Source organism: Bradyrhizobium jicamae, from assembly GCF_001440395.1.
Lineage (GTDB): Bacteria > Pseudomonadota > Alphaproteobacteria > Rhizobiales > Xanthobacteraceae > Bradyrhizobium > Bradyrhizobium jicamae.
In genome coordinates, this window is sequence record NZ_LLXZ01000205.1 from 49685 (window position 1) to 103379 (window position 53695).

Here is a 53695-nt window from a genome sequence, read left to right on the forward strand (position 1 = left end):
CCTGCAGCCGATACGACCCAGTTGCAATCGATGGCGCAGGATCTCGCCGCGATGGGCCAGCAGGTCGAGGAGCTCAAAGCCACCATTGCGCAGCTCAAGGCAAGCCAGGCGCAGATGGCACGCGACCTTGCGAAGGCAGCCGAGGCAAAGGCCGCCGAGACCAGGACCGCCGAGCCGAGCCCGCGGCCCCGGGTGTCGGCGCTGACGCCGCCTCCGGTGCGGCCGGCCACGCCTCCGCCCGCCCCGCGCAGGCCGAAGCCGACCACGCCCTATTCGCAGTCCTATTCACCTGCGCCGATGGCGGCCGCTCCTGTAGGGCCGCCTCCGCCGGTACAGGCCGCCGCGCCGCTACCGCCTCAGCAAACCATCGCGGATGATGGCGAGCCGGTGGTGCGCCCGCCGATGCCACTGCGGTAAGTGATGCGCTTCCCGGATGCGGCATACCGCATCCGGGATCATCGCTAGCTCTGATGCGGCCCCCGCATCATCTTCATCGCGTCTTCAATGTGGCGCCACTCCTTGGCTTCCTCGATGTCGCCCTTGCTCTCGCAGGCCTGCGCATTGTGTGCGGCTTGCGCGATCGCGGTGAGACCATGCTTCTCCATCATCTGACGCGCGATCGTGTGGATCTGCATTTCCGAGATCATTTCGCTCTCCCAGGGTTCCGCCACGGCGTTCTTCCGAATCGTCGCGGCTTCCCCATGAAAACGGCTGAACCGAAACTCTCGTTCCTGCCGGAAGAATGGATAATTTTGAGACAAGTTCAGGCATTGGTTCCACCTGGAGTCGCGTTTCCCCGTAGTATCCCGTCCGCAATCTCCCCGAATATTAAGCCCCTCTTCCGCCTGCTATTTTCAGCGCGAATCGCAATCGCAGGAGGCGGACATGGCGCGGGTCTATTTCCACTGTTCCAATTCCGAGGGCGCATGCTTCGACCAGCGCGGCGCCGCCGTCGAAAATCTGGCCGAGGTGCGCGCCCATGCCGCCCGCGTCGTCCAGTCGCTGATCATGCTGCAGGACCCGGAAGACTGGCGCGACTGGACGCTGCATGTCAGCGACGATCTCGACGAGGAAATCTTCGCCCTGCCGTTTTCGTCCCTGCTCGGCAGGCCGCACTGAGAGGTCGCCATGCTGGCCATGCAACCGCTGCTCCGACGCCTGACCGAGATCGTGACCCGCTGGCGGGGTCTGCTCGGCCTTGCCCACAACCGCTACCGCCCCGAGCTGCACTACATGCGCGGCCCCGGCCCGAAATGGCACGCGAAGCATAGCGCGTAACCCGTAGAACGGTAGGGTGGGCAACGCGCAGCGTGCCCACCATCAAGAGTATCGCAAGTAACGGTGGGCACGCTTCGCTTTGCCCACCCTACAATCGCTACAACTCCCCCAGTTCCGGCGGCTCGAACCAGTTCGTCAGCGATAGCCCGCCGTCGATCACGATCGCCGCGCCCGTGACGTAGGCCGATATCCGGTTCGACAACACCGCCAACGCCAGCGGCGCAAGGTCGTTGGCCTCACCAAGCCGGCCGAGCGGAATGTGTCTGGCAAGCGCGGGATCGGCGACGAAGCCGCCGGCCGCGATTGCGCCCGGCACCAGCGCGTTGACGCGGATGCCAAAGCGGCCGAACGTCTTGGCCAGTTCCTTCACCAGCATCGAAAGCCCGGCCTTCGCCGTCGAGTAGTGCGGCAGATTGCGCGGCGTGCCGGCATGCAGCGAGGTCAGCAGCAGGAACGAGCCGCCCTCCTTGTCGGCGATCAGCTTTCGCGCCAGTTCGCGGCAGAGATGAAATCCGGCTTCAAGATTCACCGCATGCATCTGCGCCCAGATATCAGTGGTAACGCCGAGCGCATGGTCGCTCTCGCGCCGCGGCGGCGAGGCGCTATGCACGAAATGCGTCACGCCCCCGAGTACGGCGGCAGATTCCGCCAGCAGCGCCTCGCGCGCGGCGGGATCGGCAAGATCGCCAACCCACGGCATCGCCAGTTCCGGCCGCGCCGAGGCCTTGATCGCCGCGGTCACCGTGTCCCGGTTCACATCGGCAAACACCGTGCGCACGCCCTCTCCCACCAGCGCCTGCGCAATCGCGCGGCCGATGCCGTTGCCTGCACCGGTGACGAGCGCGGCCTCATGCGCGGGATCGAATGGCTTTTCGAAAAGGCTCATGGCGGTCGCTCCCGATGGCGTTGGACCACCAAGGTTGGCGCAACCCGCCCTCCTCCGCAACGTTCAAACGAAAATGGGGCGGACCCGCCATGTCCGCCCCACACGTGTCCGGCCCCCCCGGAGTGACGTCGTTCGGGATCAGGACCCCGGCGACCATTTCCAGATGATATCTGACACGTTGACCGGTTTCGGAATTAGCCCGAGCTTTGCGAAACGATCCGCAATCGCCTGCTGGCTCCTGACGACGTCGTCATCGACCGGGACGACGCGATAGTTGGAGCGGGCGACGAAACGTTTGACGGCGTCGATATCCACGCCGGTCGCTTCGGCTTGCGCCTTCGCGACCTCTTCGGGATGCCGCTCCGCCCACTGTCCTTCCGAGGAAAGCACCGCGTTGAGTTTCGTGACCAGCGCCGGATGCTTGTTCACGAAATCCGATCCGGCGATGTAGAATGCGTTGGGCTTGTGCACGTCCTTGTCGAACGCGATGACCCGCGCGTTCTCCTTCAGCTCGGCCAGTGCCAGATAGGGATCCCAGATCGACCACGCATCGACCGAGCCTTTCAGGAAGGCCGCAGTCGCATCGGCCGGCGCGAGCGGCGCCGGCGTGATATCGCCATAGGAAAGCCCGGCCTTCTCCAGCGCCGCGACCAGAAGGTTATGCGCACTCGATCCCTTGCCGAAGGCAACGCGCTTGCCCTTGAGATCGGCGACCGTCTTGATCGGCGAGTCCCTGGGAACGATGATTGCCTGGGTGTTGCCATCAGATTTGACCGCGGCCACGTATCGTATCCGCGCGCCACCCGCCTGCGCGAAGATCGGCGGTGAGTCGCCGACGAAGCCGAAATCGACCGCGCCGACATTGATGGCCTCGAGCAGCGGCGGACCGAACTGGAAATCGATCCATTTGATCTCGATGCCGAGCGGCTTGAAGGCGTCCTCGACCGTGTGGCGCTGCCGCACAGCCGGAAAGAATCCACCCTTCTGCGTGCCGATGCGTATTTCGGCAGGCCTGTCCGCTGACTGCGCCTGCGCGGGTGCCGCCGCAAGCGATGCGGCGATCACTGCGCCGGCGATGATGCCTCTTCTGGTGATGATCATGCTTTCTTCCTTTGATGTGATCGAGCCGACGGTTCACGGCAGCGAATGCGCGCGGGTTTTCGTGGTCCCCAGCATCGCCCTGGCCGCGTGCTCCGCCACCCGGGCGGAGCTGAAATCGCGGCCGTCGAGACGATCGAAGGCACGGTCGGAGGAGAAAAACGTAAAGCCGCGCTCGTCGCCGGCGACGATCCCGGCGGTGCGGTCGTGAACTTCGATGATGTAGGCTTTGGACATGGCTGTTCGTTCGCCGAATATCGGCGCTCCTGTCGAATGAGTGATCGCGGGATTTGTTACGTGCGGATCAGCAACAGGCGCCGGTCGCCGCCGAGACGCAGCGGCGGGTGATGCGCTTGCGCATATCGCCCACGGCCGGCTTTGGATTCGATCTCATGCGGTGACCTCGATTGGCGAAAAGCAGCATCAAATATCCGGCCGTTCGCCGGATTGGTCAATGAAATGGCTATCCAATGTTTCTCGCCCGACACCAGCGCCCTTCTCCGCAACGCGCGCAAAACGAATGAAACCATTTTCGGACGTTGCAAGTTATCGTGCCTGCCGATCCGCTCGGGAGCACACGCTGTGGCATGCGTCTCAATTTGGCGCACGCCTGCACCGTCAGGTTGCTTCCGCCCGTTGTGAAATCGGCCTAACCTGTCCCGGCAATCAGCGGGAGGCCAGGCATGCAGACCCGCGTTCGAAAAGTTGCCCACGTTCTGGAACGCCTTGGGCTTGCGATGGCAGGCGCGGCGAGCGGATTGTTTGTGGCTGCATTGGTCGGAACGAGCCATGCTGCGCTCACCAACCAGGCCTTCCTGCTCCTGATGATGATCGGCGGCGCCATCGGCTTTTACCTCGGCATCGATACGCCGCCCCTTCCCATCAGCGCCGTGAACGCACCGCGCGTCGACGGCGTGTGGGTCGGCAAGATCGACGGACCGGAACTGCTCAGCGCCGTCGGCACCTTCCTCGCGGCGTTCTCGGCGTTCGCCTGCGTCGGCGTCATCGTGCTGCGCCAGGATCCGCATGTGGGATGGATAGGGATGATCATGGCCGGGTGGATCGTCGGCGTCACCATGCAGATCGTCGCCGGCGCGATCGCCCGCCTGCGCCGCTGATCAGGCAGGCCGTCCGACCTTCAGCCCTCTTCTTCGAGCGTCAGCACCAAGCCTGTCAGCGCCGAACCGATGCCGAACATCAGGGCGTAGGTCGTGACCAGCATAACGGTCGTCTGAACCGGCGCGGTGCTCTTGGCAACGAGGTCTCTGACATGGAAGGCATCGATGAGGCTGAGCAACAGGACCATCGACAGTCCAAGCGCCACGCCCATCAGGAAATGGGTGAGCAGCGCGTTGAACAGTGACTTTTCCGGACGCATGGGCCGTGCCTTCGGCATGATGCCGGGCCAACGCGCAGCCGGAGAAACTGGTTCCTGCGCGAGAACAGAATTCGTCCTGCGCTGCGCGCGCGTCGGCTCCCGTGCATTTGCCAATTGTTAAGCAAGCGCCGCTACGTCCATCGGCATTCCCAAATATCTCCACAATATCTTTTAGTAAGAACACATCGTTTTCGAGAAAGGAGAATTTGTCATGCGGCTAGGGCAAGCGATCTTCTTGGGTTCGGCGGCTGCGCTCCTCACTTTGGCGGCGCCGACGCTCGCCAGGAACTCAAACACCAATTCCCACACGGCGAAGACGAGCGAAGCCCCCGCTTCCGCCGCCTGCCATGCCTATCAGCAGGAAGCCGACGGCACATGGACGCAACTGCCGTGTCATGCGATGGGTTCCAAGGCCTCGGCCCAGCCGCGCGCCGCTGCAAAGGATGCAACCGACGAAGCGCAGTGAGTGGACGTTACATCTCCTTGTCCACCGGTGCGTAGGGTGGGCAGAGGCACTCTTCCGCCGTGCCCACCATCTTTCAACGAGCATACGCCTTGGCGGTGGGCACGCTTCGCTTTGCCCACCCTACTACTTACGGACTTCGCTGAGCCAGCCAATCGTCGAAGCGCGTCGGCATGATCCGCGCGCCGTTGTCCGGCACCAGCGTGCGCAACGCGAGCGGTGCGCCGAAATACGGTACGTCGGCGCCTGCGACGACCTTGCTGGTATCGCCCTGCTTGCGCAGCCAGCGGCCGACGAAATCCGCCATCGGCGCCGCTTCGGGACCTGCGACCTCGCGGATGCCGCCGACAGGATCGCCAACCGTCACATCGGCCAGCGCCAGCGCGACCTCATCGGACAACAACGGCTGCATCAACTGGCTGGAGACATGGACCGCGCCGTCCTTGCGGCCTGAATCCGCAATCGCGCCGACGAAATCGTGAAACTGGGTGGCGCGCAGGATCGTATAGGCCAGGCCGGCATTTTCGATCAGGCGCTCCTGCGCCAGCTTGGCGCGGAAATAGCCGCTACCCTCGAGCCGGTCGGTGCCGACGATCGATAACGCCACGACGTGCCGCACGCCGGCCTGCTTCGCCGCCGCGATCAGGTTGCGCGTTCCCGTCTCGAAGAAGTGCAGCACCGCCTTGTCCTCGAACGAGGGCGAATTCGACACGTCGACGACGACGTCGGCGCCCGCCAGCGCCGCCTGCAGGCCCTCCCCGGTCACGGCGTTGACGCCCTTGCTCGGCGCTGCCTGCAAGACCTCATGGCCGCGCGAACGCAGCAACGGAGCCAGTTTCGAACCGATCAGGCCGGTACCACCGATGATAACGATCTTCATGTTGCTTGCTCCTCTCTCCTGAGAACCGCAGAAACCCCCGTTAAATCAAGACGAAATGGAAGGCACTGATGTGACACGCCCGGCCGTAACTCTGGATTAATTAGCACCACTTATACTGGTGGTCCGCACTCCCAGACCCGCGCAAATGGCCTGAAATCCCATGAAAATCGGTACCCTCCTCACCGCTGCCATCGTCTCGCTCTCCGCCGTCGGCGGCGGGCTCGCCGTCTATGTGGCGGTTTCGAAGTATCAGACCATGGACAAGGTCTCGCTTGCGCAGAGCCGGCTCGAGGTGGTGCGCGCGGTCGGCGACATCCCGCGCTACATGAACTCCGAGCGCGGCTTCTCAACCAACATCCTGTACGGCCCGCCCGCGGTCGATCCGGCGGTTCGGAAGGAACTTAACGAAAAACTTCGCAAGAACACCGACGGCGCCCGCGACAAGATGAACGCGGTCCGCAAGAACCTGTCGGGCGGGCTCGACGATGCCGCCGCGATCGGCAGCGGGATCGACGAACTGAACGTGAAGTTCAACGCGCTCCGCGCTGCCATCGACAAGGCGATCGACGGTCCGGCCGAAGCGCGCAAGGATGCCGCCAGAAAGATCGTCGCCGACAACGCCGTGTTCAACGCCGCGGTGACCAAGCTGCTCGACGAGCAGGTGCGCCGCATGGCGCAGCTCGACGGCGATGCCTATCGCCAGGCCGTCTATGCCAACATCGCCTGGAACCTGCGCGACGTCGGCGGCTACAACGCCAGCATCCACAAGAACCTCGTCGGCGCCAATCGCGCCGCCACCGAGGCTGAAAAGATGGAATATTCGCGCTCTCAAGGGCGCGCCGACCAGATCCTGATGTCGCTGCAGGAACTGCGCGGCAATCCGGCGACGCCGCCCAATGTGGCCGCAGCGCTGGAAAAGATGAACGACGCCTATGTCGGCCGTTTCGGCAACGAACTGAAGCTCGTCAAGGAAGGCGCAGCTTCCGGCAAATACCAGCACGATGTCGACTTCTTCTACAACGAATCCCAGAAGGGCCTCGGCGCTGTCGTCGAAGTCCGCAACGCATTCTACGACAACGCCGAATATGTTCTGGGTAATGCCTATTCCGCCGCGCGCTTCAGCTTCCTGATCGCGCTCGCCGGCCTCATTGCGGTTAGTGTTGCGAGCGCTGCGCTGATCGCGATGGTTCGCCGCCGCGTCTGCGGCCCGATCGTCGACCTCACTTCCACGATGTCGCGGCTGGCCAGCGGCGACGTATCCGGTGACATCGCCGGCGCCGGGCGTTCCGACGAGATCGGCGCGATGGCTGCGGCGGTCGGCGTCTTCAAGGATAACATGATCCAGGCCGAACGCCTTGCTGCCGAGAAGGCTGCCGAGAGCGACGGCAAGATGCGCCGCGCCCAGGTGCTCGACGAACTCACCCGCGCGTTCGAAGCCAAGGTCACCGAGCTGGTCGGCGGGCTTTCGGCGGCATCGTCCGTCATGGAGGACACCGCGCAGTCGATGTCGTCGACCGCCACCGCCACCAACCGCCAGGCGGCGATCGTCGCCGCCGCGTCCGAACAGACCTCCACCAACGTGCAGACGGTTGCCAGCGCCACCGAAGAACTGACCTCCTCGATCTCCGAGATCGGCCGGCAGGTCGCGCAATCGACCGAAATCGCCTCCCGCGCGGTCGAGAACGCCCGCCGCACCGGCGAGACCGCCCGCTCGCTTGCCGAGGGCGCGCAGAAGATCGGCGACGTCGTGACGCTGATCCAGAGCATCGCCGCGCAGACCAACCTGCTCGCGCTGAACGCGACCATCGAAGCCGCGCGCGCCGGCGACGCCGGCCGCGGCTTTGCCGTCGTTGCCTCCGAAGTCAAATCGCTGGCCGGCCAGACCGCAAAGGCGACCACCGAAATCTCTGAACAGATCGCCTCGATCCAGACGGCGAGCGACCAGACCGTAACGGCGATACAGAACGTCGCCTACGTGATCGCCGAAATCGACCAGATCGGCACCGCCATCGCAGCGGCGATCGAGGAACAGGGCTCCGCGACCAAGGAAATATCGCGCAGCGTGCAGGAAGCCGCGCGCGGCACCCAGGAGGTCAACTCCAACATCACCGGCGTGCAGAAGGCCGCCGACGACACCGGCGCCGCCGCCAATCAGGTGCTGGGCGCAGCCGAGCAACTGTCCTCGCAGTCCAAGGATCTCGCCGGCCAGGTCAACCGCTTCCTCTCCGAGGTGCGTGCGGCATAGCTCCGGCGGCCGAGCTGTCACATTGATCTGTTCGCGATCGGCGTCCTGCCGTGATAAGGGACGCCGCAAGGCGGCAGCGGGTCGCCCGATGAAGGACGACCGATATGCATCAGGCTGCCCCCTCACGCCCGAAGCTCGCCGAGACGGTCATCGAGCCTACCGTCAAATTGCGCGAGACGACGGTCGGCCGTTGCTGCGAGATTCTGGGCGACACAGCAATCGAGTACACCGCGCTCGGCGACTACTCCTATCTCGGTCCGGGCTGCATGGTCGCCGATGCACAGATTGGCCGGTTTTGCGCGATCGCGGCACAGGTTCGGATCGGCGCCCCGAACCATCCGCTCGACCGGCCGTCACAGCATCGTTTCACCTATTGCCCTGAATATTACACCGCAACCGCGCAGCGCGATCACACCTTCTTCAAGCAGCGGCGTGACGATCGCGTCGTGATCGGCAACGATGTCTGGATCGGTCATGCCGTCATCGTGATGCCCGGGGTCAACGTCGGCGATGGCGCCGTACTCGCGGCTGGCGCCGTGGTCACCCGCGATGTGGCGCCATACACCATCGTCGGCGGCGTACCGGCGCGGCAGATCGGGGAACGCTTCAATCGGAACATCGCCGCGCAACTCTCGCGGATCGGGTGGTGGAATTGGCCTCCGGAAACCATCTGGGACCGCTTGCCGGAGTTTCAGTCCGGCGACGTCGAGGCATTCTGCGCCCGCTGGGATAAGGTTAAGCCCAGCCCGCCTCAGTCGGCGAACCTGACATAGCGGACGAAATCGCTGTTGGCTTCACGGTCAGACCGCACCGCATTGGCGGGAAAGCTGTCGCGGGGGCATCATGCGCTCGGACATCGTGCGCGTCTCGAAATCCATCCGTTGCATTCCCATAAATCAGTCCCTTTTGAATCGATAGTCGAAGCGGTTGCCGTCCGCAGTGATCAGGCCGACGGTCGGCGCCGGAAAATGGATCGGCAGGATCAGCGTGTCGGTGCCGGCGACGGAGGCGAAGAACTTGCGCCGCGAGATCGCCGATTGTTTCGGATCCCAGTCGGGCTTGGCCGACCATTCCGGCTCGCGGCACTGGATCACGTGATGCATGAGATCGCCGGCCACCACCGCGCGCTTGCCCCGTGAGAAGATGTTGACGCAGCAGTGACAGGGCGAATGCCCCGGCGTCGGCGTCAGCGTGATGGTATCGTCGAGGGCGTAATCGTCGTCAACCAGGACGGCCTGCCCGGCCTCGACGATCGGCAGGCAGTTGTCTCGGAAGACCGTTCCGGGCGGGTTGGCGCCCCTGGCATGCTCCGCCTCCCACGCCGCATATTCTCTCTTGTGAAATATGTACTTGGCATTGGGAAAGGTCGGCACCCAGCGCCCGTCGCGCAGCGTGGTATTCCAACCGGTGTGGTCGATGTGCAGATGGGTGCAGAACACGTAATCCACCTGCTCGTAGGCAATGCCGAGCGCGAACAGCTCGTTGCGCCAGCGCTCCTTGCCCGGAAAATCGAAAGGCGGTGGATGACCCTTGTCCTCGCCGGTGCAGGTATCGACCAGAATGGTGTAACTCGGCGTGCGGACCACGAAGGTCTGGTAGGTGATGACCATCAGCCCCAGCGCGGCGTCGAACACCTCGGGCTCCATGCCGGCGAGGTGATGCCTGAAGACCGCTTCATCATAAGCCGGAAAGAAATCCTGCGGCCGCCGCCACGGCCCCTCGCGCTCGATCACCGCATCAATGGTGACGTCCCCGATCCTGAGTTGCTTCATCCCGGCTTCGCTCCCCGTTTTGAAACAGCCTAACGGGCGAGTTCAGCGCGGACAAGCTGCGCGCCGGTTGCAGCACCCACACGTTAAGGCATTTGCTGCTTCCCGCCGCAAATCGAACAGAAAGGCTGCCTAGCGAATGCCCCTCTCACGCGGGGGCAAGCCTTGAACAAGAAGCTCAAATATGCCGCGACGGCTATCGCAATTATCGCGGGCGCGATCTACCTCAACAACACCAATCTTCTCGCCGAGCACCATGGCGGCAAATCCGTCCTGCTCGCCCATCGCGGCATGGCGCAACGCTTCGACGAGCGTGACCTGAAGAACGACACTTGCACGGCAGCCCGGATGTTGCCACCGACGCACGAGTATCAGGAGAATACAATCAGCTCGATGCGGGCGAGCTTTGCAGCCGGCGCCGATATCGTCGAGCTCGATGTTCACCCGACGACAGACGGCGAGTTTGCGGTGTTTCACGACTGGACGCTGGATTGTCGCACCGACGGGCACGGCGTCACGCGCGAGCACTCCATGGCCTATCTGAAGAAGCTCGATATCGCTCATGGCTATACCGCCGATGGCGGCAAGACCTTTCCCTTCCGCGGCAAGGGCATCGGCCAGATGCCGACGCTCACCGAAGTGCTGACAACCTTCCCGCAAGCGCGGCTATTGATCAACGTCAAGAGCCGCGATGCGTCCGAGGGGGAGAAACTGGCGGCCGCGCTGGCCAAGCTGCCCGCCGAGCGCCGCACGCAGATCATGGTCTATGGTGGCGACGAGCCGGTCGAAGCCGTGCGCAAGCGCCTGCCGGAGATTCGGACAATCTCACGTGCGTCCATCAAGAGCTGCCTGCTTGGCTATATCGGCTACGGCTGGACCGGCCTGCTGCCGAAAGCATGCAGCAATGCGATGGTCATGGTGCCGATCAACGTCGCGCCGTGGATGTGGGGCTGGCCGGACCGCTTTATCAACCGGATGAAAGTGGCCAACAGCGAAGTCTTCGTGCTCGGCTCCTATCGCGGGGGCGGATTTTCCAGTGGCATCGATACATCAGAGCAGTTTGCACGCCTGCCGCAAAATTTTTCCGGCGGCATCTGGACAAACGAGATCGAGGTGATTGCGCCGCTCGTTCGCAGATAGCCTCTAGCCCGGATGAAGTTCGTAGCCCGGATGGAGCGAAGCGAAATCCGGGGTTCTCGCCGCTGGCTAAACCGTTCCCGGATTGCGCTTCGCTCCATCCGGGCTACGGCATTAACTCCGCAATCCCGGCGCTTCCTGCCCTGTGCGCGCGACATATTCGGTGTAACCGCCGCCATATTGGTGGATGCCGTCGGGCGTCAGCTCCAGCACGCGGTTGGAGAGCGCCGCCAGAAAATGCCGGTCGTGCGAGACGAACAGCATGGTGCCCTCGAACTCGGAGAGCGCGCCGATCAGCATCTCCTTGGTCGCGAGGTCGAGGTGGTTGGTCGGCTCGTCCAGCACCAGAAAGTTCGGCGGGTCGTAGAGCATTTTCGCCATCACCAGCCGCGCCTTCTCGCCGCCGGAGAGCACGCGGCACTTCTTCTCGACATCGTCGCCGGAGAAGCCGAAGCAGCCCGCCAGCGCGCGCAGCGAGCCTTGTCCGGCTTGCGGAAAGGAATCTTCCAGCCACTCGAACACCGTGCGCTCGCCGTCGAGCAGATCCATGGCGTGCTGGGCGAAATAGCCCATCTTGACGCTGCCGCCGATCGCCACCGTGCCGTCGTCGGGCTCGGCCGAGCCCGCCACGAGCTTCAAGAGCGTCGACTTGCCGGCGCCGTTGATGCCCATCACGCACCACCGCTCCTTGCGGCGGATCATGAAATCGAGCCCCTGATAGATGCTGCGGCTGCCATAACCCTTGTGAACGTTCTTCAGGCTGACGACATCCTCGCCCGAGCGCGGCGCCGGCATGAATTCGAACGCCACCGTCTGCCGCCGCTTCGGCGGCTCGACGCGCTCGATCTTGTCGAGCTTTTTCACCCGACTCTGCACCTGCGCCGCGTGCGAGGCGCGCGCCTTGAAGCGTTCGATGAACTTGATCTCCTTGGCCAGCATCGCCTGCTGGCGCTCGAACTGGGCCTGCTGCTGCTTCTCGTTCAGCGCGCGCTGCTGTTCGTAGAATTCGTAATTGCCGGAATAGGTCGAGAGCGTGCCACCATCGATCTCGACGACCTTGTTGATGATGCGGTTGATGAACTCGCGATCATGCGAGGTCATCAATAGCGCGCCTTCATACCCTTTAAGAAACTGCTCCAGCCAGATCAGGCTTTCGAGGTCGAGATGGTTGCTCGGCTCGTCCAGCAGCATCACGTCGGGCCGCATCAGGAGAATGCGCGCCAGCGCTACCCGCATCTTCCAGCCGCCCGACAGCGCGCCGACGTCGCCTTCCATCATCTCCTGGCTAAAACCCAGACCCGACAGCGCCTCGCGCGCCCGGCCGTCGAGGGCGTAGCCGTCGAGCTCCTCGAAGCGGTGCTGCACCTCGCCGTAGCGGGCGATGATATCTTCCATCTCGTCGGCGCGATCCGGATCCGCCATCGCAGCCTCGAGTTCCCTCAACTCGGCTGCCACGACGCTGACAGGGCCGGCGCCGTCCATGACTTCAGCAACTGCACTGCGGCCTGACATCTCGCCGACATCCTGGCTGAAATAGCCGATGGTAATGCCGCGATCGAGGGAGACCTGGCCTTCGTCCGGCAGTTCCTGGCCCGAAATCATCCGGAAAAGCGTGGTCTTGCCGGCCCCGTTCGGGCCGACGAGACCGATCTTCTCGCCCTTCTGGAGGGCTGCGGAGGCTTCGATGAAGAGAATCTGGTGGCCGACTTGCTTGCTGACGTTATCGAGACGGATCATTGGGGCCTGAAGGGGGAAATCGCTGCGGCCGCTGCTTAGGACATCGCAGCCGCACCTTCAAGTTCCGTAAGACTCCGGCGATGCAGTTCCCGAAAAATCGGCCAGAAACCCTTGCGGTTCGCCGCGCGTTGACCCCGCAGCACAAGCGAACCAACAACGGGAGCCCGCAATGACCAAGTCTCCGCCTGTCCCGCAGGACAATCAAAGCCACAAGGGTACCGGCGACCCCAAGTCCGGCAATGCCCATCAGGCCGCGAAGGACCGAGGTCGTACCGAAAATCCGGAGCAGCAGGGCCAGCAGGGCAACACCGCCCAGAACACCACCCATCAGGGCCACCGGCAGGATCGCTAGCGAGGGAGGAGCGCATATGAGCCCCAAGCACGTGAAACTGAGCAAGCCGACCGACGCCGACCTGCATCGCAATCCGCTGATCGGCGGTTCGAAGGGCGCCGCGATGGCGCAGGTCACGCCGGATGAGCTGGAGGAGTTCGAAGGTGCCAATACCTTTGAGGGCGACATCGAGAACGACACCAATGCTCAGGGCGGCATCGACAAGGCAGAGGTTCGCGACCGGCGGCGCGGGCCGCCGCAGAACGAACGGGATTGCGGCCCACGGAAAACGACACTTCAGGGCAAGAAGACGCATGAGCAGCAACTGCGCATGCTGGAAAGGAAGCCTGACGTGCCCGATGCCAGACAGGTCGAGGATGACATCGCGCGGACGCAACGCGAGGGCGGCGCAAACATCGCCAAGCGTGAGGGCCGTCAGTCCGAATTTGCGGTGAGCCGCGGCGGCCTCAACCAGGAAAGCCAGCACAACAAGCACAATCATCCCGGGCAATCCGGCCACAAGCCTCAGAAGCCACAGGGATAGAATAGCGACACGTCAGGTCACAGGTTGATCACGCCGAGCCGCGCCGCGTGCGTGACCGCGTCGGTACGGCCGGTGGCGTCGAGCTTCTCCAGCAGCGAACCGACATGGAATTTGGCGGTGTGAACGGATATTCCGAGCCGTCGCGCAACGGCCTTGTTCGATGCGCCCTCCGCCAGCAGCAGGAGCACATCGCGTTCGCGCGGCGTCAGATCGACCTCGGCCGGCTCAATGACGGCCGCGCGGTCGCGTGACACGAGCGCGACCGTCGCTTCTTCTCCAGCTAGCGCCAGGCGAATGCCGGCTACGCCGCTGAGCAGCGATGCGAGCCGGTCCGCCGTCGCCGCATCTGCGATCTCGATCGCGACCACGATCATCGGCGACGCTGCGCCGTTCATGGATCTGCCCTTTCGCCGATCCTGAGGCTGACCTGAACCGGCTCGCCGGCACGTCTGATCGCGACGTCGACGACCGAGCCGATGCTGTCGGGACCAAGGGATCGTAGCAGCGATCGGACGCCCCCGAGCTTTTCATTGTTCCACCCGACGATGATGTCGCCCTGCCGAATGCCGGCGGCAGCCGCAGGACCTGCCCTGTCGACACTCATCACCATCGCGCCGAGCCCGTCGTCGAGTTCGACGGGCTGCAAACCAACGCCGAGATAGCCGCGTGCGATCCGGCCATGGGTTTCAAGCCTCGCGGCAATTCGGTCAATGGTGGCACTCGGAATTACAAGCACTCGTCGCACGCCCTGAACGACCATGCCGACAGCTTCGCCGGAGGCATTAAGGACCAAGCCACCCTCATGACGACGCCGCAGTCGCACGTCCAGTTCGATCCTTGCGTCGATCTCCCCACCCCGCATGCTGCGCCAGCGGCTGCCAACCAGCGAGACCATGCCAAGCGCCGCCGTCGTAACGCCCTGCTCGGCCGCGACGACGACCGCTAGCGAACCGAGATCCGGGACGATGGATGAAAGCGCGACCGGCGCGCTGTTCCCGATATCGACGCGCAGCACGGCAATGTCGGTCGTATGGTCGCGTCCAGCGATGCTCGCAGGCCGTTCCGACCCGTCGGAAAACCTGATCGAGACGTCGCCTTCATCGGCCAGGGGCTCATCGGCCGTCACGATCAAGCCGGGCTTCCAGATAAAGCCGGAGGCTCGCGAGCGATGGGAATGCACCGAGACGATCGCGGATTTTGTCCGGGCGACCATGTCGGCAAGGGCTGAGGATATCGCGGGAAGGATTGGTGCGGTTGGGTCAGTCATGGCGAAGAACTCCTGGATCGTCGCTTCAATCTGGGAGTTCGGATCGCGTTAAGGAACTAGCCTCATGGGGAGGCAGCAACGATTGCTGAATGTTCCCGCGCCACGGCTCTCAAGCGCCGATGGCAAATCGACTGTCCAGAAATTTTCTACGAGCGGATCTAGGCCGGCCGCATCAGTTTCAGCGTCGCGGCCAGCCGCAGGCTGCGCTTGCCGGCCAATGCAATGGCTTCGAGTTCGGCTCCGGCATCGTCGCAGGTGCCGGCAAAGCCGATTCCCACCTCATGGCCGCCGAATACGGGATTCTCGCCCTTCGCCGGCGTGTGCTCCTGGTTGAGAATCTCGCCCTTCCAGCGGCCGTCGGCCGAAGCGTAAGAGCCGAGGTAATAGAAGAATGCGTCGCCGCCGAGGATACGGCCGTCCAGCAGCAGCATCACGCCTGACAGACTAGCCTCGATCCCGTCGAGCGCGCGGAGCTGCAGGGAATAGAGGCCGTTGGTAATACCGCCCGGCCCGACGGTGCCGACCGGCGGCAGCGCCTCGTCGTCGAGCCGCGTCAGGTCGGCCCAGAACAAGGCGCCCGGCCGCGGTGCGGCGCTGCCCTCGAAGCGAATCTTGTTGTCGTTCAGCCTGCCCCGCACGCTGATGGCGGCGACGTCGGTGTCCATCAAGGGCTTGTAGTAGGGATCGTCATTATGGCGCTGGGTGATGACCTCGCCGACAATCTCCCCGCCGGTTTCCTGATAGGTGCCGAGATGGGCAAAGGCGGAATTACCGCCCAGCATCTTGCCATTGTGCATGCACATGATGCTGCGGCCGAACGCGTCGTTCACGCCGTACTCAACCTTGTAAAGCCCGTTCAGCAACGGAAAATGTCCTGATATCGAAAATGTCTGGCGGGGGCTTAGCACCGCCGCAGGCGAGGTGCCAGCCGCGAATTAACGCAGGTTCAGTGCCGCTTGAAATATTGTACGGCCCGTTCGTGCTTTTCGGCCGCCGCGCGCGATTTGAAGGTTCCAAGGTTACGCCGCTTGCCCGTTTTCGGATTGATTTTGCGGGAATAGAGCCGGTATTCGCCTGACTGCAGCTTTCGGATCATGGCCAGCTCCGCTTATAGGCGAGCCCCGTCCTTGTCATAATCGCGCCGCCGCCCCTCTTGTTCCGATCCGGCTATTCGCGTTGTCTTCGGCTTGCAATGCCGGATCGCTCCGCCGGCACGGAATGAACGGGGGATCACGTGCAATATTTCTTCTATCTCCTCGCGCTTGGCGCCGGCGTCAGCGTGGTCACGCAGCAGATACTGAATGGCAGCCTGCGCACCGCGCTGGATTCACCCGCATGGGCGGGATTGGTGAGCTATGCCGGCGGCCTCCTCACCATGATCGTCGCGGTGATCGCGCTCGGCGAGCGCGTGCCGTCCTGGAAAACAATGGCCGACGTGCCCTGGTATGCGTGGATCGGCGGCGTATTCGGCGGCGCCTTCATCCTGCTGGCGATCCTGCTGCTGCCCTCGCTCGGCGCGGCGACGCTGTTTGCGCTTGTCATTGCCGGCCAGGTACTCGCCGCCATGACGCTCGATCATTTCGGCGCGTTCGGATTGACGCCGCACCCCATCGGCGCCGCGCGGCTCGCCGGCGCGGTGCTGTTGATCGCCGGCGTCGTGCTGATCCGGGAATAAGTGTCAGCGCTGCAAACTTGATGGCCGTGGCGATGTCGGAGGCCGCAATATCGGACACGCCGTTCGCATCGGCCGGCTTGTCTGGATCGGCGGGGTTGCTTCGAAGGGCCGCCAAATTCAAGGATCGAGCCCGCTCTCGCGCAGCAGCGGAGCGACATCGGATGACGCGAGATAGCGCAGCAGCCGATCCGCCTCGCCCGCTTGCTGCGATGCCGCCATTCGGCCCGCCGAAAACACCGCAGGCGTCTGCAGGTCGCGCGGAATGGGCCCCACCACCTCGATGCCGCCGACCTGCTTCAACTCGCTGATCTGCTGGACCGCGAGATCGGCCTCGCCGGTTACGAGCCGCTCGGCGGTGAAGCCTTGCGGGATGATGACGGCGCGGGCGTTGATGTCGGCGGCAATGCCGAGCCGATCGATCAGCTTGGCGAACAGGATGCCACTGGCGCCAAGCCGCGAATAGGCCACCGAGCGCGCGCCGAGCAACGCCGCGCGCAGCGCAGCCTCGCTTCCGATATCGGGATGGGCCGCCCCTGCCTTCACGGCGATGCCGACCCATGAGCGGGCCAGGTCCACGCAGCTATCCGCGGCCACCCGTCCCTCGCGGGCGACCTCGTCCAGCCCCTCGCGGGTCAAGATCACGACGTCGGCGGCTTCGCCCGCGCGCAAGCGCTCCAGCAGCGCCAAGGTGGGCGCGAAATCGGCATCGATGCGCGCGCCGCCGGCCGCCTGATACTGGCCGGCCAGGCCGTGGACGGCGCCCTTCAACGCCAGCGTCGAGAGCACGCGGATGGCATCGCTCATCGGCCGCTACACCCGCCGCATCAGCTTCAGCACCGCGGTCATGCGAAGGCTGCGCTTGCCGGCGAGCGCGGTTGCCTCCAGCAGCGCGCCTTCCGCGTCGCAGGATCCGGAAAAGCCGATGCCGACTTCATGGCCGCCGAAGATCGGGTTCTCGCCCATGGATGGTGTATGCTCCTGATTGAGGATCTGGCCCTTCCAGCGTCCGTTCTCCGACGTGTAGGTGCCGACATAGTAGAAGGACGCATCGCCGCCGAGGATACGGCCCTCGTTGAGCAGCATCACGCCGGTGAGACCGCCTTCGATGCCGTCAAGCAGGCGCACGTGGATGGAATAGAGACCGTTGACGATGCCTCCCGCGCCGACACCGCCGGCGATTGGAATGGCGTCCTGCTCAATCGGCGTCATCACCGACTGGAACGCCACGCCTGGCAGTTCCTTCAAGCCCCCTTCAAAGCGGTAGAGGTTTCCGTCCGCCCTGCCCTTGGCCAGCAGGGTGGCGTCGTCGGTACCGGCCATCGCGCGATAGTTCGGGTCCGGGTTGTGGCGCACCGTCTGGATCACGACGTCGACGCCATCGTCCTGCTTTTCGTAGGTGCCGATATGGGCAAAGGCCGAATTGCCGCCCAGCATCTTGCCGTCGCGCGCATACATCACGCTGCGGCCGACCGAAGCGCCAAGCTGAAACCTGACCTTGTAAAATCCCTCAAACAATGCCGTGTCCCCGGCAAACTCATGGCCTGTCTCTAGCGCGGTTCACAACCCAGGGGAACGGTCTTGAGCGGCCGGATTTAATTCAGCCCCGCCAGGACACCGGGTCATAAAAACGCAAAGATCCACCAAGGCGATCGCCTTGGCGGATCAGCTTTTGCCCCCCGGTGTCCCGGGACGTATCGTTAAGTCCTTAGGCTGCGGCCGCCTTGGCGCCGGTCGGGACTTCCGCGATGGTCTTCAGGATCTGCGAAGCGATCTGGTATGGGTCGCCCTGGGAGTTCGGGCGGCGGTCTTCCAGATAGCCCTTGTATCCGTTGTTGACGAAGGAGTGCGGAACGCGGATCGAGGCGCCGCGGTCAGCCACGCCGTAGCTGAACTTGTTCCAGGGCGCGGTCTCGTGCTTGCCGGTCAGGCGCTTGTCGTTATCAGGCCCGTAGACGGCAATGTGGTCCATGAGGTTCTTCTCGAACGCACCCATCAGCTTCTCGAAGTATTCCTTGCCGCCGACTTCGCGCATGTACTTGGTCGAGAAGTTGGCGTGCATGCCCGAGCCGTTCCAGTCGGTATCGCCGAGCGGCTTGCAGTGGAATTCGATGTCGATGCCGTAGGATTCGGTGAGGCGCAGCATCAGGTAGCGCGCGATCCACATCTGGTCGGCAGCGGTCTTGGAGCCTTTGCCGAAGATCTGGAATTCCCACTGGCCCTTTGCCACTTCGGCGTTGATGCCTTCGTGGTTGATGCCGGCGGCGAGGCAGAGGTTGAGGTGCTCTTCCACGATCTTGCGGGCGACGTCGCCGACGTTCTTGTAGCCGACGCCGGTGTAGTACGGGCCCTGCGGCGCCGGATAGCCATCCGACGGGAAGCCGAGCGGACGGCCGTCCTTGTAGAAGAAATATTCCTGCTCGAAGCCGAACCAGGCGCCTTCATCGTCGAGAATGGTCGCGCGCTTGTTCGAGGCGTGCGGGGTCTTGCCATCGGGCATCATGACTTCGCACATCACCAGCGCGCCGTTTTCACGCGCGGCATCCGGATAGACAGCGACCGGCTTCAGCACGCAATCGGAACTGTGGCCTTCGGCCTGCATGGTGGACGAACCGTCAAAACCCCACAGCGGAAGCTGTTCCAGCGTCGGGAACTTGTCGAATTCCTTGATCTGCGTTTTGCCGCGCAAACTCGGCGTCGGCGTATAGCCGTCGAGCCAAATATACTCGAGCTTGTACTTGGTCATTGAGCCTCTCTTGAGTTGCTTCTGTGAAATGCGGAAGACCGACGCTTGAAATCTGAGGTGTGACGCCCAGCCCCCGGAGGTCTTTCGCATACGTGTACCCGGCCACGTAGGCCACGTCTTACTAAGCATGGAACGTGCCAATCGCTGCAGTGCGGCAACGGTCATCCACAGGGCTTGCCGGTGGCGGCCTAAAATAAGAGCTGCGACATAGGAGCGCGGCAGGCCTGCAATTCACGCGGTTCAGGCCGCGGTCCGCAGCCCGAATCCAGCCCATTTCTCCGGCATTTCCGCTTGCCGACCGCCAAACGCTTAAAGGTGCGGCACCGTTTTGAAGTCCGCGCGCGGGCCGTCGGCCGACCCGAGCAACCATCCCGCCGGCCCGCGCGTTGATCACACCACGACTGCCTCGCAGGAAGCAGCGCCGAAACTGCCTACGAAATAGACAAAACCTGCCGTTCTATTGGTCACTTGCACCCGCCCGGAGCACCGACAATATCGACTACGTAACCACTCAAGAACGAGTCGAGCGCACCATGGAGGCTAGCGCGTCGACAGAAGGAGACTTGCAATGATGACTACGGGTTTGAATCAGGGGACCGCCAAGATCTACCAATTCCCAGCCGGGGGCCGGACGGCTCTCGGGGGACGTAGCTATGGCGAGACCAAAGCTGCGACCGAGTTTGCCGCTGCCCAGCCGGTCAACCTCGCTGACTGCTGCGATAGCTGGTACCACGCCGCGGCGATCCAGGACGCCAGCAACGAGCGGGATCACTGATGCCTGGGAGGTGTTTGGCAGGGACGCGCCCGGCAAACGAGGCGCGGACGGAGAACTAGAAAAGGGTCGGAACGAAAGCGTTTCGGCCCTTTTTCATGTCTGCTCGCATGTCGTGGTCTTCCGTTTGGCGTGCTTGAGCGTCGTAACTCCGGCCTTGGTGACCCGTAAGGTCACACCCTTCGCCTGGTAACGCGAGCCCGACAGGGCCCAACGTTTCGGCAGCGTCAGCGCCTTGCCGTCCAGTTGCAGATGGGCGCGCTTGTCGTACTGGAAAAATCCGACCATGAATTGCGATCCGTCGGCGCAACGATAGTTCCGGAAGCTGGACTGCGCCGTAGCCGGCGATGCCGCAACCGCAGCGAGGCCCAGCGCCGCGCCAAAAATCGTGATGTTCCGCCGATTCATGTTTCGCCCCCGTGAGAGTTCAGTATAGACGAGACGGCCCTGAACGACACCTGATCCGTCCCATATTCTCCGTTCGAACCCTGATGCATTGATGTCAGATTCCCCTGCCCGCCATCTCAACCTTTCCGGCGCCAGCAATTTCCGCGACCTCGGCGGCTATCCCGCCAGCGACGGCCGGACCGTGCGCTGGCGGCAGATTTTTCGCTCCAACCATCTCGGCCATCTCACCGATGGCGATGTCTCCGTCGTGCGGGAGCTCGGCGTCCGCAGCGCGTTCGACTTTCGCGGGACCGAGGAGCGCTCCGCCGCCCTGTGCGGCATGCCTGAAATCACCGTCCACTCGCTGCCGGTCGAGCCGACGGTGGTCGCGGCGCTGCGCGCGATCGTGGCCGCCGGCACACCGCTGTCGACCGATCACGCCGTTGAGGTGATGCGCGACTCCTACCGCAGCTACGTGCAGAAGAACACGCGGCACTACCGGGCGCTGTTTGCACATTTGCTGGAAGACCGTGCGCCGCTGGTGATCCATTGCACCGCCGGCAAGGACCGCACCGGCTTTGCCTGCGCGCTGATCCTGCATACGCTCGGCGTTTCCGAGGACATCATTTCGGAAGACTATCTGCTGACCAACCGCTTCTATCGACGGGATCCAAATCACAGCACCGACCTGCCTGACGACATCAGGCAGGTGCTCGGCTCGGTGCAAGCCTCGTTCCTCGCCGCCGCCTTCGAGGCCATCGACGCCGATTACGGTAATCTCGAGACCTATCTCCGCGATGGCCTCGGTCTCGGCAAAGCCGAACGCGCCCATCTCGAAGCGCGTTATCTGCAAGGCTGAATCTGCAAGGCTGACAACACAGAAAGAGAGCCCCGACGCTGCGCACGCCGGGGCTCCTCTCTCGGATCGCAGGCTGGGTACTTCCGCCAACCCGACAATCCTGAACTCGCGATACCGCTCCGCTGCTCCCGCAAGCCTTCAGGCAGAATACAGTGCCCTGGCGAGCGGCTGAATACCTCAGACGGGCTAACCCTCACACTCAGGCGGCGCAAGATGCGAAAATGCCTGCGGCATTCGCAACGACGCGCTGCCAACCATCATGACGCGCACGTTCAACAGCCAGCGCCTTACTGGTCATCTGGTGTCGCGAAGAGGATCAGCTACAACGCTAGAAACCACAACCCTAATCCGCCTTCGCCCGCCGCACCGACACGACCTGCGCGGTCGGCTTGCCGCCGCTCGTGCGGATGTTGACCAGCACCTTGTAGTCGTTGCTGGTTTCGCTCTTGGGCACATAGAGCATCGCGGTAAAGCGCAGGCGGCCGCGCGCATCGAGCGTCACCGGCTGATCCGTCCGCACGCGGAAGGCATTGCCCTTGCGGTTTCGCGGCGGCAGCCTTGCTGCGATGACGGGCTCGACCAGCGCACGCAGATCGAGTTTGGCCGCCGTCGCGCCATCAATCCGGTAATAGGCAAAGGAATCGCTTTCCCAACGGCTGTTCGCGACCTCGATGACGGATCGGCTGTCCGGCGACCAGGCGGCGATCAACTCGTAGCGGTTCGCCCGCATCGCGTCGGTCGCCCAATACTCGCCGCCAAGCTTGGCGAGCATCGCGCCGTCGCTGACGCGGATCAGCACGTTTTCGATGTTTTCGGGACTATCGCTGCCTGACGGCAGGCCCTGCGGGGTGCGCCAGGCGAACGCGTAATCCTTCGAGGGCGACATGGTATCGGCGACGACACGCATCGCCGCCTTGCCCTCGCCGCAGACGAGACCACCATGCTGATCGGCGACGCAGGCCTGGGCATGCGCGGCCGTCGCCTGCTGCACATGCAACGCGAGGAGAACGAGTGGAAAGACCAGAGCGCGACGCATACCGCGACCTTACTCCCTGCACACGGGCCGTAAAGCGGTCCGTGGCAGTTGCGGAAGGCCGCGCCTATCGGCTCAGGCCGCCGCTTCCATTTCCATTTCGGCGTCGAGATCGGCGATGACGTCCTCGAACGCCGAGATCGCCTGCTGGATCGCCGCGATCTGCATCAATTCCCAGCTCGAGACCGGACCGCTGCGATTTTGCAGCGCTACCACCAGGTCGCGCCGCTGCTCCTTAAGCTGAACAAGCGGTAAACCGTGATCCGGCAAACCCATGACAAATCCCCCTGCCTTCTTGTTGGAACCCGCTTGTAGCGAATGGAGTCTGCAAACGGCTTACAGAACTCCGGCAAATTTTATCGATTTCGTCCCATTCCGTAGTCTTACGTGGCGTCGGCGGCGTTCACCATCCTCTTGATTTGATTGAACAGCGCGTCTGTGACGTTCCGTGTTGCCCAGTCGCTCATGTGTAGTGCGAGGTCATCGGCCGGATCGACCAATTCCCGCATCGCGATGTGCCACCGCTCCATCAGAGCGTAGCGACGGAACACATCGACCCCGGCTACCTCAGCCAACTCGGATATGCGCTTCACCATCGCCTCGGAGAGCGGCTTCTTCTCGGGCGTCACCACGGCGGTCGCGTATTGCGAGTCCATCAGGATGACATCGATAGGGAGTTTGGACAGGCGATGCAGCCCCTCCACAATGGCGGCGAAGACTTTCTCGAATGCGAATTCCGGCACCGTGTTGCGAAAGACAGCGTTGGTGCCGACCTGCCAGATCACAAGCGCCGGCGCCTCGCCGATTACATCGGATTGCATGCGTGGCAGTTGGGTCGACGCTTCCTCGCCGCCGACTCCCCGGTTGATCACGTTGATCATCCGTTTGCCGAACGCGCTGGTCATCTCGGTGCCGAACTCGTTTCTCAGCATCAACTCAAGGTAGGCCGGAAAGGGCACGACCTGGCGCGTCCCCGCCGTCGACGAGGAACCAAAGGCAACGATTTTGGTGTTTCGCTGCTTCAGGCTTCGCGCCAGATTCGGAAGCGGGTATTTGAACCCGATGACTTCGTCAGGGAGATCGGCGACGGCGAAATTGTCAACCATTTGAAACCTCCGCTGTGTGATACCATCTCACGTTGCAGGGGTATCTCGCCGACAAAATCGCCGCATTGCAAATGAAAATATGCAGGCGCTAGTGTGCGCTTGCCGTTTCCCCCGCGTACGGAGGTCATCATGGACGGAAAAGTCATTGTGGTGACGGGGGCTCTCGGCGCGCTCGGCAGCGTCGTCGCCGACGAGGCACTGGCGCGCGGCGCCAGGATTGCGAGCGTCGATCACGCGCCGACGCAAGCTCCAGCTACCGCAGATCTGTTCGAGCTGGGCGGTGTCGATCTCACCGACGCGGCGCAAGCCAGAAAAGCCATCGACGCCGCGGCCAGGCATTTCGGCAAGCTCGACGCACTGATCAACATCGCCGGCGGCTTCGCCTTCGAGACGGTGGCTGATGGCGATCCCAGGACGTGGCAGCGGATGCATGCGCTCAACGTCATGACCGCGCTGAACGCATCGCGCGCGGCGATCCCGCATCTCGTCGCATCGGGCGCCGGGCGCATCGTCAATGTCGGCGCGATGGGCGCACTGCAGGCAGGCAGCGGCATGGGTGCCTACGCCGCCTCCAAGGCCGGCGTGCACCGGCTCACCGAGGCGCTCGCCGCCGAACTGAAAGGCAACATCACGGTCAACGCCGTGCTGCCGTCGATCATCGACACCGCAGCCAACCGCGCCAGCATGCCCAAGGCCGATTTCGCCAAATGGGTAACGCCGAAAGAATTGGCCGAGGTGATCCTGTTCCTCGCCAGCGACGCTGCAAGCGCGGTGACTGGGGCGCTGCTGCCGGTGAACGGGAGGGTCTAGCCCTCCACCTCCACCAGTTTCCGCAGCACCGCCTTGAAGCGGATGCTGCGCTTGCCGGCGAGCGCGGTGGCTTCGCCTTCCGCGCCATTGGCGTCGTAAGTGCCGGAAAAGCCGATGCCGACTTCATGGCCGCCGAATATCGGCCGCTCGCTCATGGACGGCGTGTGCTCGCGGTTGACGAGCTCGCCCTTCCATTTGCCGTTCGCCGCCGAATAGGCCCCGATATAGTCGAAGAACGCGTCACCGCCGCGGATGCGACCGTCACGCAGCATCATGACACCGGTGTTGCCGGCGTCGATGCCGTCAAGCATGCGGATGTGGATCGAATATAGTCCATTGCCGATCCCGTCAGGGCCGACCTCACCAGGCGGCGGCGCGTCGGTAACATCGATGGGAGTCAGAACGGTCGTGAAATGAACGCCGGGCAAGGCCGCGCTGCCGCCCTCGAAATGAATTTCCTCGCCGCGGGCTACGCCCGTGAAGTTCATCACGGCATGTTCGACTTCGAACATCGGCACATATTTGGGATCGTAATAGTGGCGCGACATCGTCACCTCGCAGGAGACGATGCCATCGGCCTCGGTGAAGCTGCCGACAAAGGAAGAGCCGGAATCGCCGCCATAGAGCCTGCCGCCCGCGGTCGCGAACATCACGCCCGAACCTTCCCCGCGCTCCGTCGTGAAACGGAATTTATACAGTCCTTTCAGCACGCCCCTGCTCGCTTCGTGTCCGGCAAATGTTTTTTGCCCCGCGAACACTCGATTCGCAGGTTCCATCAATTGCCGTATGGCCTTGTCCCCCGGGAGCCAGAATAGCCGCTGCGGTACAGCCCGATCAAACGCTTTGCCGGAATTCGGCTAGAGTCCGGACATTGAGTCGCGGCCAAACCCGCCGCCGGAGCAGATTTTGGAAACCGCGCTATACCTTCCCGTCAAACGCTTCCTCGAAAAGCTCGGCTTTACCGTCAAGGGCGAGGTCGGCGGCTGCGACCTGGTCGCGCTGAGCGGCGACGACCCGCCGATCGTGGTGATCGGTGAACTGAAGCTTTCCTTCAATCTGGAACTGATCCTGCAGGCGGTGGATCGCGCCGGCGCCGCCGACGAGGTCTGGCTCGCGGCCAAACTGTCCGCCCGCGGCAAGGGCCGGGAAAGCGACGCGCGCTATCGCAATCTCTGCCGCCGGCTTGGTTTCGGCATGCTCGCCGTCACCAGTACCGGCGATGTCGAGGTGATCGTGAAGCCGCCGACGTCGGCGCCTCGCCGCGACCCCAAAAAGCGCTCGCGGCTGATCGCGGAGCATCGGAAGCGCAAGGGCGATCCCGTCCTCGGCGGTTCGACGCGCGCGCCGATCATGACCGCCTACCGGCAGCAGGCGCTGGCCTGCGCCTCGGCGCTATCGAGCGGTCCGCAGCGCGTCCGGGACCTGCGCGCTCAGATTCCTGATGCCGGCAAAATCCTGCTGCATAATGTCTATGGCTGGTTCGATCGCGCCGAGCGCGGCATCTATGTGCTGACCGATGCGGGCCATGCCGCGCTGAAACGCTGGCCGCAACAGCCGCTGGACCTGACCGCGGCCGGCAATTCCGCGCCCTGACGGCATGAGCCGATCAAAATACCGATACCGTACGGCGCTACCGGATTTGAGGGGTTGTAGACGCATGGCTGTATTGCCACGCGAAATTCATATTGCAATGCAACATTAGGGCACATAGGTATCTCGGCAAGCAATGCGAGGCCCCTATGAGCGAAGACTGGAACACGAAATACGGCACACGACGCGTCCGACGGGATCCGCCGACGCTGGAAGAGGCAATCTTCGCTGCGGTGGGGATCACCGACGATCAGCAGCAGCAGGCGGAAATCGCCGCCGCGCTGATGGGTCTGCCCTATGAGGAAGTGCTGGCGGAAGTGAAGAAGACCGGCCGCGCGCTGGCGCGATCGGCGACCCGCGTGATCGCGGGCGAAGCGGGCGCACAGCGCTCCGTCGTGGTCGAGCGCCGCGTCATTAGGCGCTTCGGCAACGACAAGCGCACCGGCACCTGACAAGCCCAAACTTTCCCTGGAATTGTGTCCAGCGAATCGCCCTTTCGGCAATTCGCTGGATTTAACGTGCGTGCTGGCTTACGAGGCGCCCCACTCCGACGGTGCAGTGCCGGCCATCCGAAGCAGCATTCGCCAATAGGCGCGGTTGAAAGCCACCGCCGTACGCGCTGCATTCACCGTGCCCTCGACCCAGGACGTCGCGAGCTCGGCCTGATCATATTTCGTCAGATCGATGGTGCCGGTGGATTCGCCGTGGCGGAACACAAGCTGCGCGCCGAACTTGCCGGCAAGCGCCCGCATTGCGTCGTTCTGCGCACCGGTGGTGATCCGCAGGCTCTGGTAGCCCTTGGCCCGCGCCACCGCGATCAGCTTGCGGAACAGGATGCTGCCGACGCCGCGACGGCGCACCGACGCTTCGACGCTGAAGGCGATCTCGGGAAGCGAATCCGGTGACTGATCCGGCGGATGCAGTTCTGCCGCGCCCCGAACCACGCCGTCTTCGAAGAAGGCGATGATGACCGTGCCGTCATTGGCGCATTTCTCGGCGTAGCGTTCGATGAAGCTGTCGTCCATGAAGCCATGGAAACGGTCGCGGCGGCTGATGCGGTCGAGCCGCAGCAGGTGATCGCGCAAGAGCGGCAATTCTTCCTGCTGGCTGAGCGTGCGCACGCTGCTGTTGGCAAGCGCTGCCGCAATAAGGCTGAGGTACATAGTCCAAATCTCCTCTCAGAATAGCCCTTCGAGGAGGCGTCGAATCCCTAGACCACCAATATTGTGCGTCGCAGCATGAAATTCAAGGCCGGATTGCTCCGTATACTGCCTTAAATAACAGCAGTAATCGCAGCACCTTAGCGGCGGCACCATTAACCAATTGTTAAGATTCGCCGCCCGGCGCAGACTGGCACGGCGCCTGCTTATTTCCGAACAAACCAAGGCTGAAGCCAACACACCCGGATCGCTCGTGGAGGCCCGTTGTGGCTGTGGTGCTCGACACGCGTTCATGCCTCCCGGACCGCCGGCTTGCGGTGTGGCAGGACATCGTCTGCGACACCTTCGTGGGCCTCGACTGCAAATCGGACATGCGCGGCGCGTTCTGGGGCTCGGTGTCGCAATCGAAAATCGGACCCGCGGCGTTCACGCGGGTCGATTCCACCGCGCAGCGGGTATTCCGCACGCCGTCGCGCATTGCCCGCGCCAGCGAGGATTTCGTGCTGCTGGCGCTGGGCAATCACGGCGTGAACGGCGTCTTCCAGGACGGCCGCGAGGCGATCGTCTCCGCGGGACAATTCGTCATCTACGACACCACCCGCCCCTACGAGCTGCGCTTCGACGACAGCTTTTCGCAGACCATCCTGCAGATGCCGCGCAAGCTGCTGCAACAGCGCATCGGCTCGTTCGATGGTTTGACCGCGACGACGTTCGCCGGCGACCGTCCGCTCGAACAGCTGACCTATGATTTCACGCTCAATGTGAGCAAGACGATCGAACAAGTCGATCCCGCAGCCGCGAGCCGCCTGCTCGACCAGGCGCTGGACCTGCTGGCGATGACACTGGCCGACAGGCTGCATGCGCGCCTGTCGGATCAATCGGCCCACCGCTCGGCTCTCCTTTACCGGCTCAAGAACCATATCCTGACGCATCTTGCCGATCCCGAATTGTCGCTGCCGCGCACCGCAGCGGCGGTCGGAATCTCGCCGCGTTACGCCAGCGACCTGATGGCGGACGAACAGACCTCGTTCCGCGGCTACGTGCAGATGCAACGGCTCGAGCGGTGCAAGCGCGACCTTGCCGACCCCGCCTGTCAGGCCCGGCACATCGGCGAGATTGCCTTCGCATGGGGCTTTAACGACCTCGCCCATTTCAGCCGTATCTTCAGGCAGCGCTTCGGCGTCTCGCCGCGCGAATGGCGCGAACAGCCGGGCAGATAACGCCCCCCTCAGCCGTCCATTGCCAGTTACGACAAGTTTTCGTTCCGACGCGGACAAGCCGCGTGTACGGCCATGGCAGTAGGCTCGCCCCCAGCAAGTGTCGGTCACCAATGCGAAGAGGATGGGTGCGATGGGTCTGGTTCATCAGAAATACAAGGTGGCAGTGGTTCAGGCGGCGCCGGTTTTTCTCGATCTCGACGCCACCGTCGACAAGACCATTGCGCTGATCGAGGAAGCCTCCGCAAAAGGCGCCAGGCTGATCGCCTTTCCCGAAACCTTCATTCCCGGATATCCGTGGCAGATCTGGCTCGGCGCGCCGGCCTGGGCGATCGGCCGCGGCTTTGTGCAGCGCTATTTTGACAATTCGCTCGCGTTCAATAGCCCGCAGGCAGAGAAGATCCGCAACGCCGTGAAGCGCGCCAAGCTGACCGCCGTGCTCGGATTGTCCGAGCGCGACGGCGGCAGCCTCTATATCGCGCAATGGCTGATCGGTCCTGATGGCGAGACCATCGCCAAGCGCCGGAAACTGCGGCCGACCCATGCCGAACGCACCGTGTTCGGCGAAGGCGACGGCAGCGACCTCGCGGTTCACGATCGCGCCGATGTCGGCCGGCTCGGCGCGCTATGCTGCTGGGAGCACCTGCAGCCGCTGTCGAAATACGCGATGTATGCCCAGAACGAGCAGGTGCATGTCGGGGCATGGCCGAGCTTTTCGCTGTACGACCCGTTCGCGCATGCGCTCGGGCATGAGGTCAACAACGCCGCCAGCAAGGTCTATGCGGTCGAAGGCTCATGCTTCTTCCTGGGCCCCTGCGCGGTCGTCTCGCAGGCGATGATCGAAGAGCTCTGCGACTCCCCCGAGAAGCACGCCTTCCTGCACGCCGGCGGCGGCCACGCCGTGATCTACGGGCCGGACGGCAGCTCGCTTGCCGACAAGCTTCCGCCCGACCAGGAAGGCATTTTGTACGCCGACATCGATCTCGGCATGATCGGGGTGGCGAAGAACGCCGCCGATCCGGCCGGGCATTATTCGCGGCCCGATGTCACGCGGCTGCTGCTCAACACCACGCGCGCCAACCGCGTCGAGCATTTCTCGCTGCCCGTCGATGCCGAGGTCATGAGCGAAATCAGGCTGCAGGCCTGACGCAGTTATTCAGACAAGGAGCAGGCCGATGGAATCCGCGATCCCTGCACATCTGCAAACCGCACGAACGCGCCATCGCCGTGTCGGCGACGATTATGCGCCACCCTACCCGTCCTTCGTGGCGCGGCACAAACCGAGCGTCACGCGAGTGGTGATGGCCTATTTCGGCCTCCAGACCCGCGATACGCCATCGATCGCCGCCGAGCAGGCGCTGGATCGGCTTGCGTCAGGATTCACGGCAACCGATGGCCCGACGCATTGGGACCGCGCGCGCTACGTCGACGAGGCCGGTTTCACCAACGTCGTCACGGTCGCCTATTGGAATGATCGGCAGAAGTTCGATCGCTGGTTTCCACGTGCACGCGAGCGCTGGACCGGCGGCGAGCGCACCAGCGACGGGTTCGGCACCTTCATCGAGGCGCTTTATCCCTCCGTGGAAGGCTACGAGACGCTGTTCTCTTCCCTCGATAGGCCGGAAGGCGTCGCCGTGCTCGCCGACGGCATGAGCGGCGAGGTGTTGGAGCACGCCTACTGGGGCGGCATGCGCGATCGCATCCCGTTGTCGCAAACCAGCGAGATGGCACCGTCTGGCTCGGCCCGCGCCGTTCGTGACGGCGCGCGCGTCCGGATCATTCCGCATGACAATGTCTGCCTGATCCGCTCAGGCCAGGATTGGGGCGACACCGAAGCCGCCGAGCGCAAGATGTATCTCGGCGATGTCGAGCCGGTGCTGCGCGAGGGTATGGATTTCCTGCGCGACCAGGGACGCTCGATCGGCTGCTACGCTAACCGCTACATGACGGTTGTCGGCCCCGATGGCGCGGCGACCGAAAAATCCTACGGCATGAGCTGGTGGAAGAGCCTGTCGGCACTCGAACGCTGGGCTGAATCGCACCCGACCCATGTCAGGATTTTCGGCGCCGCCATGAAATATTTGTCGACGCTCGGGCCAGCCGCAAAGCTGCGGCTCTACCACGAGGTCACCGTCGCCCGCGCCGACGAGCAGCTTTTCGAATATGTAGAGTGTCACCCGCAAACCGGAATGCTGAACGCGGTGGAAGCGGCGTGATCGGCCGCAATCGCATTGGTGCTGCGCCTGCGACGCGATTGGCACAGGCGCAGCCGATCCTGCGCTATCGTTTTCCGACACCGACAGTCGTGGCTTGCAGCGCTTGCCCCACCGCGTCGCCGACGTTGAAGCCGGCCGGGTTCTGACGTTGCGGGAAGGCCTTGAACGAGTCCAGGTGCTGTTGCACGAATGCGGATGCTGGCACGACCGTCCATAATTTTTCGCCCGCGTAGAGCGGGTAGTATGGCGCCTCCATGTGCTGCTCGAATGGGTCCGACCGCAGATTCACCGGCCGCGGCACGGTCGGCGTGACGGCTTGCCCTGCGAACCAATCGTTCTTGGTCTGGAAGTGGATTTTCCAGTCGTTGACGCGAATGGCGTAGAGATTGGCCTCGCCGTAGTAGAAGAACTCGCGGCGAGCGGATTCCTTGCTCTGACCGGAGAGGTAGGGCAGCTGGTTATAGCCGTCGAGGTGCACTTTGTAGGTTTTGTCGCCGGCCTTGTACCCCGTGAGCAGCTTCTCCTTCACGTCAGGGACGCCAGCCGCGGCCATGATTGTCGGCACCACGTCCTCATTCGAGAAAATCCCGTTGAGCACTTGCCCTGCGGGAATCCTCCCAGGCCAGCGCATCACGAAGGGCACGCGGAATCCGCCCTCCCAGCCAAGCCCCTTCTCGCCGCGGAACGGGGTGGTCCCGCCATCCGGCCAGCTGAACTTCTCCGCGCCGTTGTCCGTTGTAAAGATGACAATGGTGTTGTCGGCGATCCCCAACTCGTCGAGTTTGGTCAGGAGTTCACCGACCACCCAGTCGAGCTCCGCCATCCCGTCGGTGTAGACGCCGTACTTGGTCTTGTCCCTCCAGCGGTCCGACAAACGCGTCCACACGTGCATGCGCGTCGTGTTGTGCCACAGGAAGAACGGTCTGTTGGCGGCTCGCGCCCGCCCCATGAAGTCGAACGAGTGTTGGAGCAGGTCGTTTTCGACTGTTTCCATCCGCTTGCGCGTCAAGGGGCCGCTGTCCTTGATGGTTTGCTTTCCCACGCGGCCGAAGCGCGGGTCGACGGTCGGGTCGTCCCTCTCTGTGGCTTTGGCCTCCAGCACGCCGCGTGGTGCGAATTTCTGCTGAAATACCGGGTTGTCCTTCGGGTAGTCCGCTTGTTCCGGTTCTTCCTCGGCATTGAGATGATAGAGATTGCCGTAGAACTCATCGAAGCCGTGAACCGTAGGCAGGAACTCGTTGCGGTCGCCCAGATGGTTCTTCCCGATTTGAGCCGTCATGTATCCCAGCGGCTTGAGCAATTCGGCAAGGGTGGGATCTTCGAAACTCAGCCCTTGCGGCGCACCGGGAAGTCCGACGGTAGTTAGACCCGTGCGCATTGGAAGCTGCCCGGTGATGAAGGCGGCGCGCCCGGCGGTGCAACTGGCCTGGCCGTAGGCGTCGGTGAGCAATACACCCTCGCGCGCAATGCGATCGATGTTGGGTGTGGCCCCTCCCATCATGCCACGGTGGTAGGCTCCGATGTTGAACACGCCTATGTCGTCGGCCATGATCGCCAAAACATTGGGGAGGCGTCCGGGCGCTTGCGCCGGAGCCGGTTGCTGGGCCTGCGCCGTCCGGACCGCAGCGCCGGCACTCAGCGCAGAAACGACCGCAAGCGCGGTGCCGCCGAGCAGGATACGGCGGCGATCCAGACCACGCGCTTTTGCACGCACCGGAGTCTGCTCTTTTTCGACGCTCATGCTTTCCTCCACGATTAGATTGCTTCGGAGAGCCCTGTTGCACGCGCGCGGCGAAATCGGCCGCACGGTTATCGTGCAGCAAAGCGAGGTTCTAGCGCAGTGACGCTGCGTGGTTCCGGGGCAAGATGCTTGATCTGCGTCAAGCCTTGGGTGTGATTTAGGGAATCGAACCCGAGCCGCCGCACTTCTGGGGTCACCAGCAGTCGTGCTTTAACCGATCAGAAGATTTCCACTCGGCCCCCGGAAGCAAACATCGCTTTTAGGAGTCTACGCCCTACAGCACCATCTGCGTCTGGGTCACCACCGCAACCAGCTTGCCGTCCTCGGTCTCCAGCCTCGTCTGCCAGACCTGGGTGCGGCGCCCGCGATGCACCGGTGTAGCGATGGCGATCACCGTTGAGCCTTCCTTGGCGCCGCCGATGAAATTGGTCTTGCTCTCGATCGTGGTGGTGCCCTTGGCGTCCGCGGGCAGGTTGATGACGGTTGCTGCGGCGCCGACCGAATCCGCGAACGCCATCACCGCGCCACCATGAATCGTATTCCGCAGCGTGCAGAGGTCCGGCCGCACCAGCATCTTCGCCACCACGCGGTCCATTCCAGCCTCCGTGAAGGTCACCCCCTTCAATTCCGCGAACGGCATCTTCATCGACTGGATCTTTTCGAGCGGCGTCATTCGTCCTCCGGGCTTTTCTTGGAAGTGATTTCCCGGACAGAATGGCGGCTGCCGGTAAATCAGGCAATGACCTCCGAGGTAATGGCTGCCGTGACATGAGGCCGGAAATTCGCCATATCAGGGCATGCGCCAGTTCCCGCCCCGCCGTATCGTCTGCCTGACCGAAGAGACCGTCGAGACGCTGTATCTTCTCGGCGAGCAGGACCGCATCGTCGGCGTCTCCGGCTATGCGGTACGGCCGCCGCAGGTCCGCCGTGAGAAGCCGCGGGTTGCCGCCTTCATCTCCGCGGACATTCCGAAGATTTTGGCGCTCGAGCCGGATCTGGTGCTGGCCTTCTCCGACCTGCAGGCGAACATCGTTGCCGATCTGGTGCGCGCAGGGATCGCCATCCACGTCTTCAACCAGCGCGACATCGCCGGCATCCTCGCGATGATCCGCACGCTCGGCGCCATCGTTGGCGCAGCGGAGCGCGCCGATCAACTCGCGCGCAACTTCGAAGGGCGCATCGCACGCATCGCCGCGACACCCCGTCCCTCGCCAAAACCAAAAGTCTATTTCGAGGAATGGGACGATCCCCTGATTTCCGGAATCGGCTGGGTGTCCGAGCTGATCGAAATCGCCGGCGGCGAGGACGCGCTGCCGAAGCTGCGGCTTCAGCAGGCCGCTAAGGACCGGATCATTTCACCAGACGTGGTGCGCGGCACCGCGCCCGACGTGATCCTCGCCTCCTGGTGCGGCAAGAAGGTCGTGCCCGATCGCATCCGCCAGCGTCCGGGCTGGAGCGATATCCCCGCCGTGCGCAGCAACCGCATTGTCGAGATCAAGTCGACGATCATCCTGCAGCCGGGACCGGCGGCGCTGACGGATGGGCTGGACGCGCTTGTGAAGGCGCTGTGGGGCTCGAGTCCAGTTTCGTAGGGTGGGCAAAGGCGCGCAAGCGCCGTGCCCACCATTTAACGCACGCCGCAAGTGACGGTGGGCACGCTTGGCTTTGCCCACCCTACGGCAGCTACAATTTCCTGCCTACACCCTCTCCACCCCGCACCACTCCGCGATGAACAGCGCGGTCGCTTTCGTCGACTTCCGCAGCGAGTCCAGTTCGACATATTCGTTGAAACCGTGCATCGCCGCGCCCTTGGCGCCGTAGCACAGGCTCGGGATGTTGTAGTTCAAGCCGTAGAACCGCGTGTCCGTCAGCGCGGTGAACGCGCGGTCGGGCACCACGCCGCCATAGACGGCACCAAACGCCTTTGCGAATGCGGCTTCCGGCTCAGCGGAATTCGTCAGTTCATATCCTTCCGACAAAAAGCCCGACCATTCCACCTGCGGCGGGTTGTTGGAGAGGAACCGGTGATCGCGCGCGGCCGCCGACACGCAGGCCAGAATCTCCTTCTGGCATTCGGCGATCGACCAACCCGGCAGCACCGCGATGCGACAATCGACATCGCACCACGCCGGCACGCTGGAAGCCCAGTCGCCGCCCTTGATGATGCCCGGATTGAAGTTGAGCGGATGGCTGACCGCCTTGAAATGGCGGTCCGCCTTGGCGCGCTCGTTCCAGTCGGCCTCGAGCTTCTGCAGCGCGTGGATCAGATGATAGGCCGCCATGATCGCGTTGGCGCCCGCGCCGGCCTCGAACACGTGCACCGGGAAGCCGCGCACCTTCAGGCGAAACCAGATCACCCCGACCTGCGAGCGCACCATGGTCTCGCCGGTCGGCTCCGGGATGAAACAGGCGTCCGCGCGGTAGCCGCGCTGCAGGGTCGAAAGCGCGCCGACGCCGGTGCTCTCTTCCTCGATCACGGACTGAAAATGGATGCGTGCTGTCGGCTTAAGCCCCGCGGCCTTGATCGCGTCCAGCGCATAGAGCGCGCCGATGGTGCCGGATTTCATGTCGCAAGCGCCGCGGCCGTACATCCTGCCGTCCTTGATGGTCGGCGAGAACGGCGGCGTCTCCCACATGTCGAGGGGACCTGCCGGCACGACATCGCAATGGCCCTGCAGGATCAGCGATTTGCCGGCATTGCTCGCGGGCCTGTAGGTGCCGACCACCGTGCGCGCCCTGGAGAAATCATGCTCGATCGGGCCGAAGCCGCGCAGGTCCTTCAGATCCTCGACGTCGATATGCCAGTCGTCGACCTCGTAGCCGCGCTGCCGCAGCAGGTCGGCGATCATGTCCTGGCACGGCCCCTCCGCGCCGCGGGTCGAGGGGATCGCAACGAAATCCCGTGTCGTCGCCAGTTGCGCGTCAAAGCCGGCGTCAACGGCGTCGAGGATTTTTTGTTGCGTATCGGTCGTCATGCGGCGGCTCCAGTCGCGAATTCGGGAGCGGCCACCCTACCCCGATCTCAGCCGCCGGCGTAATGCGCAAAATGCGCATCCCGCAATGCATCTTCGAGCAGGCGGCCTTCTGAATAGGCACCGAGCGACGCCGGGCGCTCGACTCCGTCGAGTAGTCGCGGACAGGGTTCCGGCCGCCCCAGCACCGTGCGCACCGGAATCCGTTCGGCATAGATGGGAAGTTCGTAGTCCTCATCGTCGTCGGCGACGCCCTTCGACCTGATCTTGGCGGACGCCTGCTCGATCTCCATCGCGATGACGGATGTCGCCTTGATCTCCTGAACCGTGCTTTGTCGCAGGCTCGCGGTACGCTCCGGAAAGAAGCGGTCCACCATGGCGACCAGCGCGCGCTCCTTCTCGATCGCGTCGGTGACGAGATAGGCGGTGCCGAACGCCATCACGGCGCGGTAATCTGCCGAATGGTTGAAGCCGCAGCGGGCCAGCACCAGGCTGTCGAGATGCGCAACCGTGAGGCAGACCCGCTCGCCGCCCGTCTGGTTGCGCAGCATGCGGCTGGCGCTGCTGCCGTGCCAATACAATTTGCTGCCCTCCCGCCAGAAGAAGGTCGGCGTGCAATAGGGCTGGCCGTCGATCACATAGGAGACGTGGCACAGCATCGACGCGTCGAGCAGGCGATGGACGGTGGCGTGGTCGTAGAAGCCGCGATCGTGACGCCGCTTCACCTGGTTTCGCGGCGATAGCGGATAAGCGTCGGTGGTCACGGCGTCGGTCACGGCAGTCCTCATCCCATTGAGTGCGGTCGTTGACAGTTGTACCGGCCAATTTGGTCTGCGATAGTGCCAATTACATGCGAAAAATTCCGACCAATTCTTCGCCGTCCCCCCGTAAGGCCGAGCTCGCGCTCGATCTCTCGGGTGCGCACGTGACGCCGGGCGCCTCGTCCCAGCATCGGCTCTATCAGGCGCTGTGCCACGCCATCACCGGCGGGATCGCAAAGCCCGGCGAGCCGCTGCCGCCGTCGCGCACGCTGGCCAAGCAGACCGGTTTTCGCCGCAACGCCGTCACATCGGCCTATGAGCGGCTGATCGCCGACGGTTTTGCGGTGGCGACCACAGGCTCCGGCACCTTCGTCGCCGCGCGCATCCCCGCCCCTGCCAGCGAGCCGCGCAAGACCAAGATCGCAATCGAGTCGCAGCAGCAGGGCCCGCTGGCACTCGGCTGCACAGATATTGACGAGCGGGCGCTGCAGCGCTTCCGGGCGTTTGCGGGCCGGCGCATGCGCGCCTTCGGCGCCGAGCACCTTCACTATGGCGACCCCCGCGGCAGCCATGAACTGCGCGCCGCCATTGCCGATCACCTGCTGTCGGCGCGCGGGCTGCGCTGCGATCCGGACCAGATCATGCTGACCTCGGGAACGCAGCATGGCTTACGGATCGTGCTCAGCGCGATCCTCAAGCCCGGCGATCAGATCTGGTGCGAGGATCCCGGCTATCCCGCCGCAAGACGAGCGATCGGGCATTGCGGCCTGCGTCCCGCCGCCGTGCCGGTCGACGCATCAGGCATGATCGTGGCTAAAGGCCGGGCCCTCGCGCCTTCAGCCGGCGCAGCCTACGTAACCCCGTCACACCAGTTCCCCCTGGGCGTGCAGATGTCGATGACAAGGCGGCTCGAACTGCTCGACTGGGCCAGGGATGCCGGCGCCTTCGTGATCGAGGACGATTACGACAGCGAGTTTCGCTACGACGGCGCGCCATTGCTGTCGCTCGCCGGCATCGATCACCTCTCGCGCGTCATCTACATGGGCACGTTTGCCAAGACCTTGTTTCCGGGATTGCGCATCGGCTATTGCGCGCTGCCCGAGCGGTTGGTCGGACCGGTGACGACGGCCCGCGCCGCGCTCGACCGCTTTCCCGGCACGCTGCTCGAAGGCGCGGTGGCGGACATGCTGAATTCCGGCGCCTTCGCCGCCAACCTGCGCAAGGTGCGCGGGATCTACCGCGAGGCACGCGACGTGCTGGCCTCGACGCTGTCAGCGGCATCGCAGGGACAGCTCTCGGTGCCGGTGCCCTCGCAGGGCCTGCACCTGGTCGCGCGGTTCGATCCCTCGACCGATCCGCTGGTTGCCGCCAAGGCAAAGGCGGAGGCCGGTGTCGCGGGCTGGCTGCTGGCGGAGACCTATTTTCGTGCCCGCCCGCTGCCGGGCTTTGTATTGGGATTTGCCGGCCACAAGCTACCGCAGCTAATTGCCTCGGCCGAGCGGCTGGCAAAGTCATCGCTGGCCGCGTTGCAGGCAGATCGCAAGGCCCGTGGAACCGGCGGCAGACGGAAGGCCACAAGCTGACTGCGCCGACCGGCGCTCTATCAGAATCGTCGCCGCGTCACTAAGCTCGATGCCTGAATCAACTTTTACGGCGGAAATACCGGATGCCCGGCAATCGCAACGTTCTCTATCTCATCATCGGCGTGTTGATCGTCGCCGTTGGCGTGCTCGGCTACAATCTCTATCAAGCCAAGCAGGAACCCGAGGGCCTGCAGATCAATGTCGGCCCCGATGGACTGAAGATCAAGACCAAGTGAGGAAGACCGATTTGACGCCGATGAAAGCCGCCGCCCTCGTTCTGCTGTTGCTCGCCACCCCTGCGCTCGCTCAAGCGGTCTCACGCGAGCAGGACATCGTCGACCTCAGACTCGGCCAGCGCGTCCTGGTCGATGACGGATCGTGCCCGGCGGGACAGATCAAGGAAGTCCAAGGTTCGCAGATGACGACGTCAGGCGTCGTGCGCACGCGCAAGTGCATTCAGCGGCTGGGGACCAAGAAGCGCTAGCGGCGCGCTGCGAGGCGCTAGAACATGCCGTTGGTGTTGGCGGCCTTCTCCGGCACTTCCTGGATGACGTCCCAGTGCTCGACGATCTTGCCGTTCTCGAGCCTGAAAATGTCGACGATGGCGCGGCCACGCGTGCCCTTCTCTCGCACGCTATGGACGTGGAGGATCACGTAGTCGCCATCAGCGAAAACCCGCTTGATCTCGCTGCGGGAGTCCGGAAATTTTTCCTTGAGGAAGCCGAGGAAGGTCTTGAACCCTTCGATGCCATCGGGCGCCGTCGGATTGTGCTGGATGTAATGCGGCCCGAAATACTTCGCGGCGGCGTCGAAATCCTTCCGGTTGAGTGCCGCATCGTAGAATTCGAGCACCGCCTTCTTGTTGGCTTCCTCGCTGGCCGGCTCGGCGGCTGAAGCCGGAGACACAACGAACGGCAATATGCCGATGAGGCCGATGATGATGGATCGCATGGTCTTCCCCTTGTGCTATCTGTTTCGATGTTGAGCTCGACTTACCAACTTCCGTATTTGGCGACGACCCCGCGCCACAGCGCATCGCGCTCGCGCGCGAGCGGCTCCTTCCCCACGCTGGCGTTCTTCGCCGCCGCGGTAATGACCATCACCAGCTTGAGTTCGGGATCGACGAAAATCGATTGCCCGTAGACGCCGAGCAGCGCGAACCGGCGCTTCTCGCCTGGAAACAGCCAGAACTGGTAGCCATAGCCGAAATACGGTGTCGCCTTGCGCGGTGCGAACGCCTCGGGCTGCTCGATGCCAGTCGGTGGCATCGAGCAGATAATCCTTCGGCACGATCCGTCTCTCGCCCAGGGCGCCGTCATTCGCCAGCAATATGCCAAGCCGCCCGTAGTCGCGCAGGACCGCATTGAAGCTCCCCGAGCCGACTTCGGTGCCGTCCTTGATCCTGACCCAGGTCGCATCGGCCTCCGCACCCATCGGCTGCCACAGTCGCGTCGTCAGATATTCGCTCACCGAGGTGCCGGTCACCGCGCGCAGCAGCAGCGTCAGCGCCACGGTCTGATTGGAGGCATAGTGAAAGCGGCTCCCCTGCTCGACCTCGCGCGTCGTGAAGGCGCGCAGCGCCGCGACCGAGTCCTGCGTCAGGCGAATCCTGTTGAACTTGGCCAGATCGTCCTTGCCGTCATAGCTTTCCTGGAACGGCACACCGGACGCCATCCGCAACATGTTGCGTATCGTCGTCTCGCCGTAGGGATTGCCGGCAAGCCCAGGCACGTATTTGGCGATGGTGTCGTCGAGCGTGGCGATCTTCTTTTCGGCCAGCGCCATCCCCACGGCAAGGCTGACAATGGACTTCGCCATAGAATGCGAAACGAGACGATGGTCCGCATTGCGATTATACTGATAGCGTTCAGTCAGCAGTTCGCCGTCCTTGATCAGCAGAAAGCCGGTGACGCGCTGACGGTTGAGAAAGTCGTCAAGCGTGTGGGTCTGCTGTTCGAACCGATACTCGACCTTCGGCTCAGTGGAGGTTTTCCGTAAGGGGAGCGGAGAAGCCGCCTTCTTCAGCGTGTAGTGCGGCAGGATGCTGTCGAGGTGGCTGAACGACCCGACCCGGACGCGCTCGTCATAGAACCAGTTGGCGGGCGAGCCGATCGGATAGCCGGCCGCCTTTCCCAACAGCTCCTCATCGGGCGCAGCAGCGGCCGGCATGCCCAGCACGACAAGTATCGCGCATGAGAGCAGGATACGTCCCGGCTGCATTGACAGGCCCCGCACAGATCATCGACCGGCCATTGCTTACAATGGCCGTTATCGGTGTGTCGAGACTGAGGGAATTGCAGGAGACTAAGTAACGCCGGCGTTACTGGTTCGGCGCCGGCTCGAACATGCATTGCAGCGTCGGCTTGGCGATCTTGGTGAAGGTTGGACCGATCTGGGCTTGCTTCGACGCCGGGACCCATGCGGTCTCGATCGTCGGCACTCCGGTCTCGCTGATGCCGCGCAGCAATGCTTCGCGCAAATCGGCATCTTCCACGGTCGCGGCGGCGTAATCATGCAGACAGCCGCAGACGCTTTCAGGGTGCGCCCAGCGTCCGACCATATGCGGCGCGCACGTCCGCACGAACTCGCCGCGCGGGTCGGGCACCTTGAAGAGCGAACGGAACGAAGTCTGCGGCGGCTGAAACTGGACCTGAGCTTGCGCCGCGCCGCCGAGAAGGAGGGACGTCAGAACTACGGCAGAAGAGATGCGTACCAACATGCAGGGCCTTTATCCGCGATCTCGTTGCAACGGATACGCCACACTTACTTGGCGGCCACAACCATCATCGGCTGGGCAGCCGCTGTCGCAACCGGCGAGCCGCTGTAGGCAAAAGTGCCGACGCCCGGCAGGGCCTGATCCGAGGAACCAGCCATCGAGGGGCTCGCCAGAACGAAGGCAAACGCGAGGATGAAGCTAAGGTTCCACATCTAAACTGTCTCCGGTTGTCGGTGGCCGCCGCCGCCGTCTCGTCGCCAATCTGATACAAGCGGGCCGTTTCCGGACCTCTGCGCCAAAAACGAAAAATGGTTTCGTGACACAGGAGAATTGTTTCGTCGCCGCCGCCGGACGAAACATTGGCGGAAAAAATCCAATGAATTCAGGCGGGGCGCCCTCGCCTCGGATGTTCCGGCTGAACGCCGCCAGCCGGCCAATCGGGCCGCTTTGGCCTTCGTCCAGTGGACGAGGACCGCCTCGTTAACAGGCTTTATCGGATGAACCGAAGCTTCGGTCCGGCCGACTCAACCGGACACCGTGCAACTTTGCGCGGGCTCGTGCGTTTCGACCCTTCCTCAACAAAGGACAGCAGTCGTGGGCCATCGCAACACCGATGTTGGCAATGACACCCCGACCCGCAAACCCGGCCAGCCGGTTGTTGGAAATTTGTCCGGGAGTAACTCGCGGATCGATCCTTCCCTCAAGCGCCAGGAAAAAGCCTCACAGCATCCCGCGGGCGTTTGTGGTGCGATGTCGCAGCAAGGCGGCGAGTTCCGCGGCAATGTCTCGGCGCCGCAGAAATTCGTGCATCTGGTCGGTTGCCGCGACCGCAAGGTCGCACCCGACCCGGAGGTCCGCCAATATCCCAATCCGCTCAAACGGTAAGGCCCTCATCCCGGATCCGGGATGGCATCGGACTTACTGGATGAATTCACCGCATTTCTGAACCGCGGCCTCCGTCGCCCCCCAGGGCATGATCGGCACCGAGGAGGTCGAATTTTTGGGTGAACCTTCGATCAGCCTGTCCGAATAAACCATGTAGACCAGCACGTTGCGCTTGGCATCGCAGCCGCGAACGATCTGCATCTTCTTGAAGAACAGCGAGCGGCGCTGGCGAAACATGTCGTCGCCCTGCTCCAGCTTGTGCTTGAACTTGACGGGGCCGATCTGGCGGCAGGCCAGCGAGATGTCCGAGACCTCCTCGGCAAGCCCGAGCCAGCCCTTGAAGCCGCCCTTTTCCGGCACCGTGAAGTGACAGGCCACCCCTTCGACTTCAGGGTCGTCGACGGCGTATGTCGCGAGCTTGTCGTTCGGGCTCAGCCATTTGAACACCGTCGAGCGGCGAAAAATCAGGTCGGGCTCATCAGCGGCCGACGCCGGGGACGCCTGCCACACTGTCAGCGCCAACACCACCAAGGCCAGAATTTCCCACTTCTTGTCACACTTAACGACGGCCTTGGATGTCATTGATATCTCCGCTGAAGGGCACGTCGCCTATGTAGTGCTGCAATGCCGAACAGGAAGACCGCTGGCGGGCCTGGAGGCCTTAGTAGCGCCGCACCGAAGGCGTCAGATTGACCCAAGCGCCGGTTAACGGAATGTGAGGCTTTTTTGCTACGATCAGGGCGAAAAGCGCTGAAATTAGAAGGCCTACGCTGGTGAACGCTTTTCGCCTCTGCGACAACAAACGGATTGGCAAGACGGTAGATTCGAGTAGCTAGATTTGAGGATTATGCGCGTGAGCGGGCATCGGTTTTTCAGTGCGAGTATTGCGAGCGCGACGATTGCGAAGCAGCGATTTTGGCAGATTGCGATGTTGACCGTGGCCGGCTCCGTTGCCACCGCTTCCCAGGCGGATGCTGCCACGATGTTCTACTGGCAGGATTCCGACCCCAGCTATTACCGGCCGATGCCGATCGTGCAGCCGCGCAAACCAAAGGCGCGCAAGCCGGCTGTCAAGACCGAGCCGGCGATCAAGGAAACCAACGCCAAGCCGCAGGGTCCACTGATCATCGCGGTCTCGATCGAGCAGCAGAAGGTCCGCGTCTATGACGCCAACGGGTTGTTCGCCGAAAGCCCGGTATCGACGGGCATGAAGGGTCATTCGACTCCGATGGGCGTGTTCAGCGTCATCCAGAAGCACAAGATGCACCGCTCCAATATCTACAGCGGCGCGCCGATGCCGTACATGCAGCGCATCACCTGGTCGGGCATTGCGCTGCATGCCGGCGTTCTGCCGGGCTACCCGGCGTCGCACGGATGCATCCGCATGCCGACGGCCTTTGCCGTGAAGATGTGGAACTGGACCCGGATGGGCGCGCGCGTAATCATCACGCCCGGCCAGATCACGCCGGCCAGTATCTCGCACCCCTTGCTGGCGGCGCAGAAGGTCGTGCCGCAGCCGCTGATTGCCGATGACCCCAAGCTCGATGCGCCCGCGATCAAGAGCGACAAGGGCGCGGACGCCGGCGGCGCGACCAAGCCGGCGAATGCCAGCCTGGCGAACTCGGAGCCGAACCTCGATCTCAGGTCGACGCTTGGACACACGGCCCCGTTGCGCGAGCAGACCCATACTGCGGATGCCAGCCGCGCGCTGGCGGCGAAGAACGCGGTCATGTCCGATGCAGCACCGTCTGCAGCCGAGGCTCCGCCGGTCAGCGATACGGCAAACGCGGAGTCCGCGAAGACCGAGGTTTCCGTAAGCGAGAGCGTCAAGGCCGAGGACAAGGCCAGCGAAGTGAATACCGAGACGCCTACGGCGGCGATTGCCAAAGAGGAGCCCGCCAAGGCGGCAGCGCCGAAGGTCGAGGAAACCAGGACTTCCGAATCCAAGGCTTCCGAATTGAAGGCTTCCGAATCCAAGGCCGTTGAATCCAACGCAACTGAATCGAAAGCCGCCGAAAAGCCGGCCGAGCCCGTCAAGGCGGTCACCGATGCACCGGCCATTGCACCTGACGCGAAGAAAGATCCGGCGCGTCTGCCAGGCGGTGCGGAAAAGGCTGCCAAGGTCGAAGCGCCCAGGCGCCCCGGCCAGATCGCCGTGTTGGTTAGCCGCAAGGACGCCAAGCTCTACGTCCGCGAGAGCTTCAAGCCGCAGTTCGACGTGCCGATAACGATCGCACCGGGCGACCGGCCGCTGGGCACGCATGTCTTCACTGCGGAAGCCGACAAGACCGATCCCAACCTGCTGCGCTGGTCGGTGGTCTCGCTGCCGGCGGTCCGCAACGCCATTCCTGTCACCGAGGACGAACGTCCTGCGCGGCGCAGGGTGGCCGGCGGTTCATCCGCCGAGGTGAAGCCGCTGCCGGCGCAGAACAGTCCGGCCGAGGCGCTGGACCGCATCACGATCCCGCAGGACGCGCTCGTTCGGATCGCGGAGGTGCTGACCACCGGCGGCTCGATCATCGTGTCCGATCACAGCATCAACCAGGGCGGTGAAACCGGCGAAGGCACCGATTTCATCGTTCCTCTGCGCGCGGTCCGGCCATAACGGCTTGTTGAGCGGCGACCGACCGGACGTTGCGCTATGCTTTGCGCTGTTGAACCACAGCCGAGGCGTTTCATGATTGACCGCAGGAGCGTGATATCAGCGGCGCTGGCCGCGATCGCAGCCGTCGGCACAACCAGGCAATCCCTGGCGCAGGCCGGCATGAGCCGGATCACGGCTTATGCATTTTCGTTTCCGGGCCTTTCCGGGGGCGACATCAAGCTTTCCGAATTTGCCGGCCGGCCGATCCTGATCGTCAACACGGCGTCGCTCTGCGGTTACACGCCGCAATATGGTGGCTTGCAGGAATTGTGGACCGAATTCGGCGGCCGCGGCCTGATGATCGTCGGCATCCCGTCCAACGATTTCGGCGGTCAGGAACCGGGCGGCGCGACCGAAATCACCGCGACCGCGCAGAACCACCGCGTCTCCTTCCCGATCGCCGCAAAGGCCGTCGTCAAGGGACCTGGCGCGCATCCATTCTACAAATGGGCGGCGGAGGCGCGGCCGAAGGATGTTCCACGCTGGAACTTCCATAAATACCTGATCGGCCGCGACGGCTACATCGCCGAGGTCTTCCCCGAATCCGTCGATCCCGTGGATACACGGGTGAAAACCGCCATCGCGCGGGCACTGGCCGCTTCCTGAGTTAACCGGCTCGGGGACAAATCCGCTGCGCGTAACCGCAGCGGTTGCGTTGGCGCGCCTGCTCCAACTAGGTTATTATCTGCTTCGGGGAATGGAGGCAGACCGGACGGCGGCGGCGCCGCGACCGGGTGCGGGATTCAAATTTAAGGAAAACAAGATGCGTGTTGCGGCAGGGATGATCTTTGCAGGCGCGGTTTCGTTGTTGGCATCCAGCGCGGCGTGGTCGCAGGCGCTACCCACCAAGGGCGCGGCGGCTGCTCCTCAGGCCGCTCCCGCAGCGGCGCCAGCCCCTGCCCCGCCGCCGGCGCCGGTCTCGACCCGTCCGCCCTGCAACAATCCGAACGCACTCGGCATCGGCCGCACCGTCGAGATCGACACCACGGGCGGTCCCGGCTTCGGCTTCGAGCATTTCAAGGAGCTCGATTTCCTTCGCGACAAGGAAGTGGTGCTGACCTTCGACGACGGCCCGTGGCCGGTGAATACGCCGGCGGTGCTGAAGACGCTCGCGGAGGAATGCACCACCGGCATCTTCTTCCCGATCGGCAAGCACGCCACCTACTATCCCGAAATCCTCAAGCAGGTGGCCGCGGCCGGCCATTCAATCGGATCGCACACCTGGTCGCATGCCGCCCTCGTCAACAAGAAGCTGACCGAGCAGCAGCGCAAGGATGAAATCGAAAAGGGTTTTAGCGCCGTGAAATGGGCGCTCGGCAAGGCCCCGGCGCCGTTCTTCCGCTTCCCGGCGCTGCAGCATCCGCCGGAGATGGTGACCTATCTCGGCACCCGCAACATCGCGATCTTCTCCTGCGACCTCGACTCCTTCGATTTCAAGGCAAGCAAGGCGCAGAACATCGTCGACAACGTGATGCGCAAGGTGGAGAAGAACGGCAAGGGCATCATCCTGATGCACGACTTCCAGAAGCACACCGCCGAAGCCCTGCCTGAGCTTTTGAAGAAGCTGAAGGCCGGCGGCTACAAGGTAGTCGCGATGCGCGCCAAGGCGCCGATCCAGACCATCGCCCAATATGACGAGGACATCGTCAAGGACCTCAAGCTGCCGACCGTGAGCTCACGCCCGGTTTCCAGCGTCGTCCAGACGATCTCGGAATAAAAGCGGCGCGACGCACAGGTGGTGCTGCGCATCGAAGGCTATGTCATTGTATCCGCCGACGGCATGCTGGCGGATGCGCGAAACGTCATGCCTGACGAGTTGAAGTTCGAGGGCGACAAGACGTTTTTCACCGCCGCCCTCGACCGCGTCGACCTGATCCTGCACGGCCGCAATTCCTACGAGGACCAGCCAAATTCGCCCCGGCGCAAACGCGTCATCCTGACGCGACAGATCGATGCGATCGCGCCCGATCCATCCAATCCGAAATCAACCTTGTGGAATCCCGCGGGCGCGTCGTTCGAAGCCGCCTGCGAGCATGCCGGCGCCACGTCCGGCACCGTCGCCGTGATCGGCGGCCCCGGCGTGTTCGGCATGTTCATGGACCGCTATGACGAGTTCTGGCTGTCGACCGCGCCGCATGTCCGCCTGCCCGGCGGCGAGCCGTGCTTCCCGGGGGTGCCTGCGCGCTCGCCGCAGGACATCCTGGCCGCGCATGGCTTGCGTGCCGGCGAGCCGCAGATGCTCGATGCCGCTGATGAAGTCAGCGTCACACCGTGGCGGCGTAACGCCTAGGGCGTAGTCCTTTCGCTCAAATAAACCTCGATGCGGGCTGCCTGCGGCCAGAGATCGCTTGACAGTACGCGGACGCGGTTCCACCCTGAAAAGAAAAAAGACACATATCATCATCGGGAGGACCAACAACATGTTGAGGTACGCTTCAACCATGGTTGCAGCGGTGACTCTTGGAATGGTCACCGTCTTTGCTGAACCGGTTTGCGCTCAGACTGCTGAAAAGCCGCTTGTTCTGAAGGGTCAATCGACCCACCCCGCATCCTCGAACTTCCATCTCATCTTCAAATTGTGGGCGGAGACCGTCGAAAAGATGACGGCCGGACGCCTCAAGATCGAGACGCTTCCAGCAGGCGCGATCGTGCCTGCGTTCGAAGTTTTCGACGCCACCTCCAAGAACGTTCTCGATGTCGGCATGGGACCGTTCGGCTACATTCTCGGCCGCAACACCGCGACAATACCGATGTCGCACGGCCCGCTGTACGGCATGGACGGCTCGGACTATTGGGCCTGGTACTATGACGGTGGCGGCATGAAGCTGCTCGACGAGTTCTACAAGGACGTCCTCAAACTGAACGTCGTCGGCTTCCCGATCCCGACCGACTACCCGCAGGGAATGGGCTGGTTCAAGAAAGAGATCAACAGCCTGGCCGACCTGAAGGGCCTGAAGTACCGGATCTACGGCATCGGTGCGGAAACCTATGGCCGGCTCGGTGTCTCGGTTGTCACCATCCCCGGCGGCGAGATCGTGCCGGCGATGGAGCGCGGCGTGATCGAAGGCGCCGAGTGGATCAACTGCGAGGAAGACAAGAAGCTCGGTCTTCACCAGGTCGCCAAGCATTACTACACGCCGGGCATGCACGAGCCCGTCACCGGCGGCCAATTGATGATCAACGGCGACGTCTGGAAGAAGCTCACGCCGGACTTGCAGGAAATCATCAAGGTGGCGAGCGTTTACGCAACGACGACGCGCAACTTCGCCTTCAATCGTGAGACCGCGCAGGCTTGCCAGGACCTGATCAAGATGGGCGTGCAGATGCATCGCACACCCGACGAGGTCCTGAAGAACTTCCTCGACGAGTGGGAGAAGATCCAGACCGAGCACGCGGCCAAGAACCCCTTCTACCGGAAGGTCATCGACAGCCAGAAGGCCTATGCCGAACAGATCGTGCCGTTCAAGCTCTCCTGGTTCCCGCCGTACAATTTTGCCGGCGAGTATTATTGGAAGAACAAGATCTACCTGACCAAGAAGTGATCTCTCTTCACGTGTAGCGAAGCTGCTGGCGTCCGCAACGTCCGGACGCCAGCAGTGCCTCAAGAGGAGCGATCATGTCGTCGGACGTCGCAAGTGCTTCGGCCCCGGGCAATGCGGGCGCGCAGTTCCCACGCGCGTTCTACGCGATCATTCGCGCGATCGACCGCTTCACGGACGTCACCGGCAAGCTCATTTCCCTGACGATGCTGTTCCTCGTGGTGACGATCTCCTACGAGGTCGTCATGCGCTACGGGTTCGGCGCGCCGACTGTCTGGGTCTATGAATCGAGCTTCATGGCCAATGGCGCAGCATTCATGCTCGGCGCGGCCTATGCGCTGCTGAAAGGCGCCCACGTCCGCACCGATATCTATTGGGAGAACTACTCGGAGCGGAAAAAGGGCGTCGTCGACCTGATCTCCTATCTGGTGTTTTTCTATCCGGCCATGATCACGTTCATGCTCATCAGCATCGATGACGCCTGGCATTCCTACGACACCGGCGAACGATCGCAGGAGAGCGTGTGGCGCGCGATCATGTGGCCGTTCCGCGCCACGATCCCGCTGGCCGCCCTCCTTCTCATGATCCAGGGCGTCTCCGAGGTCCTGAAGTGCTGGTACCAGGTTCGGTTCGGGCGCGAATTCGTGCATAGGGAAAAGGTCGAGATATGACCGGCCTCGAGCTCCTCGGACTAGTCATGCTCCTGGTGATGCTGGGCGTGATCTTCATCGGCCTGCCGATCAGCTTCACACTGTTGTTTCTCGCGCTGTCGTTCGGCTACATCGGCATGGGGGAGCGCGTTTTCAACCTCGCCTACCTGCAAACCATCGGCCTGATGAAGCAGGACGAACTTGTCGCGGTGCCGATGTTCATCCTGATGGGGTTCATCTGCGACCAGGCCGGCCTGATGGAACGGCTGTTCAAGGCGTTCCGCGATCTGTTCGCGCCGCTGAATGGCGCACTCTACGTGGTCGTCATCCTCACGGCGACGCTGTTCGGGATCGCCGCTGGAACCGTCGGCGCAACCGTCGCCCTGCTCGGCATCATGGCCGGGCCGATGATGATCCGCTCCGGCTACGATGTGCGCATGTCGGCCGGCTCAATTGCCGCCGGCGGGACGCTCGGCATTCTGATTCCGCCGTCCGTGATGCTGGTCGTAATGGCGCCGGTGCTCGACATCTCGATCATCGATCTCTATGCGGCCGCGTTCGGCCCCGGCTTCCTGCTGTCGGCGATGTTCATCGCGTACACCCTGATCCGCTGTTACTTCAATCCGAAGCTCGGCCCGCCGGTGCCGGTCGAGGAGCGGCCGGAGTCGATGCGGATGGTGCTGTGGGAATGCCTGGTCGGCCTGGTGCCGGTGACCGTGCTGACGATCGTGACACTCGGCGCCATCCTCGCCGGCATCACGACCGCGGCGGAAGCCGCGGCGTTCGGCGCGCTTGGCGCGATCCTGCTCGTCATCGCCTATGGCAAGTTCACATGGCGGGGATTGCTCGATGCCTGCTACGCCACGCTGGCGACCACCAGCATGGTGCTGCTGCTCGCGGTGGCTTCCAACGTGTTCGGCGCCGTGTTCGCATGGCTCGGCACGGCAAGCTGGATGACCAAGGCGCTGCTCGCTTCGCCGCTGCCGCCCTGGGGCACGATGTCCCTGCTCCTGACCCTGATATTCCTGCTCGGCTGGCCGTTCGAATGGCCGGCCATCGTCTTCATCTTCCTGCCGATGCTCGCGCCCGTCGCCAAGGGCCTCGGCTACGACATGGTCTGGTTCGGCTGCATCGTCGCCGTCGTGCTGCAGACTGCGTTCCTGTCGCCGCCGGTCGCGATGTCGGCCTATTATCTCAAGCAGGTCGTCAAGGAATGGAATCTGCGGCTGATCTATCGCGGCATGGCCGACTTCATGGTGCTGCAGGTCGTTTGCGTGGCGCTGGTGTTGATCTTCCCGGCGATCGCGATGTGGTTCCCGAACTGGCTGCAGGCGCGCCGGATCGCGGCGCGCACCGCGCAGATCGAGCAGGTCGCGCCGCCGCAGAACGCTGCGACAGTGCTCGACGGTTCACGGGTGGCGATCCGGAATTTCTGACTTTGGTTCAGATGTCCCCGTAGGCCGGCTCATTCGGCCGCGGCCCCTTGCCGTAGCCTGCGATCATGAACAGGGCGCCGATGATCGACAGGTTCTTCAAGGCATCGATCAGCGTCTTGGCATTCTCGGGCGCCGGCTGATTCCAGAAATCGTGGAAGTAGAACGTCGTGGCGATCACGAAGAAGATCAGCAGGATCGCAAAGAAGCGCGCGCCGAAATTGACCGCGATCATCAGCCCGGCAAGGATCTCGAAGCCGCCGGCCGCCACCGCCAGCAATTGCGGCGTGGGCATGCCCGTCATGGTTTCGAGCTGTGAGGTATAGGGCACAAGCACCGTCGGAATGGCCACCTTGGATGCGATGAAGTCCGCCGTCGGCTGAATCGCGAAAAGCTTGGTCGCCCCCGTGTACATGAAGAGCACGGCGAACAGGACTCGCCCGAAGGTAACTAACGCTGGCATGGGATCGGCCTCACTGAATGGCATGCAAAAGATAGCAGGCGGCGCGAAACGATTATGGGCGTTTCGTGTCCGCTTTTCAAACGCTCAAATCGAAACCGTCCGCGCAGGGGCCTGCGCGCGGCTCCACCTGACCTACTGATAGAAGCAGAACCAAGGCGCTTTCTTGATCATAGCATTTCGCGCACAGCATGCCTCCCCGGACTTGAAGCGGGGGCGGCGGTGCTTCGCTCGAAGAAAGCGCGTCAGAACAAAAGGCTAAATCCCGATTTTGAATCAATCTGAACCGGGATCTACCCGAACAAGGTCGGCTGCTGACGGCCGGCACGCTCCTGGGCCTCGACGGCGGCCACCGCCGTCATGTTGAGTACGCCGCGCGCGGTCACGCCGGGGGTGAGGATATGCGCCGGCCGCGCCGGACCGATCAGGATCGGGCCCACCGGCAGCGCGTCCGCCAGCGTCTTGATCATCTGGTAGGCGACGTTGGCGGTGTCGAGGTTCGGCATGATCAGGATGTTGGCGTCGCCTTCCAGCTTCGAATGCGGCAGCACGAGTTTGCGCGCGGCGGCCGAGAGCGCGGTATCGCCCTGCATCTCGCCGTCGGCCTCGATCTCCGGATGCTTTTCCTTCAGCAGCGCGGTGGCGCGGCGCATCTTGCGCGAGGACTCCGTATCATAACTTCCGAAGTCGGAATGTGACACGAACGCGACGCGCGGCTTCATGTTGAACCGCTGCACGTGGATCGCAGCCAGCGAGGCGACCTCCGCGAGTTCCTCGGCGCTCGGATTCGGCCGCACCTGCGTATCGGCGATGAAATAGGAACCCTTGCTGGTGATCATCATCGCCAGCGCCGCGAAATCGCTGACGCCGGGAAGGAAGCCGATGATCTCGCGGACATGGCGCAGATGGCTCATATAGCGGCCTTCGACGCCGCAGATCATGGCATCGGCCTCGCCGCGCATCACCGCCAGCGCCGCGATCACGGTGTTGTTGGTGCGGACCACGGTGCGCGCCGCCTCGGGCGTGACGCCGCGCCGTCCGGCGACGTCGATATAGGTCTGCACATAGGAGCGATAGCGCGGATCGTCCTCGGGATTGACGAGGTCAAAGTCCTTGCCGGCCCTGATCGAAAGGCCGAACCGCTTGATCCGCGCTTCGACCACGGAGGGACGCCCGACCAGGATCGGCCGCGCCAGTTTCTCCTCCAGCACCACCTGCGTGGCACGCAACACGCGCTGGTCCTCGCCCTCGGCATAGATCACGCGAACCGGCTGGGTCTTCGCCTTGGCGAACACCGGCTTCATGGTCAGGCCGGAACGGAACGCAAAGCGTTCCAGCAGCGCGGTGTATTCCTCGAAATTCTTGATCGGGCGCGTCGCGACGCCGGAGTCCATCGCAGCCTTCGCCACCGCCGGCGCAATGCGCAGGATCAGCCTCGGATCGAACGGGCTCGGGATCAGCGAGCCCGGGCCGAACCCTTGCGTCTCGCCGCTGTCAAAGCCCTGCGCCACCGCATCCGACGGCGGATCGCGCGCCAGCTGCGCGATGGCGTCGACCGCCGCATGTTTCATTTCCTCGTTGATCCCGGTGGCGCCGACATCGAGCGCGCCGCGGAAGATGAACGGGAAACACAGGACGTTGTTGACCTGGTTCGGAAAGTCGGACCGCCCGGTGCAGATCATCGCATCGGGCCGCGCCTTCCGCGCTTCGTCCGGCATGATCTCCGGATTCGGGTTGGCCAGCGCCATCACCAGCGGCTTGTCCGCCATCGACTGGACCATCTCGGGCTTCAGCACGTTCGGCGCTGACAGCCCCAGGAAGATATCGGCGCCACCAATCACGTCCGCCAGCACGCGCGCGCTGGTCTTCTGCGCGTAGACCGCCTTCCAGCGATCCATCAGCGTGTTGCGTCCCTCGTGCACGACACCGTCGATGTCGCAGACCCAGATGTTCTTGCGCTGCGCGCCCATCGACACCAGGAGATTGAGGGTAGCGATCGCAGCGGCACCAGCGCCGGAGCAGACGATTTTCACGTCCGACAGCTTCTTGCCGTTCAGCAGCAGACCATTGACGATGGCGGCACCCACGATGATCGCCGTTCCATGCTGATCGTCATGGAACACCGGGATCTTCATGCGCTCCTTGAGCTGCGCCTCGATCTCGAAGCACTCCGGTCCCTTGATGTCCTCGAGGTTGATGCCGCCGAAGGTCGGCTCCAGCGCGGCCACGGTCTCGACGACGCGCTCGATAGTGTCGGCGGCGATTTCGATGTCGAAGACGTCGATCCCGGCGAATTTCTTGAACAGGACCGCCTTGCCCTCCATGACCGGCTTCGAGGCCAACGGGCCGATATTGCCGAGCCCCAGCACCGCGGTACCGTTGGAAACCACAGCCACCAGATTGGCTCTGGAGGTCAGCGCCGCCGCTTCGGCCGGATTGTTGGCGATTTCGGTACAGGCGGCCGCAACGCCCGGCGAATAGGCCAGCGCGAGGTCGCGCTGGTTGGCGAGTGGCTTGGTCGCCTGGATCTCGAGTTTACCCGGGCGCGGCAGCCGGTGATACGCAAGCGCCGCGGAATGGAGCTCTTCAGAATAGGACGACATACACTCCCCCCACGGGCTTCAACGGCCCCGAATTACGTGCCGAGGCCGGTCTTCATTTGAACCGTTAGTTTTGCGGCAGATTGAGCCGGATGTGAAGCACGGGCAACCGCTTGGATGCAACATCCGAGAGCTTTCCCATCAACAGGGGGCATCGACGCAACGCGTCAAAGCCGGTAGCATAATATCCTCCCTACCCCGTCCCCTTGACCGACATTGTGGCAATTTTGCCTCCCGCGAATGCCGGCATCCGGAGCACAACTAATGGTAAAGATACTGCTGGGTCTGGTCGCCGCGGTCGTGATCGCGGTGGGCGGCTTCTTCGGCTTCGAATTCTATACCCAGCACCGCGTCGCGGGCGAGGTCGACGCCGCGTTCGAGCAGCTCAGAGCCGGCGGCGGCAAGGCAAGCCATGGCAAGGTGTCGTTCGACCTGAAGAGCCGAACCGTCACCATCGCCGACATCACGACCGAATCGGCAACGCAGCCGCCGGTCAGCATGAAGATCGCCAGCATCGTCGCCTCGGGTGTCGGTCAGCCGGATACGGGCCGGTTCTCGGCCGACAGCATCGATGCGGCGGATGTCGAGTTCGGCGTCAGCATCGCGGGTCCCACGGGCGGGAACCTGACCTACAAGATGCCGCGGCTGGTCATGAAGGACTACACTGGCCCGGCGAGCCTGCAGCGGCCCCAGGCTTCCGCATCCGTCATCGACGCGTATCGATTTGCGCTGGAGCAATTCGCAACCGTCTCGGCGACATCGATCGAAGCTCCGAGCCTCACGGGAACGATCAACTTCGGCCCGGCGATGTCGGGCGAGTTCACCTATTCCGGCACGGCGCTGCGCGACATCAAGGCGGGCAAGATCGCCAGCATGCAGATCGAGCGGGTCAATTTCACGGCCAACACGCAGCAGGCCGGCAAGGCCGACAAGATGACCGGCGAAATGCTCAAACTCGCCTCGAGCGACTTCGATATCGCGGCGCTCACCGCCATCCTGGACCCGCAGAAGGCGAATGACGATCGCTATATCCGCGCCTACGGCAAGACGACGGCCGGTCCCTACACCGTGACGTCCGCGCTCGGACTTCGCATGCGCATCGACGCGATGACGATCGACGAGGTCGGCGT

General features: G+C 63.4%; 64 protein-coding genes and 1 pseudogene (1 of these 65 only partly in view). 32 read left to right on the forward strand and 33 right to left on the reverse strand.

Going from position 1 to position 53695, the window contains the following annotated elements; all coding sequences use genetic code 11:
- Positions 1 to 417: pseudogene (locus CQ12_RS45395) on the forward strand (hypothetical protein); the annotation flags it as partial.
- Between the two features lie 44 nt (positions 418 to 461).
- Here the strand turns inward: CQ12_RS45395 and CQ12_RS35495 are convergent.
- A complete protein-coding gene (locus CQ12_RS35495; RefSeq protein WP_057840049.1) occupies positions 462 to 647 on the reverse strand; it encodes a hypothetical protein in 186 nt (61 codons plus the stop codon).
- 238 nt (positions 648 to 885) lie between these two features.
- Here CQ12_RS35495 and CQ12_RS35500 point away from each other — a divergent pair, with 238 nt between their 5' ends.
- On the forward strand, positions 886 to 1119 hold the full coding sequence (locus CQ12_RS35500; protein WP_057839913.1) for a DUF6894 family protein: 234 nt from the start codon (positions 886 to 888) through the stop codon (positions 1117 to 1119).
- Positions 1120 to 1128: 9 nt separating this feature from the next.
- A complete protein-coding gene (locus tag CQ12_RS45400; protein ID WP_198164341.1) occupies positions 1129 to 1278 on the forward strand; it encodes a hypothetical protein in 150 nt (49 codons plus the stop codon).
- A 97-nt stretch (positions 1279 to 1375) separates the two neighbouring features.
- On the opposite strand, the gene CQ12_RS35505 is transcribed toward CQ12_RS45400, so the two are convergent.
- The 4 genes from CQ12_RS35505 to CQ12_RS44530 all read right to left on the reverse strand — a co-directional run bounded on the left by CQ12_RS35505 (position 1376) and on the right by CQ12_RS44530 (position 3750).
- Positions 1376 to 2164 (reverse strand): SDR family NAD(P)-dependent oxidoreductase, encoded by a 789-nt coding sequence (locus tag CQ12_RS35505; RefSeq protein WP_057839914.1) that lies wholly within the window; start codon positions 2162 to 2164, stop codon positions 1376 to 1378.
- A gap of 138 nt (positions 2165 to 2302) precedes the next feature.
- Entirely contained in the window at positions 2303 to 3262 is a 960-nt protein-coding gene (locus CQ12_RS35510; RefSeq protein ID WP_157088690.1) for an aliphatic sulfonate ABC transporter substrate-binding protein, read from the reverse strand.
- A gap of 36 nt (positions 3263 to 3298) precedes the next feature.
- Entirely contained in the window at positions 3299 to 3499 is a 201-nt protein-coding gene (locus CQ12_RS35515; RefSeq protein ID WP_057839915.1) for a hypothetical protein, read from the reverse strand.
- A gap of 56 nt (positions 3500 to 3555) precedes the next feature.
- Positions 3556 to 3750, reverse strand: a complete 195-nt coding sequence (locus CQ12_RS44530; protein ID WP_157088681.1) for a hypothetical protein — start codon at positions 3748 to 3750, stop codon at positions 3556 to 3558.
- A 195-nt stretch (positions 3751 to 3945) separates the two neighbouring features.
- Between CQ12_RS44530 and CQ12_RS35520 the strand changes: the two genes are divergently transcribed.
- On the forward strand, positions 3946 to 4380 hold the full coding sequence (locus CQ12_RS35520) for a hypothetical protein (protein WP_057839916.1): 435 nt from the start codon (positions 3946 to 3948) through the stop codon (positions 4378 to 4380).
- A 20-nt stretch (positions 4381 to 4400) separates the two neighbouring features.
- On the opposite strand, the gene CQ12_RS35525 is transcribed toward CQ12_RS35520, so the two are convergent.
- Positions 4401 to 4640: a hypothetical protein gene (locus tag CQ12_RS35525; protein WP_157088682.1), complete on the reverse strand. Its 240-nt coding sequence runs from the start codon at positions 4638 to 4640 to the stop codon at positions 4401 to 4403.
- 211 nt (positions 4641 to 4851) lie between these two features.
- Here CQ12_RS35525 and CQ12_RS35530 point away from each other — a divergent pair, with 211 nt between their 5' ends.
- The gene (locus CQ12_RS35530; RefSeq protein WP_057839918.1) at positions 4852 to 5106 is read left to right on the forward strand and encodes a hypothetical protein; all 255 of its coding nucleotides are present in this window, start codon (positions 4852 to 4854) and stop codon (positions 5104 to 5106) included.
- 127 nt (positions 5107 to 5233) lie between these two features.
- Here CQ12_RS35530 and CQ12_RS35535 read toward each other — a convergent pair whose 3' ends face one another.
- Positions 5234 to 5983: an SDR family oxidoreductase gene (locus CQ12_RS35535; RefSeq protein ID WP_057839919.1), complete on the reverse strand. Its 750-nt coding sequence runs from the start codon at positions 5981 to 5983 to the stop codon at positions 5234 to 5236.
- Between the two features lie 160 nt (positions 5984 to 6143).
- On the opposite strand from CQ12_RS35535, the gene CQ12_RS35540 reads away from it, so the two are divergent.
- The gene (locus CQ12_RS35540) at positions 6144 to 8228 is read left to right on the forward strand and encodes a methyl-accepting chemotaxis protein (RefSeq protein WP_057839920.1); all 2085 of its coding nucleotides are present in this window, start codon (positions 6144 to 6146) and stop codon (positions 8226 to 8228) included.
- Positions 8229 to 8332: 104 nt separating this feature from the next.
- Positions 8333 to 9001 carry a DapH/DapD/GlmU-related protein gene (locus tag CQ12_RS35545; protein ID WP_057839921.1) on the forward strand — a complete coding sequence of 223 codons (669 nt, stop codon included), beginning with the start codon at positions 8333 to 8335 and terminating at the stop codon, positions 8999 to 9001.
- 123 nt (positions 9002 to 9124) lie between these two features.
- On the opposite strand, the gene CQ12_RS35550 is transcribed toward CQ12_RS35545, so the two are convergent.
- On the reverse strand, positions 9125 to 10000 hold the full coding sequence (locus CQ12_RS35550) for an MBL fold metallo-hydrolase (RefSeq protein WP_057839922.1): 876 nt from the start codon (positions 9998 to 10000) through the stop codon (positions 9125 to 9127).
- Positions 10001 to 10162: 162 nt separating this feature from the next.
- On the opposite strand from CQ12_RS35550, the gene CQ12_RS35555 reads away from it, so the two are divergent.
- Complete coding sequence (locus CQ12_RS35555) at positions 10163 to 11137, forward strand: glycerophosphodiester phosphodiesterase family protein (protein ID WP_057839923.1); 975 nt, start codon at positions 10163 to 10165, stop codon at positions 11135 to 11137.
- A 111-nt stretch (positions 11138 to 11248) separates the two neighbouring features.
- On the opposite strand, the gene CQ12_RS35560 is transcribed toward CQ12_RS35555, so the two are convergent.
- A complete protein-coding gene (locus CQ12_RS35560) occupies positions 11249 to 12871 on the reverse strand; it encodes an ABC-F family ATP-binding cassette domain-containing protein (RefSeq protein ID WP_057839924.1) in 1623 nt (540 codons plus the stop codon).
- A gap of 169 nt (positions 12872 to 13040) precedes the next feature.
- Here CQ12_RS35560 and CQ12_RS35565 point away from each other — a divergent pair, with 169 nt between their 5' ends.
- Both CQ12_RS35565 and CQ12_RS47000 read left to right on the forward strand, forming a co-directional pair.
- Positions 13041 to 13223 carry a hypothetical protein gene (locus CQ12_RS35565; RefSeq protein ID WP_057839925.1) on the forward strand — a complete coding sequence of 61 codons (183 nt, stop codon included), beginning with the start codon at positions 13041 to 13043 and terminating at the stop codon, positions 13221 to 13223.
- Between the two features lie 16 nt (positions 13224 to 13239).
- Entirely contained in the window at positions 13240 to 13746 is a 507-nt protein-coding gene (locus tag CQ12_RS47000; protein WP_245310301.1) for a hypothetical protein, read from the forward strand.
- A gap of 17 nt (positions 13747 to 13763) precedes the next feature.
- Here CQ12_RS47000 and CQ12_RS35580 read toward each other — a convergent pair whose 3' ends face one another.
- The 4 genes from CQ12_RS35580 to CQ12_RS44540 form a co-directional block, all read right to left on the reverse strand.
- Complete coding sequence (locus CQ12_RS35580) at positions 13764 to 14141, reverse strand: response regulator transcription factor (protein ID WP_057839926.1); 378 nt, start codon at positions 14139 to 14141, stop codon at positions 13764 to 13766.
- A complete protein-coding gene (locus CQ12_RS35585) occupies positions 14138 to 15013 on the reverse strand; it encodes a S1C family serine protease (RefSeq protein ID WP_057839927.1) in 876 nt (291 codons plus the stop codon). The genes CQ12_RS35580 and CQ12_RS35585 overlap by 4 nt, the downstream gene beginning before the upstream one ends.
- Before the next feature lie 158 nt (positions 15014 to 15171).
- Positions 15172 to 15876 carry a GrlR family regulatory protein gene (locus CQ12_RS35590; protein ID WP_057839928.1) on the reverse strand — a complete coding sequence of 235 codons (705 nt, stop codon included), beginning with the start codon at positions 15874 to 15876 and terminating at the stop codon, positions 15172 to 15174.
- Positions 15877 to 15959: 83 nt separating this feature from the next.
- The gene (locus tag CQ12_RS44540) at positions 15960 to 16109 is read right to left on the reverse strand and encodes a hypothetical protein (RefSeq protein WP_141686549.1); all 150 of its coding nucleotides are present in this window, start codon (positions 16107 to 16109) and stop codon (positions 15960 to 15962) included.
- Positions 16110 to 16247: 138 nt separating this feature from the next.
- On the opposite strand from CQ12_RS44540, the gene CQ12_RS35595 reads away from it, so the two are divergent.
- On the forward strand, positions 16248 to 16688 hold the full coding sequence (locus CQ12_RS35595; protein ID WP_057839929.1) for a DMT family transporter: 441 nt from the start codon (positions 16248 to 16250) through the stop codon (positions 16686 to 16688).
- A gap of 117 nt (positions 16689 to 16805) precedes the next feature.
- Here the strand turns inward: CQ12_RS35595 and CQ12_RS35600 are convergent, their stop codons facing one another.
- The 3 genes from CQ12_RS35600 to CQ12_RS35610 form a co-directional block, all read right to left on the reverse strand.
- A complete protein-coding gene (locus tag CQ12_RS35600; RefSeq protein ID WP_057839930.1) occupies positions 16806 to 17492 on the reverse strand; it encodes a substrate-binding domain-containing protein in 687 nt (228 codons plus the stop codon).
- A gap of 6 nt (positions 17493 to 17498) precedes the next feature.
- A complete protein-coding gene (locus CQ12_RS35605; protein WP_057839931.1) occupies positions 17499 to 18203 on the reverse strand; it encodes a GrlR family regulatory protein in 705 nt (234 codons plus the stop codon).
- Between the two features lie 190 nt (positions 18204 to 18393).
- A complete protein-coding gene (locus CQ12_RS35610; RefSeq protein ID WP_057839932.1) occupies positions 18394 to 19431 on the reverse strand; it encodes a glutamine synthetase beta-grasp domain-containing protein in 1038 nt (345 codons plus the stop codon).
- A 568-nt stretch (positions 19432 to 19999) separates the two neighbouring features.
- Between CQ12_RS35610 and CQ12_RS35615 the strand changes: the two genes are divergently transcribed.
- The gene (locus CQ12_RS35615; RefSeq protein ID WP_057839933.1) at positions 20000 to 20206 is read left to right on the forward strand and encodes a DUF2735 domain-containing protein; all 207 of its coding nucleotides are present in this window, start codon (positions 20000 to 20002) and stop codon (positions 20204 to 20206) included.
- A 93-nt stretch (positions 20207 to 20299) separates the two neighbouring features.
- On the opposite strand, the gene CQ12_RS35620 is transcribed toward CQ12_RS35615, so the two are convergent.
- Positions 20300 to 20611, reverse strand: coding sequence for an MliC family protein (locus CQ12_RS35620; RefSeq protein ID WP_057839934.1), 312 nt, complete (start codon positions 20609 to 20611; stop codon positions 20300 to 20302).
- 91 nt (positions 20612 to 20702) lie between these two features.
- On the opposite strand from CQ12_RS35620, the gene CQ12_RS35625 reads away from it, so the two are divergent.
- Positions 20703 to 21449 carry a tyrosine-protein phosphatase gene (locus CQ12_RS35625; protein WP_057839935.1) on the forward strand — a complete coding sequence of 249 codons (747 nt, stop codon included), beginning with the start codon at positions 20703 to 20705 and terminating at the stop codon, positions 21447 to 21449.
- 343 nt (positions 21450 to 21792) lie between these two features.
- On the opposite strand, the gene CQ12_RS35630 is transcribed toward CQ12_RS35625, so the two are convergent.
- The 3 genes from CQ12_RS35630 to CQ12_RS35640 all read right to left on the reverse strand — a co-directional run bounded on the left by CQ12_RS35630 (position 21793) and on the right by CQ12_RS35640 (position 23588).
- Positions 21793 to 22485: a hypothetical protein gene (locus tag CQ12_RS35630; RefSeq protein ID WP_057839936.1), complete on the reverse strand. Its 693-nt coding sequence runs from the start codon at positions 22483 to 22485 to the stop codon at positions 21793 to 21795.
- A 72-nt stretch (positions 22486 to 22557) separates the two neighbouring features.
- Complete coding sequence (locus CQ12_RS35635) at positions 22558 to 22758, reverse strand: hypothetical protein (protein ID WP_057839937.1); 201 nt, start codon at positions 22756 to 22758, stop codon at positions 22558 to 22560.
- A 107-nt stretch (positions 22759 to 22865) separates the two neighbouring features.
- On the reverse strand, positions 22866 to 23588 hold the full coding sequence (locus CQ12_RS35640) for an SGNH/GDSL hydrolase family protein (RefSeq protein WP_057839938.1): 723 nt from the start codon (positions 23586 to 23588) through the stop codon (positions 22866 to 22868).
- 129 nt (positions 23589 to 23717) lie between these two features.
- Here CQ12_RS35640 and CQ12_RS35645 point away from each other — a divergent pair, with 129 nt between their 5' ends.
- Positions 23718 to 24398: an SDR family oxidoreductase gene (locus CQ12_RS35645; RefSeq protein WP_057839939.1), complete on the forward strand. Its 681-nt coding sequence runs from the start codon at positions 23718 to 23720 to the stop codon at positions 24396 to 24398.
- Here CQ12_RS35645 and CQ12_RS35650 read toward each other — a convergent pair.
- Positions 24395 to 25108: a GrlR family regulatory protein gene (locus tag CQ12_RS35650; RefSeq protein ID WP_063799872.1), complete on the reverse strand. Its 714-nt coding sequence runs from the start codon at positions 25106 to 25108 to the stop codon at positions 24395 to 24397. The genes CQ12_RS35645 and CQ12_RS35650 overlap by 4 nt on opposite strands.
- 196 nt (positions 25109 to 25304) lie before the next feature.
- Between CQ12_RS35650 and CQ12_RS35655 the strand changes: the two genes are divergently transcribed.
- Together CQ12_RS35655 and CQ12_RS35660 are read left to right on the forward strand one after the other, a co-directional pair.
- On the forward strand, positions 25305 to 25991 hold the full coding sequence (locus CQ12_RS35655; RefSeq protein ID WP_057839941.1) for a DUF2161 domain-containing phosphodiesterase: 687 nt from the start codon (positions 25305 to 25307) through the stop codon (positions 25989 to 25991).
- Positions 25992 to 26137: 146 nt separating this feature from the next.
- Positions 26138 to 26440 (forward strand): hypothetical protein, encoded by a 303-nt coding sequence (locus CQ12_RS35660; protein WP_057839942.1) that lies wholly within the window; start codon positions 26138 to 26140, stop codon positions 26438 to 26440.
- 78 nt (positions 26441 to 26518) lie between these two features.
- Here the strand turns inward: CQ12_RS35660 and CQ12_RS35665 are convergent, their stop codons facing one another.
- Entirely contained in the window at positions 26519 to 27151 is a 633-nt protein-coding gene (locus CQ12_RS35665; RefSeq protein WP_057839943.1) for a GNAT family N-acetyltransferase, read from the reverse strand.
- A 263-nt stretch (positions 27152 to 27414) separates the two neighbouring features.
- On the opposite strand from CQ12_RS35665, the gene CQ12_RS35670 reads away from it, so the two are divergent.
- The 3 genes from CQ12_RS35670 (at position 27415) to CQ12_RS35680 (ending at position 30581) form a co-directional block, all read left to right on the forward strand.
- Positions 27415 to 28368, forward strand: coding sequence for an AraC-like ligand-binding domain-containing protein (locus CQ12_RS35670; protein ID WP_057839944.1), 954 nt, complete (start codon positions 27415 to 27417; stop codon positions 28366 to 28368).
- Between the two features lie 130 nt (positions 28369 to 28498).
- Positions 28499 to 29512 carry a carbon-nitrogen hydrolase family protein gene (locus tag CQ12_RS35675; RefSeq protein WP_057839945.1) on the forward strand — a complete coding sequence of 338 codons (1014 nt, stop codon included), beginning with the start codon at positions 28499 to 28501 and terminating at the stop codon, positions 29510 to 29512.
- Positions 29513 to 29540: 28 nt separating this feature from the next.
- Positions 29541 to 30581: a phenylacetaldoxime dehydratase family protein gene (locus CQ12_RS35680; RefSeq protein ID WP_057839946.1), complete on the forward strand. Its 1041-nt coding sequence runs from the start codon at positions 29541 to 29543 to the stop codon at positions 30579 to 30581.
- A gap of 64 nt (positions 30582 to 30645) precedes the next feature.
- Here the strand turns inward: CQ12_RS35680 and CQ12_RS35685 are convergent, their stop codons facing one another.
- Together CQ12_RS35685 and CQ12_RS35690 are read right to left on the reverse strand one after the other, a co-directional pair.
- Complete coding sequence (locus tag CQ12_RS35685; protein WP_057839947.1) at positions 30646 to 32322, reverse strand: arylsulfatase; 1677 nt, start codon at positions 32320 to 32322, stop codon at positions 30646 to 30648.
- A 274-nt stretch (positions 32323 to 32596) separates the two neighbouring features.
- Positions 32597 to 32995 carry a PaaI family thioesterase gene (locus CQ12_RS35690; protein WP_057839948.1) on the reverse strand — a complete coding sequence of 133 codons (399 nt, stop codon included), beginning with the start codon at positions 32993 to 32995 and terminating at the stop codon, positions 32597 to 32599.
- A 124-nt stretch (positions 32996 to 33119) separates the two neighbouring features.
- On the opposite strand from CQ12_RS35690, the gene CQ12_RS35695 reads away from it, so the two are divergent.
- Positions 33120 to 33914 carry a cobalamin-binding protein gene (locus CQ12_RS35695; RefSeq protein ID WP_057839949.1) on the forward strand — a complete coding sequence of 265 codons (795 nt, stop codon included), beginning with the start codon at positions 33120 to 33122 and terminating at the stop codon, positions 33912 to 33914.
- 105 nt (positions 33915 to 34019) lie between these two features.
- On the opposite strand, the gene CQ12_RS35700 is transcribed toward CQ12_RS35695, so the two are convergent.
- Both CQ12_RS35700 and CQ12_RS35705 read right to left on the reverse strand, forming a co-directional pair.
- Complete coding sequence (locus CQ12_RS35700; RefSeq protein WP_057839950.1) at positions 34020 to 35297, reverse strand: ArgE/DapE family deacylase; 1278 nt, start codon at positions 35295 to 35297, stop codon at positions 34020 to 34022.
- Positions 35298 to 35344: 47 nt separating this feature from the next.
- A complete protein-coding gene (locus CQ12_RS35705; RefSeq protein ID WP_057839951.1) occupies positions 35345 to 36082 on the reverse strand; it encodes a pyridoxamine 5'-phosphate oxidase family protein in 738 nt (245 codons plus the stop codon).
- 62 nt (positions 36083 to 36144) lie between these two features.
- On the opposite strand from CQ12_RS35705, the gene pdxR reads away from it, so the two are divergent.
- The 3 genes from pdxR to CQ12_RS35715 all read left to right on the forward strand — a co-directional run bounded on the left by pdxR (position 36145) and on the right by CQ12_RS35715 (position 38122).
- Positions 36145 to 37638 carry a MocR-like pyridoxine biosynthesis transcription factor PdxR gene (gene pdxR / locus CQ12_RS35710; protein ID WP_057839952.1) on the forward strand — a complete coding sequence of 498 codons (1494 nt, stop codon included), beginning with the start codon at positions 36145 to 36147 and terminating at the stop codon, positions 37636 to 37638.
- An 83-nt stretch (positions 37639 to 37721) separates the two neighbouring features.
- Complete coding sequence (locus tag CQ12_RS45405) at positions 37722 to 37874, forward strand: hypothetical protein (protein WP_187399375.1); 153 nt, start codon at positions 37722 to 37724, stop codon at positions 37872 to 37874.
- A gap of 20 nt (positions 37875 to 37894) precedes the next feature.
- Positions 37895 to 38122 carry a DUF6719 family protein gene (locus tag CQ12_RS35715; protein WP_057840052.1) on the forward strand — a complete coding sequence of 76 codons (228 nt, stop codon included), beginning with the start codon at positions 37895 to 37897 and terminating at the stop codon, positions 38120 to 38122.
- 17 nt (positions 38123 to 38139) lie between these two features.
- Here the strand turns inward: CQ12_RS35715 and CQ12_RS35720 are convergent, their stop codons facing one another.
- The 4 genes from CQ12_RS35720 to CQ12_RS45410 form a co-directional block, all read right to left on the reverse strand.
- A complete protein-coding gene (locus tag CQ12_RS35720) occupies positions 38140 to 38589 on the reverse strand; it encodes a nuclear transport factor 2 family protein (RefSeq protein WP_057839953.1) in 450 nt (149 codons plus the stop codon).
- A gap of 15 nt (positions 38590 to 38604) precedes the next feature.
- Positions 38605 to 39807: a serine hydrolase domain-containing protein gene (locus tag CQ12_RS35725; protein ID WP_245310306.1), complete on the reverse strand. Its 1203-nt coding sequence runs from the start codon at positions 39805 to 39807 to the stop codon at positions 38605 to 38607.
- Between the two features lie 151 nt (positions 39808 to 39958).
- Positions 39959 to 40357, reverse strand: a complete 399-nt coding sequence (locus CQ12_RS35730; protein ID WP_057839955.1) for a hypothetical protein — start codon at positions 40355 to 40357, stop codon at positions 39959 to 39961.
- Positions 40358 to 40401: 44 nt separating this feature from the next.
- Positions 40402 to 40566 carry a hypothetical protein gene (locus tag CQ12_RS45410; protein WP_198164344.1) on the reverse strand — a complete coding sequence of 55 codons (165 nt, stop codon included), beginning with the start codon at positions 40564 to 40566 and terminating at the stop codon, positions 40402 to 40404.
- Positions 40567 to 40948: 382 nt separating this feature from the next.
- On the opposite strand from CQ12_RS45410, the gene CQ12_RS35735 reads away from it, so the two are divergent.
- Positions 40949 to 41239, forward strand: coding sequence for a hypothetical protein (locus CQ12_RS35735; protein WP_057839956.1), 291 nt, complete (start codon positions 40949 to 40951; stop codon positions 41237 to 41239).
- A 33-nt stretch (positions 41240 to 41272) separates the two neighbouring features.
- On the opposite strand, the gene CQ12_RS35740 is transcribed toward CQ12_RS35735, so the two are convergent.
- Positions 41273 to 41821, reverse strand: a complete 549-nt coding sequence (locus CQ12_RS35740; protein WP_057839957.1) for a CreA family protein — start codon at positions 41819 to 41821, stop codon at positions 41273 to 41275.
- Between the two features lie 346 nt (positions 41822 to 42167).
- Between CQ12_RS35740 and CQ12_RS35745 the strand changes: the two genes are divergently transcribed.
- From CQ12_RS35745 to CQ12_RS35775, 7 genes are all read left to right on the forward strand, one after another.
- Positions 42168 to 43844: a L,D-transpeptidase family protein gene (locus CQ12_RS35745; protein ID WP_057840053.1), complete on the forward strand. Its 1677-nt coding sequence runs from the start codon at positions 42168 to 42170 to the stop codon at positions 43842 to 43844.
- A gap of 72 nt (positions 43845 to 43916) precedes the next feature.
- Positions 43917 to 44489 carry a glutathione peroxidase gene (locus CQ12_RS35750; RefSeq protein ID WP_057839958.1) on the forward strand — a complete coding sequence of 191 codons (573 nt, stop codon included), beginning with the start codon at positions 43917 to 43919 and terminating at the stop codon, positions 44487 to 44489.
- 157 nt (positions 44490 to 44646) lie between these two features.
- Entirely contained in the window at positions 44647 to 45600 is a 954-nt protein-coding gene (locus tag CQ12_RS35755) for a polysaccharide deacetylase family protein (RefSeq protein ID WP_057840054.1), read from the forward strand.
- A 63-nt stretch (positions 45601 to 45663) separates the two neighbouring features.
- A complete protein-coding gene (locus tag CQ12_RS35760) occupies positions 45664 to 46173 on the forward strand; it encodes a dihydrofolate reductase family protein (protein WP_057840055.1) in 510 nt (169 codons plus the stop codon).
- 175 nt (positions 46174 to 46348) lie between these two features.
- The gene (locus CQ12_RS35765) at positions 46349 to 47425 is read left to right on the forward strand and encodes a TRAP transporter substrate-binding protein (protein ID WP_057839959.1); all 1077 of its coding nucleotides are present in this window, start codon (positions 46349 to 46351) and stop codon (positions 47423 to 47425) included.
- 74 nt (positions 47426 to 47499) lie between these two features.
- Positions 47500 to 48093 (forward strand): TRAP transporter small permease subunit, encoded by a 594-nt coding sequence (locus CQ12_RS35770; protein ID WP_057839960.1) that lies wholly within the window; start codon positions 47500 to 47502, stop codon positions 48091 to 48093.
- Positions 48090 to 49508, forward strand: coding sequence for a TRAP transporter large permease (locus CQ12_RS35775; RefSeq protein WP_063799870.1), 1419 nt, complete (start codon positions 48090 to 48092; stop codon positions 49506 to 49508). Before CQ12_RS35770 ends, CQ12_RS35775 begins: the two co-directional genes overlap by 4 nt.
- 7 nt (positions 49509 to 49515) lie before the next feature.
- Here the strand turns inward: CQ12_RS35775 and CQ12_RS35780 are convergent, their stop codons facing one another.
- Both CQ12_RS35780 and CQ12_RS35785 read right to left on the reverse strand, forming a co-directional pair.
- Positions 49516 to 49968 (reverse strand): DoxX family protein, encoded by a 453-nt coding sequence (locus tag CQ12_RS35780; RefSeq protein WP_057840056.1) that lies wholly within the window; start codon positions 49966 to 49968, stop codon positions 49516 to 49518.
- A 290-nt stretch (positions 49969 to 50258) separates the two neighbouring features.
- Positions 50259 to 52568 (reverse strand): NADP-dependent malic enzyme, encoded by a 2310-nt coding sequence (locus tag CQ12_RS35785; RefSeq protein WP_057839961.1) that lies wholly within the window; start codon positions 52566 to 52568, stop codon positions 50259 to 50261.
- Positions 52569 to 52829: 261 nt separating this feature from the next.
- On the opposite strand from CQ12_RS35785, the gene CQ12_RS35790 reads away from it, so the two are divergent.
- Positions 52830 to 53695, forward strand: the 5' portion of a protein-coding gene (locus tag CQ12_RS35790) for a hypothetical protein (RefSeq protein WP_057839962.1). 1117 nt of this gene lie beyond the right edge of the window; the window shows 866 of its 1983 coding nt (coding positions 1-866); it begins with the start codon at positions 52830 to 52832; the stop codon falls past the right edge of the window.

Coding starts and splice junctions, on each gene's coding strand:
- CQ12_RS35740 (WP_057839957.1), bottom strand. CDS start 41,821: ATGACATCCAAGGCCGTCGTTAAGTGTGACAAGAAGTGGGAAATTCTG.
- CQ12_RS35505 (WP_057839914.1), bottom strand. CDS start 2,164: ATGAGCCTTTTCGAAAAGCCATTCGATCCCGCGCATGAGGCCGCGCTC.
- CQ12_RS35680 (WP_057839946.1), top strand. CDS start 29,541: ATGGAATCCGCGATCCCTGCACATCTGCAAACCGCACGAACGCGCCAT.
- CQ12_RS35660 (WP_057839942.1), top strand. CDS start 26,138: ATGAGCGAAGACTGGAACACGAAATACGGCACACGACGCGTCCGACGG.
- CQ12_RS35675 (WP_057839945.1), top strand. CDS start 28,499: ATGGGTCTGGTTCATCAGAAATACAAGGTGGCAGTGGTTCAGGCGGCG.
- CQ12_RS35715 (WP_057840052.1), top strand. CDS start 37,895: ATGAAAGCCGCCGCCCTCGTTCTGCTGTTGCTCGCCACCCCTGCGCTC.
- pdxR (WP_057839952.1), top strand. CDS start 36,145: ATGCGAAAAATTCCGACCAATTCTTCGCCGTCCCCCCGTAAGGCCGAG.
- CQ12_RS47000 (WP_245310301.1), top strand. CDS start 13,240: ATGAGCCCCAAGCACGTGAAACTGAGCAAGCCGACCGACGCCGACCTG.
- CQ12_RS35625 (WP_057839935.1), top strand. CDS start 20,703: ATGTCAGATTCCCCTGCCCGCCATCTCAACCTTTCCGGCGCCAGCAAT.
- CQ12_RS35535 (WP_057839919.1), bottom strand. CDS start 5,983: ATGAAGATCGTTATCATCGGTGGTACCGGCCTGATCGGTTCGAAACTG.
- CQ12_RS35705 (WP_057839951.1), bottom strand. CDS start 36,082: ATGAGGACTGCCGTGACCGACGCCGTGACCACCGACGCTTATCCGCTA.
- CQ12_RS35610 (WP_057839932.1), bottom strand. CDS start 19,431: ATGACCAAGTACAAGCTCGAGTATATTTGGCTCGACGGCTATACGCCG.
- CQ12_RS35635 (WP_057839937.1), bottom strand. CDS start 22,758: ATGGGTTTGCCGGATCACGGTTTACCGCTTGTTCAGCTTAAGGAGCAG.
- CQ12_RS35765 (WP_057839959.1), top strand. CDS start 46,349: ATGGTCACCGTCTTTGCTGAACCGGTTTGCGCTCAGACTGCTGAAAAG.
- CQ12_RS35540 (WP_057839920.1), top strand. CDS start 6,144: ATGAAAATCGGTACCCTCCTCACCGCTGCCATCGTCTCGCTCTCCGCC.
- CQ12_RS35730 (WP_057839955.1), bottom strand. CDS start 40,357: ATGTTGGTACGCATCTCTTCTGCCGTAGTTCTGACGTCCCTCCTTCTC.
- CQ12_RS35665 (WP_057839943.1), bottom strand. CDS start 27,151: ATGTACCTCAGCCTTATTGCGGCAGCGCTTGCCAACAGCAGCGTGCGC.
- CQ12_RS45400 (WP_198164341.1), top strand. CDS start 1,129: ATGCTGGCCATGCAACCGCTGCTCCGACGCCTGACCGAGATCGTGACC.
- CQ12_RS35785 (WP_057839961.1), bottom strand. CDS start 52,568: ATGTCGTCCTATTCTGAAGAGCTCCATTCCGCGGCGCTTGCGTATCAC.
- CQ12_RS35690 (WP_057839948.1), bottom strand. CDS start 32,995: ATGACGCCGCTCGAAAAGATCCAGTCGATGAAGATGCCGTTCGCGGAA.
- CQ12_RS35725 (WP_245310306.1), bottom strand. CDS start 39,807: ATGCCGGCCGCTGCTGCGCCCGATGAGGAGCTGTTGGGAAAGGCGGCC.
- CQ12_RS45410 (WP_198164344.1), bottom strand. CDS start 40,566: ATGTGGAACCTTAGCTTCATCCTCGCGTTTGCCTTCGTTCTGGCGAGC.
- CQ12_RS35600 (WP_057839930.1), bottom strand. CDS start 17,492: ATGAGCGATGCCATCCGCGTGCTCTCGACGCTGGCGTTGAAGGGCGCC.
- CQ12_RS35780 (WP_057840056.1), bottom strand. CDS start 49,968: ATGCCAGCGTTAGTTACCTTCGGGCGAGTCCTGTTCGCCGTGCTCTTC.
- CQ12_RS35550 (WP_057839922.1), bottom strand. CDS start 10,000: ATGAAGCAACTCAGGATCGGGGACGTCACCATTGATGCGGTGATCGAG.
- CQ12_RS35565 (WP_057839925.1), top strand. CDS start 13,041: ATGACCAAGTCTCCGCCTGTCCCGCAGGACAATCAAAGCCACAAGGGT.
- CQ12_RS35700 (WP_057839950.1), bottom strand. CDS start 35,297: ATGACGACCGATACGCAACAAAAAATCCTCGACGCCGTTGACGCCGGC.
- CQ12_RS35630 (WP_057839936.1), bottom strand. CDS start 22,485: ATGCGTCGCGCTCTGGTCTTTCCACTCGTTCTCCTCGCGTTGCATGTG.
- CQ12_RS35500 (WP_057839913.1), top strand. CDS start 886: ATGGCGCGGGTCTATTTCCACTGTTCCAATTCCGAGGGCGCATGCTTC.
- CQ12_RS35520 (WP_057839916.1), top strand. CDS start 3,946: ATGCAGACCCGCGTTCGAAAAGTTGCCCACGTTCTGGAACGCCTTGGG.
- CQ12_RS35560 (WP_057839924.1), bottom strand. CDS start 12,871: ATGATCCGTCTCGATAACGTCAGCAAGCAAGTCGGCCACCAGATTCTC.
- CQ12_RS35685 (WP_057839947.1), bottom strand. CDS start 32,322: ATGAGCGTCGAAAAAGAGCAGACTCCGGTGCGTGCAAAAGCGCGTGGT.
- CQ12_RS35545 (WP_057839921.1), top strand. CDS start 8,333: ATGCATCAGGCTGCCCCCTCACGCCCGAAGCTCGCCGAGACGGTCATC.
- CQ12_RS35640 (WP_057839938.1), bottom strand. CDS start 23,588: ATGGTTGACAATTTCGCCGTCGCCGATCTCCCTGACGAAGTCATCGGG.
- CQ12_RS35515 (WP_057839915.1), bottom strand. CDS start 3,499: ATGTCCAAAGCCTACATCATCGAAGTTCACGACCGCACCGCCGGGATC.
- CQ12_RS35530 (WP_057839918.1), top strand. CDS start 4,852: ATGCGGCTAGGGCAAGCGATCTTCTTGGGTTCGGCGGCTGCGCTCCTC.
- CQ12_RS35745 (WP_057840053.1), top strand. CDS start 42,168: ATGTTGACCGTGGCCGGCTCCGTTGCCACCGCTTCCCAGGCGGATGCT.
- CQ12_RS35760 (WP_057840055.1), top strand. CDS start 45,664: ATGCTGGCGGATGCGCGAAACGTCATGCCTGACGAGTTGAAGTTCGAG.
- CQ12_RS45405 (WP_187399375.1), top strand. CDS start 37,722: ATGCCCGGCAATCGCAACGTTCTCTATCTCATCATCGGCGTGTTGATC.
- CQ12_RS35525 (WP_157088682.1), bottom strand. CDS start 4,640: ATGCGTCCGGAAAAGTCACTGTTCAACGCGCTGCTCACCCATTTCCTG.
- CQ12_RS35755 (WP_057840054.1), top strand. CDS start 44,647: ATGCGTGTTGCGGCAGGGATGATCTTTGCAGGCGCGGTTTCGTTGTTG.
- CQ12_RS35620 (WP_057839934.1), bottom strand. CDS start 20,611: ATGAATCGGCGGAACATCACGATTTTTGGCGCGGCGCTGGGCCTCGCT.
- CQ12_RS35720 (WP_057839953.1), bottom strand. CDS start 38,589: ATGCGATCCATCATCATCGGCCTCATCGGCATATTGCCGTTCGTTGTG.
- CQ12_RS35580 (WP_057839926.1), bottom strand. CDS start 14,141: ATGAACGGCGCAGCGTCGCCGATGATCGTGGTCGCGATCGAGATCGCA.
- CQ12_RS35770 (WP_057839960.1), top strand. CDS start 47,500: ATGTCGTCGGACGTCGCAAGTGCTTCGGCCCCGGGCAATGCGGGCGCG.
- CQ12_RS35585 (WP_057839927.1), bottom strand. CDS start 15,013: ATGACTGACCCAACCGCACCAATCCTTCCCGCGATATCCTCAGCCCTT.
- CQ12_RS35695 (WP_057839949.1), top strand. CDS start 33,120: ATGCGCCAGTTCCCGCCCCGCCGTATCGTCTGCCTGACCGAAGAGACC.
- CQ12_RS35750 (WP_057839958.1), top strand. CDS start 43,917: ATGATTGACCGCAGGAGCGTGATATCAGCGGCGCTGGCCGCGATCGCA.
- CQ12_RS35645 (WP_057839939.1), top strand. CDS start 23,718: ATGGACGGAAAAGTCATTGTGGTGACGGGGGCTCTCGGCGCGCTCGGC.
- CQ12_RS44540 (WP_141686549.1), bottom strand. CDS start 16,109: ATGATCCGAAAGCTGCAGTCAGGCGAATACCGGCTCTATTCCCGCAAA.
- CQ12_RS35775 (WP_063799870.1), top strand. CDS start 48,090: ATGACCGGCCTCGAGCTCCTCGGACTAGTCATGCTCCTGGTGATGCTG.
- CQ12_RS35615 (WP_057839933.1), top strand. CDS start 20,000: ATGATGACTACGGGTTTGAATCAGGGGACCGCCAAGATCTACCAATTC.
- CQ12_RS35495 (WP_057840049.1), bottom strand. CDS start 647: ATGATCTCGGAAATGCAGATCCACACGATCGCGCGTCAGATGATGGAG.